This is a genomic window from Dorea sp. BIOML-A1 (genome assembly GCF_009875615.1).
GTDB lineage: Bacteria > Bacillota > Clostridia > Lachnospirales > Lachnospiraceae > Dorea_A > Dorea_A amylophila.
Genome location: NZ_WWSA01000004.1, coordinates 115,344 through 173,014 on the forward strand (window position 1 = coordinate 115,344; position 57,671 = coordinate 173,014).

General features: G+C 41.3%; 61 protein-coding genes and 2 pseudogenes (2 of these 63 cut by a window edge). 7 read left to right on the top strand and 56 right to left on the bottom strand.

The features are described 5' to 3' along the window. From GT508_RS02715 to GT508_RS02795, 17 genes and pseudogenes are all read right to left on the bottom strand, one after another. Nucleotides 1-948: the 5' portion of a RyR domain-containing protein gene (locus tag GT508_RS02715; RefSeq protein ID WP_161143522.1), read on the bottom strand. Its footprint begins 495 nt before the window's first position; 948 of the gene's 1,443 nt are visible here — the first part of the coding sequence; the start codon lies at nucleotides 946-948; the stop codon falls past the left edge of the window. Between the two features lie 186 nt (nucleotides 949-1,134). Then, a pseudogene (locus GT508_RS02720) lies at nucleotides 1,135-1,341 on the bottom strand (DUF1097 domain-containing protein); the annotation flags it as partial. 220 nt (nucleotides 1,342-1,561) lie between these two features. After that, nucleotides 1,562-2,374, bottom strand: coding sequence for a purine-nucleoside phosphorylase (locus GT508_RS02725; RefSeq protein WP_161143523.1), 813 nt, complete (start codon nucleotides 2,372-2,374; stop codon nucleotides 1,562-1,564). Then, nucleotides 2,367-3,335 carry an adenosine deaminase gene (gene add, locus GT508_RS02730; protein ID WP_161143524.1) on the bottom strand — a complete coding sequence of 323 codons (969 nt, stop codon included), beginning with the start codon at nucleotides 3,333-3,335 and terminating at the stop codon, nucleotides 2,367-2,369. The genes GT508_RS02725 and add overlap by 8 nt, the downstream gene beginning before the upstream one ends. Nucleotides 3,336-3,345: 10 nt before the next feature. After that, nucleotides 3,346-3,795, bottom strand: coding sequence for a cytidine deaminase (gene cdd / locus GT508_RS02735; RefSeq protein WP_161143525.1), 450 nt, complete (start codon nucleotides 3,793-3,795; stop codon nucleotides 3,346-3,348). Nucleotides 3,796-3,813: 18 nt separating this feature from the next. Then, entirely contained in the window at nucleotides 3,814-4,596 is a 783-nt protein-coding gene (udp, locus tag GT508_RS02740) for a uridine phosphorylase (RefSeq protein WP_161143526.1), read from the bottom strand. 209 nt (nucleotides 4,597-4,805) lie between these two features. Continuing rightward, nucleotides 4,806-5,228: a flavodoxin gene (locus GT508_RS02745; protein ID WP_028086327.1), complete on the bottom strand. Its 423-nt coding sequence runs from the start codon at nucleotides 5,226-5,228 to the stop codon at nucleotides 4,806-4,808. Nucleotides 5,229-5,262: 34 nt separating this feature from the next. Beyond that, a complete protein-coding gene (locus GT508_RS02750) occupies nucleotides 5,263-5,829 on the bottom strand; it encodes a DUF3793 family protein (RefSeq protein WP_161143527.1) in 567 nt (188 codons plus the stop codon). A gap of 160 nt (nucleotides 5,830-5,989) precedes the next feature. After that, nucleotides 5,990-8,068 (bottom strand): heavy metal translocating P-type ATPase, encoded by a 2,079-nt coding sequence (locus tag GT508_RS02755; RefSeq protein WP_161143528.1) that lies wholly within the window; start codon nucleotides 8,066-8,068, stop codon nucleotides 5,990-5,992. A 92-nt stretch (nucleotides 8,069-8,160) separates the two neighbouring features. Beyond that, nucleotides 8,161-8,484 carry a DUF6110 family protein gene (locus GT508_RS02760; protein ID WP_161143529.1) on the bottom strand — a complete coding sequence of 108 codons (324 nt, stop codon included), beginning with the start codon at nucleotides 8,482-8,484 and terminating at the stop codon, nucleotides 8,161-8,163. A gap of 170 nt (nucleotides 8,485-8,654) precedes the next feature. Next, nucleotides 8,655-9,056 (bottom strand): transcriptional repressor, encoded by a 402-nt coding sequence (locus GT508_RS02765; protein WP_022415938.1) that lies wholly within the window; start codon nucleotides 9,054-9,056, stop codon nucleotides 8,655-8,657. A gap of 20 nt (nucleotides 9,057-9,076) precedes the next feature. Continuing rightward, entirely contained in the window at nucleotides 9,077-9,439 is a 363-nt protein-coding gene (locus GT508_RS02770; protein WP_055284427.1) for a heavy-metal-associated domain-containing protein, read from the bottom strand. 12 nt (nucleotides 9,440-9,451) lie between these two features. Next, entirely contained in the window at nucleotides 9,452-9,613 is a 162-nt protein-coding gene (locus tag GT508_RS02775; RefSeq protein WP_138376016.1) for an ACS family MFS transporter, read from the bottom strand. Nucleotides 9,614-9,627: 14 nt separating this feature from the next. Then, the gene (locus tag GT508_RS02780) at nucleotides 9,628-9,849 is read right to left on the bottom strand and encodes a FeoB-associated Cys-rich membrane protein (protein WP_161143530.1); all 222 of its coding nucleotides are present in this window, start codon (nucleotides 9,847-9,849) and stop codon (nucleotides 9,628-9,630) included. 61 nt (nucleotides 9,850-9,910) lie between these two features. Next, a complete protein-coding gene (gene feoB / locus GT508_RS02785) occupies nucleotides 9,911-12,094 on the bottom strand; it encodes a ferrous iron transport protein B (RefSeq protein ID WP_161143531.1) in 2,184 nt (727 codons plus the stop codon). Between the two features lie 70 nt (nucleotides 12,095-12,164). Then, nucleotides 12,165-12,383 (bottom strand): FeoA family protein, encoded by a 219-nt coding sequence (locus GT508_RS02790; RefSeq protein ID WP_006428445.1) that lies wholly within the window; start codon nucleotides 12,381-12,383, stop codon nucleotides 12,165-12,167. Between the two features lie 57 nt (nucleotides 12,384-12,440). Then, complete coding sequence (locus GT508_RS02795; protein ID WP_006428444.1) at nucleotides 12,441-12,650, bottom strand: FeoA family protein; 210 nt, start codon at nucleotides 12,648-12,650, stop codon at nucleotides 12,441-12,443. A gap of 253 nt (nucleotides 12,651-12,903) precedes the next feature. Between GT508_RS02795 and GT508_RS02800 the strand changes: the two genes are divergently transcribed. Both GT508_RS02800 and GT508_RS02805 read left to right on the top strand, forming a co-directional pair. Beyond that, nucleotides 12,904-13,284: a metal-dependent transcriptional regulator gene (locus tag GT508_RS02800; RefSeq protein WP_006428443.1), complete on the top strand. Its 381-nt coding sequence runs from the start codon at nucleotides 12,904-12,906 to the stop codon at nucleotides 13,282-13,284. Nucleotides 13,285-13,361: 77 nt separating this feature from the next. Further along, nucleotides 13,362-13,883, top strand: coding sequence for a nitroreductase (locus GT508_RS02805; RefSeq protein WP_161143532.1), 522 nt, complete (start codon nucleotides 13,362-13,364; stop codon nucleotides 13,881-13,883). A 168-nt stretch (nucleotides 13,884-14,051) separates the two neighbouring features. Here the strand turns inward: GT508_RS02805 and GT508_RS02810 are convergent. The 10 genes and pseudogenes from GT508_RS02810 to GT508_RS02855 all read right to left on the bottom strand — a co-directional run. Beyond that, nucleotides 14,052-14,219: pseudogene (locus tag GT508_RS02810) on the bottom strand (tyrosine-type recombinase/integrase); the annotation flags it as partial. Between the two features lie 121 nt (nucleotides 14,220-14,340). Next, nucleotides 14,341-15,918, bottom strand: coding sequence for a recombinase family protein (locus tag GT508_RS02815; protein ID WP_012744257.1), 1,578 nt, complete (start codon nucleotides 15,916-15,918; stop codon nucleotides 14,341-14,343). Further along, nucleotides 15,915-17,606 carry a recombinase family protein gene (locus GT508_RS02820; RefSeq protein WP_012744258.1) on the bottom strand — a complete coding sequence of 564 codons (1,692 nt, stop codon included), beginning with the start codon at nucleotides 17,604-17,606 and terminating at the stop codon, nucleotides 15,915-15,917. The genes GT508_RS02815 and GT508_RS02820 overlap by 4 nt, the downstream gene beginning before the upstream one ends. 1 nt (nucleotide 17,607) lies before the next feature. Next, entirely contained in the window at nucleotides 17,608-19,299 is a 1,692-nt protein-coding gene (locus tag GT508_RS02825; RefSeq protein WP_023922627.1) for a recombinase family protein, read from the bottom strand. Between the two features lie 108 nt (nucleotides 19,300-19,407). Then, nucleotides 19,408-19,656 (bottom strand): DUF6870 family protein, encoded by a 249-nt coding sequence (locus GT508_RS02830; RefSeq protein WP_012744260.1) that lies wholly within the window; start codon nucleotides 19,654-19,656, stop codon nucleotides 19,408-19,410. Further along, entirely contained in the window at nucleotides 19,637-20,017 is a 381-nt protein-coding gene (locus tag GT508_RS02835; protein WP_012744261.1) for a type II toxin-antitoxin system PemK/MazF family toxin, read from the bottom strand. The genes GT508_RS02830 and GT508_RS02835 overlap by 20 nt, the downstream gene beginning before the upstream one ends. A 574-nt stretch (nucleotides 20,018-20,591) precedes the next feature. Next, complete coding sequence (locus tag GT508_RS02840; RefSeq protein ID WP_173019911.1) at nucleotides 20,592-21,065, bottom strand: sigma-70 family RNA polymerase sigma factor; 474 nt, start codon at nucleotides 21,063-21,065, stop codon at nucleotides 20,592-20,594. A gap of 327 nt (nucleotides 21,066-21,392) precedes the next feature. Then, nucleotides 21,393-21,824, bottom strand: a complete 432-nt coding sequence (locus GT508_RS02845; RefSeq protein ID WP_155234637.1) for a hypothetical protein — start codon at nucleotides 21,822-21,824, stop codon at nucleotides 21,393-21,395. A gap of 7 nt (nucleotides 21,825-21,831) precedes the next feature. Continuing rightward, nucleotides 21,832-22,044: a sporulation initiation factor Spo0A C-terminal domain-containing protein gene (locus GT508_RS02850; protein WP_155234638.1), complete on the bottom strand. Its 213-nt coding sequence runs from the start codon at nucleotides 22,042-22,044 to the stop codon at nucleotides 21,832-21,834. A 151-nt stretch (nucleotides 22,045-22,195) separates the two neighbouring features. Next, complete coding sequence (locus tag GT508_RS02855; protein WP_155234639.1) at nucleotides 22,196-22,513, bottom strand: helix-turn-helix domain-containing protein; 318 nt, start codon at nucleotides 22,511-22,513, stop codon at nucleotides 22,196-22,198. A 179-nt stretch (nucleotides 22,514-22,692) separates the two neighbouring features. Here GT508_RS02855 and GT508_RS02860 point away from each other — a divergent pair, with 179 nt between their 5' ends. Then, nucleotides 22,693-22,899 (top strand): DUF6219 family protein, encoded by a 207-nt coding sequence (locus tag GT508_RS02860; protein ID WP_008688150.1) that lies wholly within the window; start codon nucleotides 22,693-22,695, stop codon nucleotides 22,897-22,899. Nucleotides 22,900-22,973: 74 nt separating this feature from the next. On the opposite strand, the gene GT508_RS02865 is transcribed toward GT508_RS02860, so the two are convergent. The 5 genes from GT508_RS02865 to dinB form a co-directional block, all read right to left on the bottom strand. After that, nucleotides 22,974-23,345, bottom strand: a complete 372-nt coding sequence (locus GT508_RS02865; protein ID WP_155234640.1) for a hypothetical protein — start codon at nucleotides 23,343-23,345, stop codon at nucleotides 22,974-22,976. Between the two features lie 9 nt (nucleotides 23,346-23,354). Beyond that, nucleotides 23,355-23,927 carry a hypothetical protein gene (locus GT508_RS02870; protein ID WP_117649053.1) on the bottom strand — a complete coding sequence of 191 codons (573 nt, stop codon included), beginning with the start codon at nucleotides 23,925-23,927 and terminating at the stop codon, nucleotides 23,355-23,357. A gap of 250 nt (nucleotides 23,928-24,177) precedes the next feature. Further along, complete coding sequence (locus GT508_RS02875) at nucleotides 24,178-24,417, bottom strand: hypothetical protein (protein ID WP_055180584.1); 240 nt, start codon at nucleotides 24,415-24,417, stop codon at nucleotides 24,178-24,180. Nucleotides 24,418-24,429: 12 nt separating this feature from the next. Next, nucleotides 24,430-24,642 carry a DNA-binding protein gene (locus GT508_RS02880; protein WP_024720752.1) on the bottom strand — a complete coding sequence of 71 codons (213 nt, stop codon included), beginning with the start codon at nucleotides 24,640-24,642 and terminating at the stop codon, nucleotides 24,430-24,432. A gap of 14 nt (nucleotides 24,643-24,656) precedes the next feature. Beyond that, nucleotides 24,657-25,904, bottom strand: coding sequence for a DNA polymerase IV (dinB, locus tag GT508_RS02885; RefSeq protein WP_117649055.1), 1,248 nt, complete (start codon nucleotides 25,902-25,904; stop codon nucleotides 24,657-24,659). Between the two features lie 458 nt (nucleotides 25,905-26,362). Here dinB and GT508_RS15125 point away from each other — a divergent pair, with 458 nt between their 5' ends. Both GT508_RS15125 and GT508_RS02895 read left to right on the top strand, forming a co-directional pair. Beyond that, the gene (locus GT508_RS15125) at nucleotides 26,363-26,830 is read left to right on the top strand and encodes a S24 family peptidase (protein ID WP_243144053.1); all 468 of its coding nucleotides are present in this window, start codon (nucleotides 26,363-26,365) and stop codon (nucleotides 26,828-26,830) included. Nucleotides 26,831-26,886: 56 nt separating this feature from the next. Beyond that, nucleotides 26,887-27,087: a helix-turn-helix transcriptional regulator gene (locus GT508_RS02895; protein ID WP_005344265.1), complete on the top strand. Its 201-nt coding sequence runs from the start codon at nucleotides 26,887-26,889 to the stop codon at nucleotides 27,085-27,087. Nucleotides 27,088-27,144: 57 nt separating this feature from the next. Here the strand turns inward: GT508_RS02895 and GT508_RS02900 are convergent, their stop codons facing one another. Next, nucleotides 27,145-27,534 (bottom strand): MmcQ/YjbR family DNA-binding protein, encoded by a 390-nt coding sequence (locus GT508_RS02900; RefSeq protein ID WP_012744272.1) that lies wholly within the window; start codon nucleotides 27,532-27,534, stop codon nucleotides 27,145-27,147. A 249-nt stretch (nucleotides 27,535-27,783) separates the two neighbouring features. Here GT508_RS02900 and GT508_RS02905 point away from each other — a divergent pair, with 249 nt between their 5' ends. After that, nucleotides 27,784-28,107 carry a MobC family plasmid mobilization relaxosome protein gene (locus GT508_RS02905; RefSeq protein ID WP_012744273.1) on the top strand — a complete coding sequence of 108 codons (324 nt, stop codon included), beginning with the start codon at nucleotides 27,784-27,786 and terminating at the stop codon, nucleotides 28,105-28,107. Beyond that, nucleotides 28,074-29,453, top strand: coding sequence for a relaxase/mobilization nuclease domain-containing protein (locus GT508_RS02910; protein ID WP_012744274.1), 1,380 nt, complete (start codon nucleotides 28,074-28,076; stop codon nucleotides 29,451-29,453). Before GT508_RS02905 ends, GT508_RS02910 begins: the two co-directional genes overlap by 34 nt. Nucleotides 29,454-29,468: 15 nt before the next feature. Here the strand turns inward: GT508_RS02910 and GT508_RS14580 are convergent, their stop codons facing one another. The 23 genes from GT508_RS14580 to GT508_RS03025 form a co-directional block, all read right to left on the bottom strand. After that, on the bottom strand, nucleotides 29,469-29,987 hold the full coding sequence (locus tag GT508_RS14580) for a hypothetical protein (protein ID WP_012744275.1): 519 nt from the start codon (nucleotides 29,985-29,987) through the stop codon (nucleotides 29,469-29,471). Between the two features lie 10 nt (nucleotides 29,988-29,997). Beyond that, nucleotides 29,998-30,456, bottom strand: a complete 459-nt coding sequence (locus tag GT508_RS02920; protein ID WP_015514506.1) for a YaiI/YqxD family protein — start codon at nucleotides 30,454-30,456, stop codon at nucleotides 29,998-30,000. A gap of 23 nt (nucleotides 30,457-30,479) precedes the next feature. Then, nucleotides 30,480-31,064: an SOS response-associated peptidase gene (locus GT508_RS02925; RefSeq protein ID WP_012744277.1), complete on the bottom strand. Its 585-nt coding sequence runs from the start codon at nucleotides 31,062-31,064 to the stop codon at nucleotides 30,480-30,482. A gap of 42 nt (nucleotides 31,065-31,106) precedes the next feature. Continuing rightward, complete coding sequence (locus GT508_RS02930) at nucleotides 31,107-31,709, bottom strand: hypothetical protein (RefSeq protein ID WP_015514507.1); 603 nt, start codon at nucleotides 31,707-31,709, stop codon at nucleotides 31,107-31,109. Nucleotides 31,710-32,150: 441 nt separating this feature from the next. Continuing rightward, nucleotides 32,151-32,549 carry a winged helix-turn-helix domain-containing protein gene (locus tag GT508_RS02935; protein WP_243144054.1) on the bottom strand — a complete coding sequence of 133 codons (399 nt, stop codon included), beginning with the start codon at nucleotides 32,547-32,549 and terminating at the stop codon, nucleotides 32,151-32,153. Nucleotides 32,550-32,868: 319 nt separating this feature from the next. Beyond that, nucleotides 32,869-33,783, bottom strand: a complete 915-nt coding sequence (locus GT508_RS02945) for an IS3 family transposase (RefSeq protein WP_155234615.1) — start codon at nucleotides 33,781-33,783, stop codon at nucleotides 32,869-32,871. After that, a complete protein-coding gene (locus GT508_RS02950) occupies nucleotides 33,780-34,064 on the bottom strand; it encodes a transposase (protein ID WP_005612369.1) in 285 nt (94 codons plus the stop codon). Before GT508_RS02950 ends, GT508_RS02945 begins: the two co-directional genes overlap by 4 nt. Before the next feature lie 77 nt (nucleotides 34,065-34,141). Beyond that, nucleotides 34,142-34,915 (bottom strand): peptidase S11, encoded by a 774-nt coding sequence (locus GT508_RS02955; protein WP_243133797.1) that lies wholly within the window; start codon nucleotides 34,913-34,915, stop codon nucleotides 34,142-34,144. Nucleotides 34,916-34,958: 43 nt separating this feature from the next. Continuing rightward, nucleotides 34,959-35,462 (bottom strand): hypothetical protein, encoded by a 504-nt coding sequence (locus GT508_RS02960; protein WP_015514509.1) that lies wholly within the window; start codon nucleotides 35,460-35,462, stop codon nucleotides 34,959-34,961. A 27-nt stretch (nucleotides 35,463-35,489) separates the two neighbouring features. Next, nucleotides 35,490-36,674, bottom strand: a complete 1,185-nt coding sequence (locus tag GT508_RS02965) for an ABC transporter permease (protein WP_117456454.1) — start codon at nucleotides 36,672-36,674, stop codon at nucleotides 35,490-35,492. Next, entirely contained in the window at nucleotides 36,664-37,377 is a 714-nt protein-coding gene (locus GT508_RS02970; RefSeq protein WP_004853372.1) for an ABC transporter ATP-binding protein, read from the bottom strand. The genes GT508_RS02965 and GT508_RS02970 overlap by 11 nt, the downstream gene beginning before the upstream one ends. A gap of 4 nt (nucleotides 37,378-37,381) precedes the next feature. After that, on the bottom strand, nucleotides 37,382-38,239 hold the full coding sequence (locus GT508_RS02975; protein ID WP_025580548.1) for a hypothetical protein: 858 nt from the start codon (nucleotides 38,237-38,239) through the stop codon (nucleotides 37,382-37,384). A gap of 134 nt (nucleotides 38,240-38,373) precedes the next feature. Continuing rightward, nucleotides 38,374-39,459: a sensor histidine kinase gene (locus GT508_RS02980; RefSeq protein WP_008703821.1), complete on the bottom strand. Its 1,086-nt coding sequence runs from the start codon at nucleotides 39,457-39,459 to the stop codon at nucleotides 38,374-38,376. Then, complete coding sequence (gene vanR, locus GT508_RS02985; RefSeq protein WP_004853366.1) at nucleotides 39,446-40,147, bottom strand: VanR-ABDEGLN family response regulator transcription factor; 702 nt, start codon at nucleotides 40,145-40,147, stop codon at nucleotides 39,446-39,448. The genes GT508_RS02980 and vanR overlap by 14 nt, the downstream gene beginning before the upstream one ends. Before the next feature lie 5 nt (nucleotides 40,148-40,152). Then, nucleotides 40,153-40,365: a helix-turn-helix domain-containing protein gene (locus GT508_RS02990; RefSeq protein WP_008703822.1), complete on the bottom strand. Its 213-nt coding sequence runs from the start codon at nucleotides 40,363-40,365 to the stop codon at nucleotides 40,153-40,155. Nucleotides 40,366-40,523: 158 nt separating this feature from the next. Beyond that, entirely contained in the window at nucleotides 40,524-41,714 is a 1,191-nt protein-coding gene (locus tag GT508_RS02995) for a CHAP domain-containing protein (RefSeq protein WP_008703824.1), read from the bottom strand. Further along, the gene (locus GT508_RS03000) at nucleotides 41,692-41,898 is read right to left on the bottom strand and encodes a hypothetical protein (RefSeq protein WP_012744284.1); all 207 of its coding nucleotides are present in this window, start codon (nucleotides 41,896-41,898) and stop codon (nucleotides 41,692-41,694) included. The genes GT508_RS02995 and GT508_RS03000 overlap by 23 nt, the downstream gene beginning before the upstream one ends. A 299-nt stretch (nucleotides 41,899-42,197) precedes the next feature. Next, nucleotides 42,198-44,954: a YodL domain-containing protein gene (locus GT508_RS03005; protein WP_155234596.1), complete on the bottom strand. Its 2,757-nt coding sequence runs from the start codon at nucleotides 44,952-44,954 to the stop codon at nucleotides 42,198-42,200. 75 nt (nucleotides 44,955-45,029) lie between these two features. Beyond that, entirely contained in the window at nucleotides 45,030-52,712 is a 7,683-nt protein-coding gene (locus tag GT508_RS03010; RefSeq protein ID WP_155234597.1) for a DEAD/DEAH box helicase family protein, read from the bottom strand. A gap of 3 nt (nucleotides 52,713-52,715) precedes the next feature. Beyond that, the gene (locus GT508_RS03015) at nucleotides 52,716-53,024 is read right to left on the bottom strand and encodes a hypothetical protein (protein WP_023922639.1); all 309 of its coding nucleotides are present in this window, start codon (nucleotides 53,022-53,024) and stop codon (nucleotides 52,716-52,718) included. A gap of 76 nt (nucleotides 53,025-53,100) precedes the next feature. Continuing rightward, a complete protein-coding gene (locus GT508_RS03020) occupies nucleotides 53,101-54,189 on the bottom strand; it encodes a DUF5688 family protein (protein WP_118342922.1) in 1,089 nt (362 codons plus the stop codon). Between the two features lie 6 nt (nucleotides 54,190-54,195). After that, nucleotides 54,196-54,336 (bottom strand): hypothetical protein, encoded by a 141-nt coding sequence (locus GT508_RS14400; protein ID WP_005344203.1) that lies wholly within the window; start codon nucleotides 54,334-54,336, stop codon nucleotides 54,196-54,198. Nucleotides 54,337-54,417: 81 nt separating this feature from the next. Continuing rightward, on the bottom strand, nucleotides 54,418-57,671 hold the 3' portion of the coding sequence (locus tag GT508_RS03025) for a SpaA isopeptide-forming pilin-related protein (protein ID WP_118569184.1). It continues 3,076 nt past the right edge of the window; the window shows 3,254 of its 6,330 coding nt (coding positions 3,077-6,330); its start codon lies off the right edge, out of view; it ends in the stop codon at nucleotides 54,418-54,420.

Genomic DNA, 57,671 nt, shown 5'->3' on the forward strand with positions numbered 1-57,671 from the left:
TCCCGATAACAGTTCAAATCCATCGTCTTCCACCGTAAATACTTCAAAAGCTGTACCCGTTGTAGATGCCAGAAGCTTTCCTGCCATTCCAAGCTGCCCTTTCTGCTGGAGCAGAAGGATCCTGTCTGCAGATTCCAGAAGCGGTATGTTCTCATACCAGTGTTCTGCATGAAAGATCACCGGGTCACTCATCTGGAACAGTTCTCTGTGCGAAGCCTGAAATTCTGCTCCGTCTCCAAAGATATGATACTCTATCCGCTGTTTAGGGTCAAAAATATTATCCTGCAGTGCATATTCCAGAAGTTTTTCCCCTAGAAGTCCGAATCCCAGGAATACGATCTGCAAATAATGCCCTTGTACACAGGAAGTTTCATACAGGCAATTCCTTCTCCAATATAATCTGGCCGCCGTTTCTTCCGGACAAAACAGGCGTAAATGCGGATCCAGGATTCCCTCTGACGCAAGATTTTCAGATTTCAGATAAACGGTATGTCCCGCAAATGCTTCTCTGTGCTGTCCGTAAAACCGGAAATTCTCGTCCTCATTTCCAAGAAGCAGGTATTTTTTCGCTTTCACCCACTCCCAGTCTTCTCCGGCATCTATCCCGCAGAATCCCAGTGCCTGTACCATTTCTTTCCGGTGAATATTATCCCCATATACGGCAATGCTGTCTCCGCGGTAATACCGCAGCAACTGCAATATCCTGCCACGAATCTTTGATATCGACATCAGAACACCGCTGGCCGTCATAAGCGGTGCTGTCCATCTGGCGATCTCGATCAGTATATTCGGCGGTGAATCCGAATAATTCAGGAAATACATCTCCATACTCAGAAACAGCGAATCCACCATCGGCTGACCATCTAGAACCGTAAATCCTGTAACACCCATGACAAACGGAACCAGGATCAGCAGATATTTTCCTATATTGCTTTTCTTCTCTTTCATTCTTTTTCTCCTATGATTTTTTACCGCCTGTACAATATAGTACATCAACGGAATCTGAGCTTCAATCTATATAAGATCACTGGTACAATAAAATCACTGATTCAGTCAAATTCTATCACATCTTTATATTTCTGCATATATTTTCTATTTAATGCATTATGGTGGCTATCACCGATTGGAATAAACTTACAAGGTCCTATCCTGTGCTGACTGCAATACATTTTCTCCCATATATGTATCACATTCTTTTTTCTCAGTCACTGCCTGATACAGCCAGTTTCCTCCATACTCACAGGAAAGTCCTAAGAATGCTCCGATCACCAGCGATATCGCCAACACACTCCAGTTTCCATCCGCTGCGAATGTTATAAAGCATCCCATGAATGTTCCCGGGCAGAAATCAAACTACTCGGATTTTGCAATGATACACATCACAAATGTAATGATCCTGCACCGTTATCTGTATTATATACCGGCGGAGATGTTTGAATTGAAGTATTCTATTTAATCTACCAGACTGGCTACCCAGACCTCCTAAAAAGGGGATGTAAAAAAACTCAATTGAGTTTTTTTACATCCCCTTTTATTCCGTGAATATAGAATGCCTGAAGAATCAAATGGCAGCTATCACATCTGTCACCAGTTTTTCAAAATCTTTCGCCACCCTGTCCGCCGTCTCCTGAACTTCGGCGTGGTTAAGCTTTGCATCACTGACGCCTGCTGCCATATTCGTAATGCAGGAGATTCCGCACACTTCCATTCCCATATGTCTGGCTGCCATGGCTTCACATGCAGTACTCATACCGACTGCGTCTGCGCCCCAACTTCTGACCATTCGGATTTCTGCCGGTGTCTCGTAATTCGGCCCGGTCAGCTGTACGTATACCCCTTCCTGAAGTGGTATTCCGCAGTCTTTTGCACTTTTACGGATGATTTTCTGAAGATTTTTACTGTATACCTCACTCATATCCGGGAATCTGGTTCCGAGTTCTTCGATATTCGGCCCGATCAACGGACTTGGCACTGCTGTTGTAATGTGATCTGTGATCAGCATAAAGTCACCCGGTCTGAATGATGGATTGACTCCGCCTGCAGCATTAGTCAGAAGAATCTTCTTTGCTCCCATCATCCCCATCAGTCTGGTCGGGAGTACAACGTCCTGCATCGGGTAACCTTCATAATAATGCACTCTTCCCTGCATCAGTACGATCGGAACATCTTTCACATATCCGAAGACAAACTGACCTTTATGCCCCTGAACGGTCGATACCGGAAAGTCTTCGATATCTGTATATTTTACGATCTTTTCTATCTGGATCTTCTCGGCATAATCTCCGAGACCGGATCCTAAGATGACTGCTTTTTCTGGTTTGAAATCCGTCTTTTTTCTTATGCTTTTTAAACATTTTTCCAGTTTTTTATACATACTTCAACATCCTTTCTTTCACTGCATCATCCGCAAATGCCACATCCACTGCGTTCCTCATCATAAGATGAATCTCTTCATCGGTGATTCCATAATTCTTCTGGATAAATTCCAGTTCTTTTGTCAGTGTCGTATTGCTGACTGTACGGTTATCGGTATTTGCCGTTACCTTTAACCCGGCATTCAGGAACTCCCGCATCGGATAATCCTTTGTGCTTTCTACCGCTTTTGTCTGCAGATTGCTGATCGGACACATCTCGATACCGATGCCTTTTTTCTGCAATTCTTTCTGTATATCGGCATGCCCTCTCATGGCAATTCCGTGTCCGATTCTTCCGGCTCCGGCTTCTACTGAATCGAGAATATTCTGTACGCTTCCGCATTCGCCTGCATGTAAGGTAAATGGCATGCCAAGTGCTTTCGTCTTTTTGAACAGTTCCATGAACTCTGACATCGGATACAGGCTTTCTGCTCCTGCAAGATCTGCCGCGCATACTCCATATCCCAGATATGCTCTTGCAGTCCGGATCATCCTGGCATTCTCTTCTTCACTGTGATGACGCATGGCACAGGTAATTACTCCATACTCTATACCGAAATCTTTCTTTCCTCTTTCCAGTCCGCTAAGCAATGCTTCGATAACTTTGTTACAGTTCATATCCTGCGTCTCAGACAGAAGCGGTGCAAAACGGATCTCTGCATAGCAGACATTTTCCTGTTTCATACTTCTTAATACATCATAGCCAGCTTCTTGCAGTCCGGCTTCATTCATGATACATTTCCCCGGAAGATCAAATTTCTGCAGATATTCATTCAGGCTTCTGCAATCTTCAGATACACTGAGCTCACTTTGTGACACTTTCCGTCCCAGTCTTTTTTCTATAAATGTGTGGCTCAGCGATCCGTCCAAATGACAGTGCAGCTCGACCTTTGGCAATGCTTTTAATTCTTCTGTTATCATAATTTTCCCCTTATTCTTCCTTCAGATTCCCAGGTCCGAATCCCAACGGTAATAACTCTTTTAACGTATAGATATCATAATGTTCCAGATCTGTTGCAAGAATGATCTGAAATGTTTCAGGATCACAGAACTCCATCATTACCTGTCTGCACACTCCGCACGGCGGTGCATATTCTGTCAAGACCCCATCTTTTCCTCCTACAATACAGATCGCATCGAATTCCTTCACGCCTTCACTTACTGCCTTAAAAAATGCTGTCCTTTCTGCACAATTTGTCGGTGTATATGCTGCATTTTCAATATTGCATCCCGTATATACGCTTCCATTTTTCGCCAATAATGCAGCTCCGACTTTGAATCCTGAATAAGGTGTGTAAGAATACTTTAACTGTTCTATTGAAATTTCGATCAGTTGTATTGGATTATACCTCGGCTTGTTTCTATTCTCTGTCTTCCCCATCTTGTTTCCCTTCTTCTGTTATTCTTTTTCTTTGTCACACCGGATCAGATTTCTCACTGCATCTACTGCAGTCCGGACTGCCATATTAGTATCATGTACCACCGGATTTTCCAGTCCGAGTTTCTCTCTTTCCTGATTTGCCATAACCAGAAAGCATGCCCCTGCTCTGACACGCAATTTACCGGCCACTATGAAAAGTGCCGCTGATTCCATCTCGGAAGCCAGACAGCCCATCTTCTTCCATGCCTCCCATTTGTTCAGCAGTTCATAGCCGACAGGCATTGCTTCCGGTTCATGCTGTCCGTAGAATGCATCCTTTGACTGTACCACTCCTGTATGCCAGGTGCAGCCATCTTCTTTTGCAGCCTGCACCAGTGCATTCGTTACCTCCAGACTGGCAACTGCCGGATATTCGATTGGTGCATATTCTTTGCTTGTCCCTTCCATGCGGATCGAACCGGTCGCAATCACAATATCACCGCTTTTTACTTCCGGCTGCATTCCACCGCAGGTTCCGATCCGGACAAATGTATCTGCTCCGCAGCGTACCAGTTCTTCCATTGCAATTGCTGCCGACGGTCCTCCGATTCCTGTCGATGTCACACTGACTTTCTCACCATCCAGCATTCCCGTATAAGTCGTAAATTCCCGGTTACTTGCAACCAGAACCGGATTTTCTAGATATTCCGCTATCTTTTCACATCTTCCCGGGTCTCCCGGCATGATCACATAGCGTCCGACTTCACCTTTGGCAACCTGAATATGATACTGTCTGTTTATATCTTCTGAATAATTTTTCATACCGATCCTTCCTTTCGAGCCAGTGGGGACGGTGTTTCCGGCCTTTTTCCTGTCCCCTCTGGTCTTTAATCTCGCCTTTATTTTATCATAATTCAGTCCAAAACGATTCTATTTTCTGACTTTTTTCAAAATAACTTTCAAATAACACCACGCAAAAAAAGCCAGCGGGGACGGGGAAAAAACCATTTTCCCCGTCCCCATTGGCTTGGCTAGCAAAGTGCCTTTCCAAGTGCCTGGCAAGCTGCCACCGCATCATCATCCGGTGCTTCGTTCGCAAGTACACTCTCACATGCAAGAACAGCTCCGTCAGCTTTGCATGTCTCTTCCCATGTTCTCATCCATTCTCCGTCTCCCCATCCGTAAGATCCGAAGAGTGCGATCTTCTTTCCTCCAAGCTTGCCTTCGCAGTCAGAGAACATCGGCTCGAATTCGCTGTCTTCCAGTTCTTCCGCTCCCATAGCCGGGCATCCGAATGCTACCGCATCGTAAGCGTCCATCTTATCTGCACCGAATTCTGAAGCTGTTAATACATCCACTTCTGCTCCTGCAGCCTTTGCTCCTTCTGCTACTTCGTTTGCCATAGCCTCTGTGTTACCTGTTCCACTCCAATATACTACTGCAATTTTACTCATTGTTTTCTACCTCTTTCATTGATAATTTTATATGTCAGGCAGCTACTGTAAGCTGCAAAACACTTCTTCCCTGCTGCCAGAGACGTACATAGACATCTCTGCATTTTTTATATTTTTCAAATGTTTTCCGGCATGCGCACTCATCACAATATACTTTCCAGCATCCCACACACTTGAAATTGCGCCCTTCATTTGTAATAAATCCGATCACATCTCCCAGTGGATAATCAAGAAAAATTCCGATTTCATGCGGAAATTCATTGTTTTCGCCGATTCTTGATTTTAACCGGTCCAATGCATATTCCACATCCGTGCTTCCATATCCGTATTTTTTGAGGAAATTTGCTACTCCCGGACGGTTCAGACTGACCAAAAGCTGTTTCTTTCGATAGACATAGACCAGTACGCGGTTCTCCTGCCTCCGCAATATATAGAGACGGATGCCCTTTTCTTTCATGCACCGGTTCCAGAACTCAATCTGATCTTCCACGTCTGTATCATCTGCAAATGTCATATTAAATAAATTTGCCGATTTCATAGATGCAAGTGTTGCCGAACAATGTTCCACCAGGCACTTTTCAATCAGATATCTGTTTGCCATCTTAGTTCCTCCTAATTTGCGTTAGTTTTTACTAACATCTTTGTATTTGAATATTATCTTATTCTTTCAAAACTGTCAAGAATTATGCACAAAAAAGAAGCTTAACGAATTTAAATCTCATTAAGCTTCTTTTTTTTCTTTTTTATATGTCAGTTTTATTCTACGCATCCAAAAGATTCTGCATACTCTTAAGTCCGATTACCAGTGTTGATGTATTGTGCAGCAATGCAGATGTTGTCGGCATGATGATTCCTGCCACGCCAAGAACGATCAGCCCTGCGTTAAATCCGACGATCATACGGTAATTGCGGCTGATTCTCCTGATCAGACCATTACTGATCTTCTTCAGAGTTACCAATTCTCTTAAATTATCTGCACCGACAGTAATATCTGCGATCTCTCTTGCAAGTTCTGCACCATCACTGATCGCGATTCCTACATTGGCTGCGGAAAGAGCCGGTGAATCATTGATACCGTCACCGATCATGATAACCTTACGTCCTGCTGCTTTTTCTTTTTCACAAAAACCTGCCTTATCTTCCGGTAATACTTCTGCATAATATTCATCTACTCCGACACGTTTTGCGATTGCTTTCGCTGTACGCTCACTGTCCCCGGTCATCATAACAATCTTACTAAGGCCTGCCTCGCGAAGCTCTCGGATCACTTCTACCGCTTCGTCACGCAATGGATCTTCGATACAGATCACTGCTGCCAGTTTGCCTTCGATTGCCATATACAGATGGGAATACTCTTCCGGAAGGCTTTCAAATTCTTCTTCCATACCATCCGGAATCGTCACCTTCTCATCTTCAAATACAAAATGATAGCTTCCGATAACAGCTTTCTTTCCTTCAATCTGTGTTGAAATTCCATGAGCTACGATATATTCCACTTTCGAATGCATTTCCTCATGATCCAGATGTTTTGCTTTTGCTGCGCTGACGACTGCTTTCGCCATTGAATGTGGAAAATGTTCCTCCAGACACGCAGCAATACGGAGCAGTTCATCTTCATTCATTTCATTGAATGATACTACTTTTGCCACTGTCGGTTTTGCTTTTGTCAGTGTTCCCGTCTTATCAAATACGATGGTATCTGCTTCCGCAACTGCTTCCAGATATTTTCCACCTTTTACTGTAATCTTATACATACCTGCTTCGCGGATCGCAGAGAGTACGGAGATTGGCATCGCAAGTTTTAAAGCACAGGAGAAATCTACCATCAGAATAGACAATGCTTTTGTCGTATTTCTTGTAAGCAGCCAGGTAAGTGCTGTTCCTCCAAGAGAATACGGAACCAGTTTGTCTGCCAGATGTTCTGCCCTGCTTTCCAATCCTGATTTCAATTTTTCAGAATCTTCTATCATAGCCGCAATCTTTTCGTAACGACTGGATCCACCGACAGCCTTTACATTAATTGTGACCTCTCCTTCTTCCACAACAGTTCCTGCATATACATAATTTCCAATTGTTCTTCTTACCGGCACAGATTCTCCTGTCAGGGAAGCCTGATTGATCATTGCTTCTCCGTCCACAACTTCACCGTCAAATGGAATTACATTTCCCATATGGACTACCACCTGATCACCGGCTTTAATCTTACTTGACGGAACAAGGACGGCCTGGTCTTCTGTCTTCAGCCATACTTTTCCGACATTCAATGACATGGTCCTTGCCAGATCATCGACTGATTTCTTATGTGTCCACTCTTCCAGAAGTTCTCCGATTCCAAGTAAGAACATCACAGATCCCGCAGTATCAAAGTCACTTCTTAAGATAGAGACACCGATTGCCGTAGCGTCCAGTACAGGGACTTCCAGTTTTCTTTCCATCAGTGTCTTAATACCTTTCCAGATATATTTTGCAGACATAATGGTTGTATATGCTGCTGAGATCGGATATGGCAGTAAGAATTTTCTTCCATAATGGAACAGAATCTTATCCACCAGTTTCTCCTGATACTCTGCATTCATTGCTCTTCCGGATGTCTCTAACAGGCCATTCGGCACTTCTACTTCCTCATAACGGAATCTGCGGAGTCCTTCGATGATTGTTTCTCTGTTTCCCTTATAATGAATCGTTGCGTCCGCCGTTCTGTCATAGACGTCTGCGCGGAATACACCGTCTATATTCTGCAGATAAAAGAGAAGAATGTCCGCCTGTTCATGAGTCATGCGTTTCTGCTCCATGTGGATACGGATTCTTCCTCTTATCTCATGCTTAACCTTAAATTTCACTCTTGTCACCTCTTGTTAGTCTTACAAAAGCACCTGCAGATGTTCCGCAGGTGCCCGTGTATTATGGCAACTTATAATCTTCGTGCCCGTTTTTATGCTTCTGTAGCTGCTTCAGCTTCTGCAGTCTCTGCTGCTTCCTCTGTCTCTTCCGCTACTTCACAATAGTCATCTACAACTTCTGCTGCTCTGTCTTCGTTGATCTGCTTTGCTTCCGCTAAAATATCTCCTGCATTCTCCTGAACGCTTGTTGCAGTCTTCATCACACAAGATTTTGCTCTTAATACGGCTGCTGTACAGTTTGTATATAATTTCTTTGCATCATCACTTGTCAGGATCTTGATTCCTGCTGTTCCGAAAGCTACTCCTGCTGCAAAAAGTCCTGGTTTTTTCCAATTAATGTCTTTTAAATTTAACATATGTATTCCCTCCATTGTATATTTATTAATTAAGCACTATAAATACTATAACAAAAAGGACATCCCTTCATTTGTGTCCGGCAGTCATTTTTGTTTCTGCAAATTATAACACCAAAGAATGTCCTTTTCAAATATTTTCAAGCTATTGATAAATTTTTTCAACAACATATTTATGACTGCACTGTTATGTTCCGTACTTTCTGATCTTCTACATAACCACATGCTTTCAGTCCTGCCTGTATCACAGCATTCCAGTTCTTTGCAGACAGATGCTTGATCGTATCATCGTCCAGTTCAACCGTACATGCATTCTGCAGGTCACAGTCCGGATCACATGCTACTTTATACATATTTCTTCGATTGATTGCTCCGATTTCCTCCAGCTTGTTGATCATCCGGTATACGGTTGCTGTTCCGATGCTTGGATCGATCCGAGATGCGCGGTAATAGATTTCTTTGCAACAGGAACAGTTTTCTTCCAGTATAATATCCAGAAGCATCAGTCTCTGCTTGGTGATCCTGCATCCACTGGCTTTTAGTTTCTGTACAATCGCTTCTTTTGCCTTATCCACCTGTCATCCTCCTATCGTATCTACTCTGTTATAGAAACAACCTGAAATCCTGCTTTTTCAACTGTTTTTTTCAAAACATCATTTTCAATCTCACGGTCATAAGACACCACTGCTTCTTTCTTCTGTAAGTCCACTCTTGCCGAAACACCTTCTATCTCATTTAACGCTTTCTTTACTGACTGTACGCAGTGCTCACAGGTCATACCTTCGATATGAACTGTCTTCTTTCCGATCACCGGATTCTTCAGTTCTTTATCGTCAGTTTTGATGATACCGGTTCCGCCGCCACAGCAGGGACTGTCACCTTTAAAATGCCTGATTGCTCCTCTCAGTGCAAATCCAAGAAGAACGATCACGATTAATACAACTATAATATCTGCCATATCTCTATCCCTCTATTCTTTGTTCTCCTCATTATCCATGCTGAACTTTTCGTCTCTTTTTTTCTCCTGCCATTTCCTGAACCAGAGAAATGCCTGATAGATAGAAGCACCGACAATGTAAAGGACGATCACGATCACAAACAGGTAGAACATAGAGCCTGTCGAATTGCCCATGACTGCCAACTCCTTTATTTACCATACATATTTTCGATCATTTTTTTCACTTCATCAGGATCTGAACTGCAGCATCCACCACCGCATCCACCACCGCATCCACTGCATCCGGCACAGCTGCCGCCACATCCCTGGATGACTCCATTTTTAAATCTCTTCACAATTCCGTATACCAGGTATGCGCAATACCCTAATATTAATGCTAAAATAATGATATCTGCTAAAATGGCTACCATGAAAACTGCCTCCTTCAAAGGGAAATCCGGACGTAAATGAGTTACGTCCGGTCCGCTCTACTTATGCATTTACAGAACGTTTGGAATAAACTTTCTGATCTTTATACGGATCAGGTCTGAATAACAGGAACAGCATGACTGCTACTACCACAAATGCCACTGCTGTACCAACTCCAAATCCGCCGCCGGTTACTAATGTACCGATCTGGTATACACAAAGTGTTACGAGATAAGCGAATACATTCTGGAACAGGATTGCAAACCAAAACCATTTCTTAGACTGCATCTGCTGTGCCATCGTTGCTATGGCTGCCAGACAAGGGGAATCTAACAGATTGAATAACAGGAATGAAAATGCTGCTACTGCACTTGGGAACCAGTTCTGGATAGCCTGAGCTACTGTTACAGTATCTTCTGACTGGCTCTCTGCTACGTTCGCAAGTACACCCATTGTTGAAACGATTGCTTCTTTTGCTGTGAATCCGGAAAGAGAAGCTGCTACCGGCTGCCACTCTCCAAATCCAAGTGGTGCAAAGATTGGTGCAATAAATCCGCCAATTACTGCAAGTAAACTGTCTGCACTGTCATCCACAAGTCCGAATCCACCGTTCGTAAATCCGAATCCACCAAGGAACCACATGACTACACATGCAAGGAACAGGATCGTTCCTGCTTTGATGATGAAGCCTTTCAGTCTTTCCCATACATGAAGAAGAACTGTCTTAGCCTGTGGAACATGATACTGTGGAAGTTCCATAACGAATGGTGCCGGTTTTCCTGAGAATGGTTTTGTCTTCTTCAGGATGATTGCTGCTACTAATACTGCTACGATACCTACAAAATACATGATTGGCGCCATAAGTCCGCCTGCTGTATAGCTTCCGGTTGCGTAACTTGCCATAACTCCACCCATTAATGCGATAACCGGTAACTTCGCTCCGCATGGGATAAATGTTGCTGTCATAATTGTCAGACGTCTGTCATTGTCCTGTTCAATGGTCTTAGAAGCCATGATTCCAGGAATACCACAACCGGATGAAATCAGAAGTGGAATGAAGCTCTTACCAGACAGTCCGAAGTGTCTGAATACACGGTCCATAACGAATGCGATACGTACCATATATCCACAGTCTTCCAGGATAGAAAGGAAGAGGAACAGGATTGCCATCTGTGGTACAAATCCGAGTACGGCTCCGATACCGCCGATGATACCATCAACTACCAATCCTTCGATCACGCTGCTTACGCCGGCTGCTTCAAGTCCTTTTGAAGCGATATCCTGAATTGCACCTACGAATGTATCATTCGTCCAGTCTGTAACAATTGTACCGATTGTTGTTACGGAAATGTAGTAAACAATAAACATAACTGCGATAAAGATCGGAATACCAAGAATACGGTTTGTAACGATCCGGTCGATCTTATCGGATGTTGTTAATTTGTCTTTTCCTTTTTTAACTGTTGTCTCAACGATCTTCTGGATGAATTTGTAACGTTCATCTGTTACGATACTTTCCATATCATCGTCATGTTTTGTCTCAAGTTCTTTTCTGTCTTTATCAACTGCTGCTTTTGCTGCTGCAGAAAGATTCATGCTTTCTACAACCTTGCTGTCGTTCTCAAGGAATTTCACTGCATACCATCTCTTCTTGTCTTCTGAGATTGTATCCGGGAGAACCCCTTTCACATCTGCAACTGCTGCTTCCATTTCTTTAGAGAAGATTTCTCTTGGAAGATCAACTTCTTTTTTATTAGCCACTTTGATTGCTGTCTCAACCAGCGCATCCAGTCCTGTCTGTTTCAGGGCAGAAGTCTCAACGATCGGGCAATCTAACAACATAGAAAGTCTCTTTGTATCGATCTTGATTCCTCTCTTCTCCAGAAGGTCTGTCATGTTCAATGCGATAACTACAGGAACACCTGTCTCGATCAGCTGTGTTGTAAGATACAGGTTACGTTCAATATTCGTTGCATCTACAAGATCAATAATAACATCCGGATTATCATTTAAGATATAATCACGGCTGACTACTTCTTCCAATGTGTACGGTGAAAGAGAATAGATACCCGGAAGGTCTGTTACAACAATGTTATCATTCTTTCTCTTTCCTTTTAATTTTCCTTCTTTTTTCTCTACTGTAACCCCCGGCCAGTTACCAACATACTGGTTGGCACCCGTTAAGGCATTAAACATTGTGGTCTTACCACAGTTTGGGTTTCCCGCAAGTGCAATCTTGATTCCCATTCCTATTTACCTCCTTGAACGTGTAAATTCTAATGCGACAATATGTATCTGTCAGTTCCTTCGGTAAGTCTTATTTTACCTGAACACACTGAGCATCGTCTTTTCTTACTGAAAGCTCATAGCCTCTTACTGTAATCTCTACGGGATCTCCAAGTGGAGCTACCTTTCTGATATACAGCTCGCTTCCTTTTGTAATGCCCATGTCCATAATACGGCGCTTGTATGCGCTGTCCCCTTCAATCTTCGTTACAACAACTGTACTTCCAACTTTTGCATCACCTAAAGTCATTGCTGTTTCTCCTTTCCTTAGATTGTTAGTATCTATAATACAGCAGACACCCCGGTACTAAACCATGATGTGCCGCGCCATATCCTCATTTACTGCCACTCTGGAGTCTTTGACATTTACGATCACATTGCCTCCGATCTTCGACAGTACAACAACTTCCGCTCCTGCAACAAATCCAAGATTTGCCAGAAAACGTCTTGTCTCTTCATTTCCACCAATACGTGAGATTGTGTTTGTTTCACCGATACCGGCCATTGTAAGTGGCATAATAACACCTCATTTTCTTTATGTAGTATTTTTTACATCTTTCCATGTAATTTCCCAAGGATTTTGATAATGATAAATGTTTTCATTATCCCTTGCAATAGTTAGTATATGCTAACGTTTGTTAGCTGTCAACCACTTTATTTTATTTTATTGATTATTTTTTCTCAATAAGTTTTTTCTTCCGTTTGCCAGTCGTAACTAACTATGTTATACTAAACTCAATGTTAACGTATAAAGGAAGGAATGACTTATTATGAGCAATGTACTAAATGAATCTGCCGAGAACTATCTTGAAACAATTCTGATTTTAAGCCAGAAACTGCCCGTAGTGCGTTCCGTAGATATTGCCAATGAGCTTGGTTTTAAGAAATCCAGTGTTAGTGTTGCTATGAAGAATCTTCGCGAAAAGGAACATATTAAAGTAGATGAACAGGGATTTATCCATTTGACACCATCCGGTCTGGAGATTGCAAATATGATTTACGAACGCCACACCCTTTTATCATCCTGGCTGATACATCTCGGCGTACCTGCGGATGTTGCTGCTGCCGATGCATGTAAGATGGAGCATGTGATCAGTAAAGAAAGTTTCGAAGCGATCAAGAGACATGTATACGAGAACAAAGAAGTGTAAATCATCCGTTTCGTTTTATTTTCTTTTTATATTATGAGATTTTATTTTTTCACTGTATTCTAAAGGAGTCTTGATTTATGAACGAAAGTATTAAAAACATGATCGAACGCCGCAGTGTACGCGGCTACAAACCGGACATGATCCCGAAAGAAGATCTGGATCTGATTCTTGAAGCAGGCACTTATGCCGCAACCGGCATGGGAATGCAGTCACCGGTTATTGTTGCTGTTACCGACAAGGCAACCCGTGATCAGCTTTCCAAAATGAATGCGGATGTCATGGGAACTGATACAGATCCGTTCTACGGAGCACCGGTTGTCCTGGTTGTATTAGCTGATAAGAACAGACCGACATATATCTATGACGGAAGCCTTGTTATGGGGAATCTGATGAACGCCGCTGCTTCTCTTGGAATCGGAAGCTGCTGGATCCACCGTGCGAAAGAAGTCTTCGCATCGGAAGAGGGAAAAGTACTTCTTAAGAAATGGGGCGTGGAAGGTGACTATGAAGGTATCGGGCATTGTGTGCTCGGATATCCGGATAAAGATGTGCCGAAAGCGAAGCCTCGCAAAGAGAATTATGTGTATTATGTAGATTAAATTAAACTTAATATAAATTTTTGATTATCTTTTCATATCTTCTTAAATGTCCGCAAAGCCTTATTTTATCAGCTTTACGGGCATTTCTCTTTTCGGCTGATACTTCCAAACAGCTACGTTTCATCACGTTTTCTCACGGTCAATCGTGGTAAATATCGTGGTAAAACTTTAAGCTATCATGCTTCTTAATTCTGCCTTGACGTTCTCTATGGACGCATGGGCGTACAGGTTCAGCGTGATACTGATGTTTGCGTGTCCCATGATATACTGTAAACTCTTAGGGTTCATGTTCCTGTTCGCAAGTCTGGTACAGAACGTATGACGCAGGATATGTGGATGTGTCAAGTATAGGACAAAAAAAATTTTATTTTTTTCTGCCGAAGACTATCTGACGCTTCCATCAGGTAGTCCCAGCACCTTTATTATCTTTTGATAAGTCATTCTTGTCCTGCTCAAGTTATCTCTGTTCTGAAAAAATATCGTCAAAATTCCATTCGATTTCAATTTCATCCTGACTATGAACACGGATCACCTTGATAACCTCACGCAGCTTCTCTGTATCGAACTTCTGAATTCCCAAGAAATCTTTTAGTTTTATTTTATCAGAAAGTTCATTTTGTTCAAGAAGCTTTTTACTATTCTTCGCATCTTCTATCTTTCGTTTTATTTCATCCAGCTGTACACTTATCTTTTCAGCTCTCTGCTTATACGAATCACGATCTATACGACCATCTTTGTAATCATCATAGAGTTTCATCTTTTCCGAGGTCAACTGTCGGCTCTGTTTTTGCAATTCTGTAGTATTGATCTCTTTGTATTCACATTGTCTTTTGGAAGATACTTTCTTTCCTTTTTTCAACATTGACGCTGCATACTGACGGACAAGCCCAAGGATATTCTCCTCCATCGGTTCCCTACGAATCACCAGACTTCGGCACACAGGATCACCATTGGTTCTGGCATCTGAACATTTCAGCAGATGCTCTGTTTCTTTTAACAGAGAATGCCCACAGTTGGCACATATCAGCAAGGCCGGCTGTTTTTTACGTCTTTCCAGAGTAAAATTGGTGCGTGATTCTGCAACACTTCTCTTCTTTTTCGGATGCATTTCATTTGCTTTTTCAAACAATTCCCTGTCTATAATTGCCGTATGATGATTTTCCAGGCGAACCCATTCTGTTTCATCATTCAGAACTGCTTTATGGCCCGTATGCATACTGCAACGTGTTTTGCCCCAGATTCTGGTTCCAATATAAATCTCATCCCGGACGATTGCCGATACTGTCGTAGGGCTCCAGTGTTTCTTTTTGATCGTGTCAAACCTCTGGAACTGCACCTGATCCCCTCTTGATAATTTCTGCTCATCACAAGTAGCAATCGCCTGTCTGTTCAATTCCCTTGTAATATCTGCAAAACTTGTTCCCTCCGCTGCCATCTGAAAAATCATTTTCACGACTTTTGCAGCCTCCGGATCAACTTCCAGCCTTCCATCTTTTCCTTTTTTATAGCCATATCTGGCATTTACCGGAAGACGTGTACCATTTTTTGTTCTCGTCTGCATTGCTGATGAAATTTTCTTGGACAAATCCAGGCTATACATATTGTATACCAGATTCTGCAATGCCACATTCATTCCACCAGTCATTCCGCTGCTTGCTGCACTGTCATAGCTGTCATTAATCGAAATAAATCGAATCTGCAGAAGTGGAAAAATATATTCAATATAAAATCCAACTTCCAGATAGTCTCTTCCGAATCTGGAAAAGTCTTTTACAACTACACAGCCGATTTCTCCACTTTTCATGTCATCCTGCAGCTGTTGAAATCCCTGCCGTTTAAAATGAGTACCGCTGACACCATCATCCACATATTCCAGGATATCTGCCTCATCTACACCCAGCTGATCAATCACAAATGATTTTAACAGAATTCTCTGAGAAGTTACACTGTCGCTCTCTTTTTTAGCTCTGCCATCTACATTGTCATCTTCTGCGGATAAACGGATGTAAACAGCTGTTTTTCTATGATCTGTCATCTTGACTGCGCCTCCTTCTCTTTCTTTAATTTCTGTAAATCTGCAAACTGATCGTCATATACCAGCTTGATCTCATAATCATACTTACCATGGATAATAATTGAATCCACAAAGGCATCTGCCATTTCTTTTGTCAGCTTACGCTTTGACATATAAGTATGTATCACTTTTCCCCATCCTTCCTCGATATGATAATCCTTGGAATACCGTACCTGTGCCGCCAATACTACATCCAGGCGGTTCTTGATGTTTTCTATTTCATTGGAATAGATACGGGAAAACTGCATGTATTCTTCTTCTGTAATCAGACGTTCCGAATAATCCTCATATAAATCAGATTTACGCTTGCTGATCCTGCTCAACTCCCGCCGAAGTTTCCCCACTTCCTTATCCAGAAGCAAATACTGTGTCTGGTTTCTGGAAGCAGAATTCATTTCACGGATCAGTTTCTCTGTATCCAATACGGCTTTCATATGTGACTGGATCAGGCGAAGGACGTCTTCATCCACGTATTCTTTTTTGACTCTGTGCCCCTTACACTGATTTCCTCCGGATTTATGGTTCGCATCTGCACCACAGATATAATAAAATGTCCCTGTTTTTTCTCTGGACAACACCATGCGGTTCCCACAACCCCCACACCTGATCTTGCCGGTATAGAAATTATGATTCCGAATGGCTCCATTATTCAGCTGATGCTTCTTTTTGTATGCTTCCGTAAATTCCCGGATTTTTTCCTGTACCTGCCGGAACAGTTCTTTATCAATAATTCCTTCGTGGGTATTCTCAGCATAGAGCCACTCACTCTCCGGTAGATTTCTCTGCTTGTTTCCTTGAAAAACACTCTGCTGATATTTTCCATATACAGAATCTCCGGTACAATGGACATCCTGAAGTACACGTTTCACTTCATAATTATTCCAAGGTTTGGATTCCGGTGAAGGCTTTTCGCCTGTTTTATAATATTCCCTCTGCAAAGTCGGGGAAAGGATACCATCTGTATTCAGTCTTTTTGCAATATCGCTGTAGCTGCATCCATCCATATACATAGTAAAAATTTCTCGTAAATGTCCGGCAGCCTCCTCGTCAACTACCAGCTGGTGTCTGTCCTGTTCTGATTTCCTGTATCCATAAGGTTCCCATGCACCAGTAAATTTTCCTTCTTTCCACAGGGCTTTTTTGGCACTGCTGCTCTTTTTTGCAAGGTCTTTGGAATAAAACTCATTGATGATATTTTTTAAGGGAACTGTCAGATCCACTCCCTCACGGAAAGAATCAAAGTCATCCGTCACAGCAAGAAACCGCACATGAAAAAACGGAAATACACGCTCAATATAATTACTTGTCTCTACATAATTCCTTCCAAGTCTGGATAGATCCTTTACAATCACACAGTTAATTTTTCCATGCTTGATATCTTCCATCATCTGCGTAAAACCAGGACGGTCGAAATTTGTACCAGAATAATCAGAATCCTTATATATTTCTGCAACTGCGATGTCTTCCGTATCTGCCACAAAGTTTTTCATCAGTTCCACCTGGGTTTCTATCGTTCCTCTTTCTAAGGTTTCTTCTGTTTCCATTGAAATTCTGGCATACAATCCTGCCCGGAACGGTCTGCTCACCTCTGTCTGGACGGTTGCACTGCTGACTACTTCCGGAATGTTTTTCCTGCTCTTTCGTGCCATTTTATACAACCTCCTTTACATTGACCTGCAGATTGTTATCATCATCTATTACCATATCAACTCCCATAGCAGGTAATTGATTCAGCAATGTCTGATAACAATCATCAAAATCAAAAGTGATCTCTATATTCTTTTTATCATATACTCTGATTTGCCTGATCAGTTCTACCACCACAGTGCGGGACAGTTCTTCAATATCCTGATATTTCACAAAATAATCCAGCCAGGTATTGGCTTTGTCTGCTTTTTCCAGCTCGTTATCCATTTCTTTCTGGATCGCACGGATACTCTCTTCCGCATTTCTAAGCCGCTTTCCATATGCTGCATGAAGCTCTACATAGTCTTCTTTTGATACAATGCCCTCTTTCATATCCGAATAGAGCATCATCCGTAACTCCTTACAGCGTTCTTTCTCCTGCTTTTTCTTCTCCAGCCTGTCCTGCAGCTTTTTCATATTGATCTCCTGAAATGGCACAGTACCGATAAATTCCAGGACTCTTTTCAGGTGCAGGATATTCTGGATATGCTGTTTCAACATCACTAATACGGCATCTTCCAGATCCTTTTCCGGTATTCTATGACTGGAACAGCGTTTTGTTTCTTTATTTGTGGAACATAGATAATAAGCATATTTTTTTCCTGCCACAGTAGAAACCTTTCTTGTCATAGGTGCTCCACAATCCGCACATACAGCAATTCCGGATAACAGATATACCTGCTTTTGGTCAGGTGAAGTACGTGTATCCATGCCAAGAAGCCTCTGAACAATTTCAAAATCACGGTCACTCACCAGAGGTTCATGATTTTTCTCAATCCGGATCCAGTCATCTTCCGGTTTCACATAAGTCTGCTTCACTTTATGGTTTGGAGTTGTCCTTTTTCCCTGTACAAGGTTTCCGATATAAACCTCGTTTTCCAGTATCCTGCGGACCGTAACGGAACTCCAAAGTGCCTGTTCTTTCTGCCGGAAACCTGTTTCATAACGACTGCCGCTGCTTATTTTATACTCAAATGGGGAAAGAATACCCAGTTCATTTAAACGATTAGCGATCGCATCCTGACTCATTCCCTGCAGCTTCATCTTAAAAATATCCTGTACTACACCGCCCGCCGATGGATCAATCTCTAATTTATGCTTATCTGTCTTTGTCTTCCTGTATCCAAATGCTACAAACGGAGTCACGCACTCGCCTTTTTTCCTCTTAATCTCAAGATTACTCCTGATCTTAATAGAAATATCACGACAATAAGCATCGTTGATTAAATTTTTAAATGGGATAATGATTTCGTCTGCCTGATTCTTTCCCTTAAGACTGTCATAATTATCATTGATGGCAATAAAACGCACACCAAGAGCCGGGAATAATCTCTCGATATACTTCCCGGAATCAATATATTCCCTTCCAAATCGTGATAAATCTTTTACCACTACGCAGTCTACAATCCCATGCCGGATATCTTCCAGCATTGCCTGGAATGCAGGGCGCTCAAAATTAGAGCCTGAGTAGCCATCATCAACTCGGACTGAAACAACTTCAATATCTTTTTTGTCTTTCAGGAAATCCAGAATCAAAGCTTTCTGGTTAGAAATGCTGTTACTTTCCAGTTTTGCTGAACTGGAAATATCGCCATCTTCTTTAGATAATCTGACATAGATGGCGGCATGATAAATTTTGTTGATATTCTGATACATATCTTACCTCCTTTTATTACGTCAGAAAATCCATGTAATAAAAGGGGGCTGCATAATTTGTCCTTACCGACATTCTAACACAGTCCCCTCAATTTTACCAGTACTTTTTCAGACACTCAGAAGCATATTCTCAAATGCCTGCTCCATAGATATACCGTTATTTGCAAATCTGACTTTTACTTTCATATTACCGATCCGGACCAGATAAGGATTTCCTACTTTATTCAGAAAAATATCTCTCCGTTCCTGAAGCGATTTATTTCTGTCTGTTTTTATCATCCGTAGATCAGTCATTTCATTGATATCCACATCACTGAAATCCTGATCCAGATAATTTCTATATTCCTCTGCTGTCATGCCCTTCTCCTTCCATTCCCATCTGAATCCGTACTGCTTTCAGTACCCGATCCAGGCTCCACTTATTTACTCTTCCGCATTTCTCAATAATACATTTTGTAGAAATACTCATAACCTGTTCAGCCAATGCCAGGCTTCCTTTTCGGATCCCTGTCATATCGTACTTACTGATAAATACATGTGTTGGCAAATACCGCTTCTTATATATTCTTGACGTCAGCGGAACTACTGTAATGACTGAACTGTATGTATTAGCTTTGTTGTTACTTACTACGATCACCGGTCTTACTCCACCCTGAACCGAAGTTGTCGGAAACATACCGAGATCCGCCCATAAGATATCTCCTCTTCGAATCGTCACTTGTCATCTCTCCAATCTTTTTTTATTTGTAAAGCATCCCTAGCGCTATATTGGCTCCACAGGAATACGGCAGAGTTCCTTTCCAAGATGGAAAGCTCTGCCGCATAACCTCTATAACCAATTTGATTATTAAACAGTGCTCGCTCGATTCTATTTATCCTCGATACCCCGAATCGTTACTCCTGCATCTGCAGGAAGGGAATAATAACCTGTCCGAATGCTATACTCCGGACCACAACCCAAAAACTCTCGTTTCCAGGCTCTGGCAGTTCATAGGTTTACCAATTACAGACTTCTCAGGGTCTGCAAGTGTATCGCATCTCACACATGTCATCGCATCACCAGCCTGCCGACTGGCTTTGGTCAGTGCTTTTTCGCAGTATTATTAGCTCAAAAAAGTTTCTTACGTCTTATAATCCTATAGCGGCATCTTCCTCGTGCTCTCTGCATGAAATGTCACGTCAGTTATTATTGAATATTCAGTTATCATGGTTCATTTTAGGAAGTCCTTTAACTTCCTCTAATTACTAAAGTCAAATGACTTTGGCAGATGCAAAAGATTTTGAAAAAATTTTTAAAAAAATTTATTCATATACATTTCACGCATCTTATTAAGAATGGATTTCAGCTTGTATGACAGCATCTGTCTGGAAATTCCCATAATCTCTGCCATCTGTGTCTGTGTCTTGTTTTCAAAGAAAATGCCGTAAATAATCATGCGTTCCTCGGAGTTCAGCTGATTGATCACTTTGTGGATATCCTGCTGTTCCATTTTCGTCAGTACACTGTGCTCCACGTCGCAATTCAGATCCGGGAAATCCTCAATCATGAATCCTTCTCCATCAATGGACTGCCCACTGTAAGGCACCTCCCGCAGCATCTTATCCACGACTTTCCCCTCTTCGTTCTTAATCTCAACTTTTTTTGCCTTGCTGCTTCTGTAAAAATTGTTCATCGCATACGCAACTTCTTTTGTAACCTCGATCATTTCTCCATCAATATTTGCGTAGTACTTTCCTTCGTAAAAATATGGGTGTTCAATATACATATCCGTTCCTCCTGAATTTGAAATCTCGTTGCTTGTTTCAAATCCAGAAGGTGGACCTCTGTTTTGGCTCATGCCTGCTCCGCCTTTATCCTGCCGGGACACGCCCGCAGTTATTGGCTGCGAAATTCAGGCACGAAAAAAAGCCCCAGTAGTTTTTTCTTAACTACTGAGGCTTTCGTCTCTTATCTAATATTCAGTTATCTATGCCTTCTTTCTTCAGCATAATCATTGTATCAGGATAAAGTTCACAAAGTATCCGCAATACATCCCTGTAAGTTCATACCATAACAGGAATCGTACATATTTCGGTGTAAAAAGTTCACCGTGTTATTCTTCTACATTTTTTCCATCTATATATAGTTGAAATTTATCAGGATTATTGACAACATCATACTCCTTTCCATATTCTACAGGTCTGTATTTGGCTGTCATTACCGATTCCCCATCTTCAATATCCTCTTTCCATAAATAGATGTTCATATCAAGACTCGTCGCATATCCCCTGTCTGTGGAGAATTTTGTCGAATGAAAAGAATTCTCCTTGTACATCTGCAAAAGTTCTCTTGCAAACGCTTCTCTATCCTCAATATTTTCCCGGTTAGCTACTACGGTAAGATTTTCATCCCGATTTATGGAAAATGTTCCTACTACATCAGGTTCACCTTCCTTATGACCAGATTCAGGTTTCCCATAAATACTTCCTGCAGCAATTATCAAGATGACTGCTCCTGAGATCACTGCAATTATCTTTTTCTTCATATTTTCATTAATTTCCTTTTAATTGTTTTACTGCGTAATTGATTACTTCTTCCGGTGTAGGTCTGTCTCCTTTAAGATTTACCTTCTTCCATTCTGCCTGTACAGCCGGATCTGGATCATCAAATCCAGCATCAATCGCTATCTGCATTTCCCGACGCACCTCTTCTGGTGTCGTATTGTACTTTTCTGCAATCTTCTCATAAATAGTTTTCACTCTCATTCATTTTCCTCCAATGTATAAGTAGGATTACAACTTGTTCTATAGAACCAATTTAGCATATTTCTATTATCATGAAAAGACACTTTACAACTTAAAGCTAAATAAAAGGTCAAAAAAAAGAAGAGCTACTTGCTCTTCCCAGTTTGTCATATTACTCTTCCAATAATGTATGAATTACTTTGATAACTTTTTTCTGCTCTTTGATCGGAAGTTTTTCTATTTTCTCTGCCAGCTCATTGGTAACACCTGTAACTGAATGTGCCACAACATCAATCAAAAGAGTATCTGCAGAAACATCTAATGCATTTGCAATTGCAACAAAGGTATCCAATTTTGTAACTTTCAAGCCTCTCTCTATTACACTCACATGCGTCGGACTTAAATTTACTAATGCAGCCAGTTCCTCTTGCGTGAGATTTTTTGCTTCTCGTGCTGATTTGATTCGCTGTCCTACTGCTTTCAAATCCATCGTAACACCTCCTTCAGAACGAATAATCGTTCTGAATTTAGTATACTTGTGGATATCTTAAATATACAGAATCGCAAAGCCAAGTTCTAATTCTACAGAACTATATTCAAAGTTTTTCTTTGCATTTTCGTAAAAAAGCGTTATGATTGAATCAGTTAAATCAAAGGAGGTATCAAATCATGAAATCACATAAATACTGGTCCTTAGGCGCACTTTTCTGTATGTTGGGATGCATTTATTCTGGAATCAAAAAATCTATGACTGCACATAAATACTTTGCCTATTCTTCATTGCTTTGTATGGGCATGTCCATTTATTCCGGTCACAAACTGGTTTCTCCAAAGAAGAAAAAAATCACTGAATCAAATAATAGTGAGAATAGTTAAAAAAAATTGACTTTTATTCATCAAAGACAAAGTTGCTGGAGAATATTTTTTCTCTCCAGCAACTTTCTTTATCTTTAAGCCATTGAAACACAATAATTTCCAATCAGCTTCGTCCAACTATTATATTTATTCTTTTCACACACCTTTCGGCAAATTTCATTTTCCATCAACACACAGAACATCTTATCATAATCAAATGCCCAAACAGCACCATTCACATGGTTTTCCACTGCTTTCTGATCTATGCTCTTTAAGCGTGTGACCATTTTTTCAATTTCTCCATTTCCCAAGTTACCGATATTTTTACAGATAAACCGAAAGAAATTCAACGTTGCATATTCGTCATACCAATGGAACTCTTCTGGATTGTTTTTAATTTTACTGGCTCGCTGCTGTTCTTTGATTATCTGATCAGCTACACCTTTCATCGAATCTTCGTATCTCATATTACTCACCTACTCTTCCTCAACACCCAGTGACGGTTTAAATCTTTTATCCTTTGCCTGCGGCACCACGATCTCATAAAAATAAAATCCCAGATACCCAAGTGCCTGCTTCTTCATTTTATAAAAAGAAGTCCTGCCTATTCCTAACTCCTGCTGTACTTCCACATCTGTCTTATTATAATGACTGCAAAAACAAGAATGAAGGATCTCACTGAGCATCACACCATTCGGTGCATAAAACTTCACCAGTGTCATTCCACGATAGATCATATCTGACAAGCCGTAAATGATCATCAGGTTATTCATTTCCCGGTGCATCTTTGGCACATTCAGCTGATTGTTATAAATACTCAGATAACTCAACGCATATGCCATATCTTCATTGATCTTCTCCTGACACTCCATATCCAGTTCTTCCAATACAACCTGGTTTTCTAAAATCAGTTTCTGGTAGCTTGTCATCAGTTCTTTAATATCAGTATAATGTCTTTCGATCGTTACTTCCAGATAATTCTGTGCATGGTTTGCCATCTGGAAGGTAATTTCTTTCATTGATTTAATTGCATAATCTCTATCTGTCATCAGTTTCAAAATCTCCTTATCATCATCACACTAACTGGCGGTCTTTCAGACCAGTTCGCTTTCCCCATGATTTTGATGGGAAGCAATTACTTACTACAATTTGCAGAAGCGGATATCCAAAAGGCATTGTGGGAGCTGCCTTTGCTGACCGGAATCCATCTTCTTATGTAAAACCTGCAGGAATATAAAGGGAAAGTGACTATCCCTGCCGGTTAATAATCCATATAATATCGTCTATACCTATCTCTCCTTATGCTGTTTTTCTCTCCATAAACCATTTATCCACTTCATAGAATAAATGGCTTTCCTGTCCCTGTATCATACAGGTGTACATCATTCCTACACCGCCTGCCTTTCTGCTGGCGCATCGCTCGATTTTCAAAATTCTGTCGATGTTATATTTTCTTCCATCCTCCCATGTAAAAAATATGGGAACCAGTTGTCCGTCTTTCCGGAACTCTGCCACTACATCTACATATACTTTATTCATGCCGACACCTCACTATAAAATCTCGATTGCTCTTGGCGATGCCGGAATCCTTCGGATATATCCATTTAGCTCCAACTGCTTGATTCTGGAAAATGCTGATGATGTTGATTTCACCCCGATCAATTTTCCAAATTCCCGTATTGTCGGTGGATATCCATGTTCATTGGTATATCGTAAAATACACTGATAACTTTCTTCCTGTTTTCTGGTTAATGCTTTTTTCAAATCTATCCCTCCAATTACCCATGAAAATAACTGTGTGGATGGATCGTGTGCGTACCAGCGTCTAAGTGGGATAAGACTTTATCCTGATACATTGCCGCTCGCTGTATACTGAAATAACCAAACCGTCGTCTGATCTCATCTACAGTACGATCCAGCTTCTCTAACTTTTCCTTTTTCTCCTGATTTCCAAATAAATCCAACTGCACGGGAATATCATCTAACACAAGATCCGCAGCTCGGATTCCCAGGCTTCTAATGGGATGTTCCCATTTGTAATTATCTTTAAATAGCTGAAATGCTGCAGTTACAATCTCGTTTGTAATATTCGTTGGCTGTCGTAAATGTATCTGTCTGGAAAAACTATACAATCCATTATCTCGAACTGTAATTTCTACTGTTTTGCATTTAAATCCATGTTTCCGCAATCGTGCAGCTACACTTTCTGCCAATGCTATTTGAATGATCCAGACATCCAGATCATTTTCCAGATCTCTCGGTGTTGTAGTGCTATTACCTATCGACTTTACTGGTGCTTCATATCCTTCCTTGCAAACCGGATCTTCATCCCAGCCATTTGCGAAAGCCCATAATACATTTCCTATTTTTCCAAAATGACTCTCTAACAACTTTTCGTCTGATTCCGCAAGTTGCCCGATTGTCCGGATTCCAAGTTTTTGCAATTTCTTATTCGTCTGTCTTCCGACATAAAGCAAATCTGACGCTGGAAGCTGCCATATCCTGTCTTTATAATTTTCTCGATTAAGCTCTGTGATTGCATCCGGCTTTTTATAATCCGAGCCAAGTTTCGCATAAATCTTATTCCAGGAAATTCCAATACTCACTGTTACTCCAAGTTCGTATTTAATCCGATGGCTGATTTCTCTCGCAATTGTCATTCCTCTTCCTTTCAGATTTCCACTGCCTGATACATCCAGCCAGGCTTCATCAATTCCATATGGCTCAATTTTGTCTGTATACTCTGAATAGATTTCTCTTGCCATTTGTGAAAATCGCAAATATAAATCCATCCGTGGCGGTACAAAAATAATTTCCGGGCAAACCTGTTTCGCCTGCCATAATGCCATTCCGGTTTTTACTCCTTTTTTCTTGGCAATATAATTTGCTGTCAGTACAATTCCATGCCGGGCTTCCGGATCGCCACCTACTGCCAGAGGCATTCCGGCAAATTCCGGATGATGTAGCATTTCTACACTGGCGTAAAAACAGTTCATATCACTATGCAGGATCACACGCTCATTCAAACTTTTCACCTCCCAGCTGTTTCCTTCAACATAATGTCTTATCAATTTCTGTATGTTTAGTATATATCGACATTCCGGAGATAGTCAAGTGACATCTTGGTTGTATTTTCTCCATTTCGGAGATTATTCTTGATTTTATTTCTAACATACGGTATAATGCATATAGAAAATTCAAATAGAAATGAGGCGAACAAATGCGTAATTTCGGGGAAATATTAGCAGAAAATAGAAAAAAGAAAGGATACTCTCAATCAGATCTGGTAGACCTGCTTTCTCAAGAAGGTATTCAGGTCACTACAAAAGCAATCTCCAAATGGGAGACCAATGCACGAGAACCAGCTTTACATGTTTTCCTGACACTTTGCCAGTTACTTGATATCGAAGATATATATGAATCCTTCTTTGGAGAAAACCCATATAACATTATGAGTGGATTGAATGAAGAAGGCAGAAATAAATTGATTGAATTTGCTGATATTTTGAAAGCTTCTAAAAAGTTTTCTCCACTGTCTGCAAAGATTATCCCATTCCATCATCCTGTAGAAATTACCTGGGAACCAGTTTCTGCTGGTACTGGAAATTACCTGGAGGATTCTGTAAAAGAAACCTATGACGTAGGACACCTTGCTCCTGAGCAGACTGACTTTGGTGTACGGATTTCCGGTGACAGTATGGAGCCACTTTATCATACAGGCGATGTTGCATGGATTCAGAAAAAAGATTCTCTTGCTAATGGTGAAATTGGAATCTTCTATCTCAACGGCAATACTTACATCAAGGAATTACACGATGAGCCAGATGGTGTTTATCTGATCTCTTTAAATCAAAAATATCGTCCTATCCAGGTTTTGGAATCTGACTCTTTTAAGATTTTTGGAAAAGTAATCGGGAAATGCAAAGGTGCAGAAATTCCGGGATTTCATTAGATTTCAACAGCAGGTTCATGATCCTACTGATAACAATAAGCAAAGGAAGTGATTGAATGGCAATCAATAATACATTAAAAGATATTCGTGAAGAACGGAATCTCATTCAAGCAGATTTGGCTGAAGCCATAGGTTCCTGCAGCCAGACGATAGGCCGCATCGAACGTGGAGAACGAAATCCCTCTCTTGAGATTGCAATCCGGCTGGCACATTACCTGAAAGTGCCTGTAGAAGATATTTTTCAAGTTGAAGACTGAAGCACAACAGCCAGAAAACCGAGGAGTAAAATCCCCGGTTTTCCTTTTGCTCAAAAATCACTGTAATCCACTTACATTTTCTTCTTTTCTGCCTGCTCCGTCAATCAGGTCATAGCTCATATCCAAAAAGTCCAGTGTCTTAGCCTCACTGACAGAACCATCCAGTAAAATCGTGATCCAGTGCTGCTTATTCATATGGTATCCAGGTAAAAATCCATAAGTCTGAATAATCATATTCGTCATGTCCGGATCACACTTTACGTCCATGATATCAACCGGATCTTTTCCTTCTAATCCCAGTTTCGATTTTTCAACCGTCATGACCACAGCATACCATTTTCCATTCTTATGTCGTAGCACAGCATTATCTGGTGATTGTGCCCATAAATACTCCGGCACCGTACCATACTGTTTCTTCACATATTCAAAAATTTCTTCTTTCTTCACAGTTTATTCAACTCCTGATTCTTCTGATATCCTGCCCATAATCATACCATATTTTCAGTTCCCGTACTACCTGCCAAATTCTTTTGCATTTTCCCGGTTCTCCTGACTTTAACTAATAGAGGGGTAAAACAGCAAGGACAGGAAGTGAGGATACACTTCCGGAAAATCCCAATTTAGGGTACCCTGCCCTGAATTGAAAAACGCTGAAAGCAACGATACTACTGCCCTCTCAGAAAGGAGAAACTGCTAATGGCTGAAAGAAAAAGAAACAAAGAAATTCATTTTTATGTCACAGAAGAAGAACGAAAGCTAATCCGCAGGAAGATGATAGAATCAAAAACCAAGAACATGGGAGCTTATCTGCGTAAGATGGCAATCGACGGCTACATCGTCAACACAGATACAACTCCTCTGAAGAAACAGTATGAGGAAATGCACAAGATTGGCATAAATATCAACCAGATTGCAAAAAAGGTAAATACCACCGGAGATCTATATCCGGAAGAAATGCAAGAATTGAAAGAGATGGTGAAAGAACTATGGCATATATTAAGATCTTCCCCATTAAAGTAACAGACAAGAAAGCTCTGGACTATATCACGAATCCAGACAAGACTGATGAAAAACTGCTGGTTTCCAGTTTTGGCTGTTCCCCGGAAACTGCTGATCTCGAATTTTCCATGACTAGAGAAATGGCAAAAAAGAATGGAATGGACAAAGGTAATAACCTGGCATTTCATCTGATCCAGTCATTTAAACCTGGAGAAGTTGATGCCGAAACTGCCCATCGCTTAGGACAGCAATTTGCAGCCGAAGTACTGAAAGGAAAATATGAATACGTGATCAGTACCCATGTTGATAAAAAGCACATTCATAACCATATCATCTTCAACGCTGCAAGCTTTGTTGATCATCACAAGTATGTTTCCAATAAGCGGAGCTACCATAAACTCTGCAGAATCAGTAATCGTATCTGCCTGGAAAATGGACTTGCCACCAGTATGCCAACCGGAGAAAAAGGAAAAAGCTATAAAGAGAACATGGAATATCATCGTGGCACCAGTTGGAAAGCCAAGCTACGTGTTGCAGTTGATAAAGCAATCTGGACTTCCATCAACTATGAGGAATTTCTACAAAAAATGCAGTTAGCTGGATATGAAGTCCGGCAGGGAAAGCATCTTTCTTTCCGTGCACCGGAACAAAAAAATTTCACTTATATGAAATCTCTGGGAAGTTATTATACGGAAGAAAACGTCCGCATCCACTTAGCTAAAAATCGTAGCAAAGTGAAAACTCCAAAACATCTGTCCAGAGAAGCTCGCCTGTATATCAATATCTCCACGTATGTAACGACTGGCAATCGAGAAGGATTTGAACATTGGGCAAAACTCAATAATCTAAAAGAGGCAGCCCGCACCTTCAACTATCTTTCAGAAAATAACCTACTGAATTATGAGGATTTCAGGCAGCATGTTTCTGATGTTGATGCTTCTGTTAAAGCGGCTGATCAGAGAATAGCACACATCACCAGTGAGCTAAGCACGCAGAAAGTCATTCAGAAACACTGTGATTCTTACCGGCTCTGCCGTAAAGTGATAGAAGATTGCAAATCTGCAAAAAATCCAAAAGAATACCGTTCCAAGCATCTGGCAGAATACCAACTCCACGATTCACTAAAAAAAGAGCTTCAGGATCTCGGTGTTACCAAAATCCCTAGCTCTGAAAAAATCCAGAAGCGGATTGAAAATCTTGAATCTGAACAAGCTGCTACCGTCCGGGAAAAACAGAAATTACAGAAAAAGCAGAAAACACTGGATATCATTCAGCAAAATTTCTCTGTGCTGCTCGATGCTCCTGAAATCAATTCAGACTTACTTCCGGCAAAACGGGAACCTGTTTCTGTCACAAGAGATAAATAAGATTGCACTGACAACTCAATTATTCTCTTCCAAATCTTCCCAAGGTTTCAGACCCATTTCCTCCCAGGTGACACCATACGGTGCACCTCCGGAGGTATAACCGGCAATAACGAAAAATCTGTCATCTTGCAAGATTTCTTCTTTAGCCAGATTATCTCTTGTTTCTTGTTTCCGTCTTGCTCGCCTCTGCTGCTTCTTTTGTTTCGCAACAGCTGCTTTTTCTTCCGGCGTTTTCTTATGTTTTTTTGCCATAAGTGTTTCTATTATAATTCCATTCTGAATGTCTCTCAGGATACGTTCTTCATAACTCTTTTCACGCTTTTCAACAATTTTATAAAATTCTTCATATTCCGTTTTAGGAGCAAGCGATTGAACTGCCGTAAACAAACTTTTGCATATATCATTCATTTCAGTAGCATCCGGCATTCGCTGATTCTCAAGATAAAACTTCAAGTGCATTTTGTATGTTTTATCTGCTATTGCACTCTTCTGTTTTTGTTTTAAGTCTTTATAGCTTCTGTCGTTCCTCTGCATCTACAATTCCTCATCTGCCTTCTTTCTCCCGTGCCATCAAAAGCATTTTTTCAAAAGACTGAGCGAATCTTTCATCATCTTCCTCCGTCCGCTTCTTCGGTCCCTTGACATGACATTTACGGGAACTTCTTCTGGCTTTTTTACTCAGGTGACGTTCCATTAGCATCTGATCAATATTATCATCCGTGTACCATTTACCTGATTGATGAATAGCATAAGCACCTTTTCCCAATGCCATTGCAGCCACACCATAGTCCTGTGATACGACAATATCTCCTTTATGGCAGATACTAATCAGTTTATAATCTACTGCATCTGCTCCTGCACCGACAACAACAACTTTACTATAAGTCGATGACAGAACATGGTTTGTATCACACAACAACATTACCGGAACACTATTATCTTTTGCAATCTTTTCAATGATCGCAACCACTGGGCAGGCATCTGCATCAACAAATATTTGCATCTTTCTATTTCTCCTCTGAACCATTATAAGAATAAGCTCTGCTGTTCGTATTCTGCCTCTCGTTTTAGCTGAACCGGTACCTGATGCAGAATTTGCTCCATTTTCCTGTCATCGAACCAATCTTTCAGCTGTCCTTTTTCCAATATCAGCGGCATACGATCATGTACTTTTATCATAGATTCATTGGCTGCTGTAGTCATAATCACAAATCGTCGTTCATTCTCAAACCAATCACAGAAGCCAGCCATATACAATACTGGTGCATCATATCTGGAAAATGTATTTTTCTCTTTTAACCGATTCCATTCATAGAACCCACTTGCCGGTATCAAAATGCGGTGATAGAGGATTCCATTTCGAAAAGAAGGTTTGTCCATAACAGATTCTGCTCTTGCATTTATAACCAGATTCTTTCCTTGTGACAATGGATATCCCCACTTGCAAACATCCAGTTTCAATCCATGTTCTGATTTTTCAATGATCGGTGCTACATTGGTTGGAAAGATATCTCCTGCAAAATGTTCCTGCCGGATCCGTTGGTCTATATCATGCACTACTTTTTCGATTTCATCTGCCATATCAGAATCAATATAATATCTACCACACATAATACTTCCTTCACTTATAGATTCTATTTCATCAAATATACATCATTTATTTCTAGGCACTTTAAACTCAGTTAATCTATAATTTTGAATCCACCCCATACATTCTTCACCATCTTCATTCTCCCAAATTATCTGTCGCCACTTTTTATATTTATCTATAATTCTAACAACTTTCCCTTCCTCAAGCTTTTCAATTACAATCGAATGGCAGTCATGCTTCAGTCGTACAATAGATTCTCTATTAACGATTCTATATTTAGTCGTATTTAGCTCCTTCGCATCATATCCCATTCCAACGATGTAATAATTATTGACTTGTTGTGTATAATTGTAATTATTTATCGTTGTTGCTGAAGAATTCGTAACTCCCAAAACAACTGATATAATCGTAATAATAAAGTTCAGCCATTCTCGTATTTCTTTAACATCTATCGTTCGTTTTTCTTCTATTGGCAAATTCTGCTTCTCTTTATTTATCGAAAGATTCGTTGCTCTTTCATATTCCGATGCAATAGTTTCTGACACCGTATCAATATCCCATTCTTCGGATTCTGAGAAAACTTGATCGGTAACTCTTCCCAATAAATTTATATGAGGCTTCTGGCATAATGGTGGAAGCCTAACACCATAAATTAACAACACCATATTGAAAAAACACTTGTGTCCTTTAATGTATTAACTGCGAAGAAAAACACAAAAGGAGTATTCACAAGTGGCTTCAGTTAATACATTATGCAAAAGTGTCCTTAATGTCAAGAACACAGTTATAAAAAATTGTAATCTTTACTCTGATAAGAATGGAGTTAAACATATTCGTATCCAAGCAAGACCTAATAAATGGCACGAGAACGACTGCCCATTCTGCCATAAATCATGCCCTGTTTATGATAAACATTCCAGTAGTATAATGCCGAGATATTACGAAGATAACTCGTAGAAAATGCAAAGTCCAGTCGCAAGTTTAGACACGATATTGCTCTTAACAGTCGTATAAAATCAACATTTGCAGGGATTTATCAAATTCCGACATACCGTCTTAGAAAATGAATAATCCCTCGCAATTCATTATGAACTACGAGGGACTGCTTACTGACTGTTAAAGCGGTAGCCGATCTCACGAACACTATCTATGGAAAAGTGAGAGTTTGTATCACAAAGTTTTTTACGAAGATTCCGAATGTGAAAGCCTACGGTATCCTTTTCATTGCCTGCTGATATTTCGCCCCACACCTTATCATAAATCTGCTCGTATGTAAGAACACGACCTTTATTGGCTGCGAGCAAGCAGAGTATATCGTACTCTTTGACGGTCAGTTCAATTTCCTGACCGTTATTGATAACTCTGCGCCGGCTCAAATTGATTTCTAAGCCGGAAAGGGATAATGTCGGCTCATATGAAATCTCTAATTTTTCAAAATCAGGGTGCTGTTTTACAAAAGCCAGCATATCGTCAAAGGCTGTTGAGTCTTGTACTTTGAACTCCATTATTACGATTCGTCCGATATTATCACCCCCCTTGGTTAGTTTTTTTGTCTTGGACAACATAAGATTTATTGCGTGAGATAATACGATTCATCAATCGTTTTCAGAATAAAATTCACATCGTCATAACGAGAGGAATCGGACTGAGAGCCTAAACTGCATATCAAAAACTCTTTTCCGTGCTGCTGATAAAGCACAATCAAGTTATAGTCGTCAGACAGAGAGCCAGTCTTAATTCCGCATACATTTTCGTTGTAATATTCGGATGTCTGGTCCTATGTCAAGATTTAGTACAAGTTAAAATGAGAAATTTCTCCCCATTTTAACTTGCCAGAAGCTCAGCCTCAGTGTGTGTTCTTTCATACACTCGTTCGAATTCGTTTGGCGACATATAGTTGCAATGGCTATGAATTCGTTTCGTATTGTAGAAAGCTTCCAGATATTCAAAAATCAACTGGTATGCCTGCTTATAGTCGCGAATTTTAAAGCGATTGAGCCATTCACGTTTGATAATAGAATGAAAGGATTCAATGCATGCATTATCCCACGGAAAAGCTTTCTTCGAATAACTGCGCTGCATATTTTCGGTTGCTTTTTTATATTCCTTTGCAATATATTGGCTGCCACGATCCGAATGGATAATTAATGGCTGATCGATATTTCGGTGAGCTTTGGCTTTGTTTATAGTATCAATCACGCAAGATACTTCCAGTGTTTCTGAAAGCGTCCAGGCTATGATTTTTCTGGAAAATAAATCCATAACACTGGTCAGATAGACAAATCCATCTATTGTCCAGATGTAGGTAATATCCGAACACCAGACTGCATTCGGACGATCAGGATTAAATTGCTCATCAAGGATATTTTGTAATTCAGTGCTGAAATCGGAATCTTTTGTGGTGATCGTCCATGGTTTGCTCCACTGAGCACGGATTCCCATTTGGCGCATATATGTACCAACGGTTCTTTCCGAAATGACTTCACCAGTTTTTCGAAGTTCTACAGTGATTTTCGGAGCACCGTAGTTCTGCTTGGAATCATCATAAATATCCTGTATTTTTGCTTTTACAGCTTTACGACGTTTTTCTGTATCAGAAGGTACGTGGTGGAGCCATGCAAGATATCCTGAGCGAGAGACACCTAAAAATTTCAACATTCCGGAGACGGAAACCCGGCGTCCAGCCTTTTTGGCAGCTTCCGTCTTCTCAGACACTTCAAGATAAATGGCTTCCGTCATTTTCCCAGAATGTTGATTGCTTTTTTTAACACATCAAGTGCATCTTGGGCATCACGTAATTCACGTCTGAGACGGGCAATTTCCTTCTGCTCATCAGATGCATAATTACCAGAACCACGAACAGGAATATCACCTGATTCCCGGAAGTCTTTCAGCCATTTTGTTAATGTGCTGTATCCGATGCCAAGATTTTCTGCACATCCACGTACTCCGAGATCTTTGTGATCCTGATAGTATTGGACTGCATCAAGTTTAAATTGTTTGTCATGTTGCTTTGCCATATGAGATCCTCCTTCAGCATGCCTCTATTGTATCATGCTTATGTGTATTTGGAATTTCTCATTTTGGCTTGTACTATTTATATTCTAGCACCAGTCGGATCAAGGAAGGCGTTTGTATTCTGCCATATTTGTGTACTGCCATCAGGCAGTGTTGCCGTATAAGTGTTTTGAGATACAATTTCTCTAAACCACGAGTATTCCAACAACCGATATACTACTTCTTTCAAATCTAAAGTGGTGGTAAGTGCCTCCATATCAAAACCACTCGGATCATATAAAACTGTGTCTAAGTACCCCTGCTGTTGCAAATGCAGGTTTAAGTTCTCCATGAAAATCCTCACACGCTCTTGACAGCTTTCTGCTTGCGGCGAAAGTAATCCTCCACAATAATCAGCAACCACATAAGCTGCGTCATTCCCTGACGGTACTAACATTGCCGCAAATAGATTGTGTAAAAAGTATTCTTTTTCCTTGATTTGAGCAACAGACGAGCCAGGTTTCGTGAGTGAAATAGCACCATAGTCTGCAACAACGATACTATCAAGGTCTGCTAAAGTTGACGCATACTCAATAACAAACAGCTTGGCTAAACTTGCAGGAATTTGTGGCTCGTTCTCGTTTTTTGAAACAAATATTTCATCATCAGAACAATCCACCAAAATCAGCGATTTTGCATTATAAGAGTCAGGAAAATCTTCTTTGTAGAGAAAACCATTTATTTTATTCTTTACCTCTCTGAAATTTTCCGGCTGCATTGCCCACGGCACAAACATTATACCTATGCCGATACAAACTACAAGCAAAAACAAAAATACTCCAAATCGTTTTTTCTTACGGCGTTTTCTCTGCATATATGTGCTCACCTCCCAACACCAAAACTCCTATGTGCCATTTTTAATCGGCATAATTTGCCTGAATACACTCTGTAAATCCAGACGGATCTCCCAACTTAGCTTTATCAATATTATCACGAAGATATTTGCGTGTGGCGTCATCACAGCGATCTGTTCCCATATAAGGCATATCAAAGGCTTTTTCGAGTTCAGCTAAGGCTTTTGCCGCCCTTTCCGAATCCGTATTGTAAGTATCAAGCCATTCCTGCATCCAAGAATATTCCCAAAGGTTAGATGCTCTTGTATCGCCATATCCTATCTGAAAAGACGCTCCCGTATCTTCGCCTTCCAAAGCATCAGGCGGCGTAAAGCCCTCCGGCCAATTCAAACTCTCAATGGTCGTTAGGTATTCTTCTTCAATGGTAGCAAAGTCCGTGAAACCTCTTGTGTTTGTGTCGGAGTCCGAAGAAGTGGAGCAGCCTGCCAGCATAATCACCAGCAAAGAAATCATAACACACAATAACAGTCTGTACGGTCTTTCGGATTTTGAGATTGTTCGTTTCATTTTGTTTCCTCCTTGAATTGAGTTTTATTATCTAAGAGCCAATGCAGGCTCTAATTTTGCTGCTTTCAATGCTGGTAATAATCCGCCCAATAATGCTGTAAGCACAGACACAGCAACTGCAACAACAGCAACGCTGATTGGATAACTCGGTGTTCCCACCGGGGAATCCACAGGGAGCAACGCTCCAATACAATGCACCAAAATCAGCGAAATCAAAATAGCTGCAAAGCAAACGAATATTGATAAAATCAACTGTGAGCCTAAAACCAATGCCACAATATTTGTTCGTGAAGCACCTATCGCTCTGCGGATCAGCAACTCATGTGTGCGCTGTTCCAATGAAGATAGTCCGATATTGATCTGCCCTAATACGGAAACAAACAGCAACAAAAGCGAAGTAACCAAAAGCCCTAATTGCAGTATGGACAATACCGAATCATAGGTATCTCCAATATCACTCCGCCCAGCACTTTCCCAGTAACCGCCAATGGTATCAGTCAAAATGTCGCCAAGGGCAGAATGTATCTGTTCGATTGTCAGTCCTGTTGTGGGATGCCAATACACATTTGCATTTTGTACTTGCCACATTGCTGGTGCGAAATTGAGGATCGCCGCAGAATCCGCATAGATAGTCGGAAAATCCCTGCCATCGTTTACTACTCCGACAATATTGAATGGGGTTAACGAAAGTGTGCTTTTTACATTTCCTGCAGCATAGGGCGAATCATTAAAATAGTTTTTAGCTTCTTTGTTTATGACCACTTCAAGCGATCCGCCCTCACTCGAAGGCTCTAACCATCTACCGGATGTCATTGGAAGATTATAGACTTGACTATATGCCTCCGTGGTGCAAACTAAATCAAAAGCCATCAGGTTTTGGTAAACATCATTCGGCGGTATTGGCGTTAAATCTTTCATTGGTGCAAATCGAATATCTTCTCCCATAGAAAAAGTAACAGCGGCTACATCATCAATGGCTTCAAATCTCTGGAATAATTGTTCCATTTTATTTCTATCGTGAAAATCGGATTCCGTTATCACGAATGAGTAAGTAGGTGACCAGCCATATACCTGTGCGTTTACGGAAATCAAATACTCCCGTCCAAGCGTACCAACTAATACCGATCCAAGCATTGCGATAATGCCTACAAGCATTGAAACACTTGTCAGAATACTTCTAAGTGGAGACAGACGAAGGTCTTTAAGTATCATTTTTAGCACAAGTTATCCTCCCTCCATCCATTTCAAAAATCGTATCACAGGTATCTGCAATATCAGGATCGTGCGTAACCAACAGCAGCATAATTCCATTTTCTTTTACGACGCTGTGCAACAGTTCCATAATCTGCGTTCCCGTCTTTTTATCCAACGCTCCCGTAGGCTCATCACATAAAATGGCTTCCGGAGATACTGCAAGCGCCCTTGCGATTGCAACTCTTTGTTGTTCACCGCCGGACAAATTGATTGGGTAATCATTTTCCTTGCTTTCTAAGCCGACACTTTTTAGCAAGCCTGTAATTATCTCGTGACGCTGTTTGGCGGTAAACGACTTTTTGGCATAGAGTAGGGGTAATTCGATATTTTCCCATACCCGCAAGTGCTTAATCAGAGAGTAGTTCTGAAATACAAATCCGATATTATTGGCTCGCAGTATAGACAGATCACGGTCTTTCAAAGCAGAAATAGATATACCATCATAAAGGTACTCGCCCTCATATTCCCGATTTAACAAGCCAATAATGGATATAAGGCTTGTTTTGCCTGAGCCGGACTTTCCGACAATGGCATAACTGCGCCCTCGTTGCAATTCCATATTAGCGTTGGTTACTGTTGTCAGCATATCGCCATTATTCAATTTGACGCTTGCTTTCAAATCCTTTATTTTGATTAAAGTCTTTTCGGAAATTCCTTTCATTTTATCAAATCCCCCTCGGATCAAGGTTTGGCGGAGTAGCAGAAACTACATCGCCCTCCTCTAAGCCGGACAGTATTTCTATATTGGCTCCGTCTGTCACACCCAATGTCACTTTTGTTTCCACTCTTTCTCCATTCGGAGTAATTACAGTAACCAATCCCGTCCCTTGTCTACCCGCTATTACCGACAGCGGCAATATAAGGACATCATTTCTCGTTGTCGCCGTTATGACTACCGTTGCACTTTGCCCCGATTTCACATCGACTGTTTGACTGATCAAGCATTGCAGAATGCCCTCTTGCGGCACGATTCCCGTAAACGCATTTTCATCTGCGGCAGGCGACACCACGGCAATCATATCGGTTGGTCCTACACCATCATATACTTGAAATTTTGCTTTCAACTCTGCATACTCCGGTAAGGTACTCAAAAAATTATCTGCCTCTACATTGAGGGCAAATCCTGTATAATGCACTATCGCTACGGGATAATTACTCGGTACGCTTTCATTGGATGGGGCAATAGAGGTAATTGTACCATCCACCGGAGATTTCAATTCTTTGCCGTTCACAGTTCCAATAATTTGCCCGGCAGTGATTTTTTCTTCTAATTCTACCGCTGTATTAAATATGCCATTTTCGGGTGAGGAAATAATAAACGGTACTGCCGGAACAATAGTCGTTTGCGTTGAAACGGTTGGAGTAATTGTCCCTCGTACAACTGATACCGTTTTTTCTGCGGATGTTGCGCTATCTGTAAGATTGTTTTCGTCTGTCTGCCCAATTGCAGAGCAGGCAGATAGCGTAAATACAAGAAACAAAATAGAACATAGCAGCATTTGTTTTCTTAGCAACTTCATCATTCCTCCTTATGCTGTATCACAAAAAATACGAGCCTCTATCTTGATACTTTTATTGTACCAAAACAGAAGCCCGTATTTTCTTGATTGCTCGTAAGATATTCCTCTTTTTTTCTATGCAAATTCTTACAATTTTCCTACGCCAACGGCAAAGTAATTGAAAACTTGTTTTGATCCTCTTGGCTCTCTGCAACGATTGTACCATTGTGTAGTTCAACAATCTGCTTTGCAATCGCCAAACCTAATCCAGCTCCTCCACTGCTTGTACTTCTCGCTGCGTCAAGCCGATAAAACTGCTCGAAAATCCTGTTTAACTTTTCTTCCGGCAGAGTATCGCCGTGGTTACAAAAAATAATGCTGACCGTATCTTCCTGACATTGTGCGCTGATCGTGATATCCGTATTTTCAAAACTGTAGATAACCGCATTTCTCAAAAGGTTATCAAAAACACGCTGAATTTTGTCTGCGTCACATCGAAGCATTATATCATCATCAACACAAAGATTACATTGCAAATTCTTTGATTTGAGCATAGGCTTAAATTCATATACAAGTTGCTCCAGCAGGCGAGTTAAATTGATTTTCGTGTATTGTAATGTAATATCGTATATATTGAATCGTGTTATCTCGAAAAACTCGTTAATCAGATCCTCTAACCGTTCTGCCTTACCAAGAGTGATTGAAAGGTACTTTTCTCGAAGTTCCTTTGAGATTTGCGACTCATCACGCAGTAAAGTAAGATACCCGATTACAGAAGAAAGCGGTGTTTTCAAATCGTGTGCAAGATACATAATCAGGTCATTTTTTCGCTGCTCATTTTCTTTTGCAAGCCTTGCATTACTTTCAGCCTCTTGTTTTAACTGATTGATGTTAGCGGCGATTTCACTCAACTCCGGGGACATTTCAATGTAACTGACATTCTGATCGAACATTTTTCCTGTCGCAGCCTGTACCTCGTACACATAGGCGACTACTTTTTTCAAAAGTAGGTATGTCATGTATATAATACAGCCACCCCACACGATTACAGCCACTATATAAAGATATACTGTTCTGTAATACAAGTAATAATACAAAACATACTTGCGGAGAATTTCCTCTGCCATAATTCCTAAAAGAAAAGTACCGCCAAAAATAAGCACAGAGCAAATCGCACATTGAATTACATACCCTTTGAACAAGGTAGAGAGCAGATAGTTTTTTTCTTTTTTATTCAATTTCATACCCTACCCCCCAAACAGTTTTAATGAACTTCGGATTTTTTGAAGGTTCATTCAATTTTTCCCGAAGCCGCCCAATGTGCGCCATTACCGTATTGTTACTGTTGCGAAGATACTTTTCTTTCCACACGGCTTCAAATAATTCCTCCGAGGCGACAACTTTACCCTGATGTTCGCACAGATACCACAGAATAGAAAACTCCAACGGAGTCAAGGCTATTTCTTTGCCATACAAGTAGCACTTGTGGCTGACTCTGTTTATCAGTAGACCTCTGATGTCATACTCGTCTTTTTCTTCGGATTGGCTCAAATTAGGACTGTTATAGCTCTGATAACGCCTTAATTGCGTCTTTACTCTTGCCACAACCTCTAAAGGATTAAACGGTTTCGTTATATAATCATCCGCACCAATCGTAAGCCCCATAATCTTGTCGCTATCCTCAATTTTGGCGGTAAGCATAATAATAGGGAAGTAAAACTTTTCCCGAATTTTTTGGCAAAGTCGAAAACCATCAATATCCGGCAGCATAATATCAAGTATCGCTAAATCAATCTGCGACTGTTTGATACATTTCATCGCCTCTAACCCATTATAACATTTATATACTGAATAACCATCGTTACTCAAATACACTTCAAGCAGATCAACGATTTCTTTTTCGTCATCCACAATTAAAATCTTCTTGTTCATTGATCCTACACCTCATTTTCGGGTACGGCTTCCATTATGTCGCCAAAATCACACTCTAAGTATTCGCATATATTCAACAGCACGGGAAGGGTAACATTTTCATTTTTTCCGAGTTTCGCAAATGTACTTTTGCTTGCCCCGACCGCTTCTCGTAATTGACTCTTTTTCATTCCCTTGTCAATCAGAAGTTTCCAAAGTTTGTTGTACCGTACTTTCATTTCCGCACCTCCACCCAAATATAGTTTGTATTATAGCACTTTGAGAGTGAAATCGCAATTATTAAGTCTGTATTTTGAGACTTTTAGTTTTCAAACCGGCACAATATCTTTCTGATATGTAATCCAACCGCCTGCAAAATGCAGGCGGCTTGTGTATTTTAATAGGCAGGTGCGCCGTAGCCAAGAATCTCGTAATAACCGATAGAATACTCATTGACTCGGCAACTGTCGCCGGAGTTGCCCTCGACCGTATAAACCTTGCCGTTTTCGACCTTTTGAACAATACCCGTATGGTCGGATAATCCATCCTGACCACTTTCGTCTGCCCAATCGAAGAAAATAATCATTCCGGGGGCAGGCTCGGCGCTGCCATCCAGCCATTGTCCACGATCCTTAAACCATTGTACTCCGTTGACACAGCCTGCATATTTTGGGATAACTCCAGCGTCGATATAGCCGCACTCGTTGGCACACCAAGATACAAAGCAAGCACACCATTCTACACGGGAGTTAAAACCGTACCACGACCAATACGGCTGACCGCCCACATTGCCAACCAGAGAGAGTGCAACGGTCACGATCTGTCCGTCGCCGCCTGTAATGCCGTAAAGCACCTGTGACCAAAGGTAATTGTTTTCATCTGCAAGCAGTTCAGCGAGGTAGCCTTTCTGTTCTTCGTTAAAACCATATTGCGCCGCCATTTCCTCGGCAGTCTTGTGGCTGACGGTAATATACAGATAGGTTTGTGTGACCGTGCTTTCAGTTTCCACGATATTACCGTGTCCGTCATCGGTTTCGGTAATAACTGTTTCGGTCTTGCTCTCTGTTCGGGAAGATATTTGATTCATCTCCCAAAAGATGTCTTTTAAGAGTTGCTTTTTGCCATCGTCCATTGTGGCAACCTCTTGGGGGTTATCTTGATCCGTATTCGTTTTTACAGAGTAAACGGCAAGCACCTCTTTCCAAACGGCTCTGCTGCCACTCATTTCAAGAACATCATAGGATACCGAGTTCTTTTCCTCTTGCAGCTTGGTATCGTATTCGGTATTGATTTCCTGCACAACGGTCTGCATACTCATTCCAGTGCCGGAATCTTCGTCTGAGAAGAAAATGCCAAATACTGAGCCGAGGATCATACCAATCAGGCAAATCACGATAATAACCAAAACCGCCACCCAGCCGCCTGCGGCGATAGCGGCAATCAAGGCTTTCGTTCCGGCAATAATCGCTTTAATGGCAAGTGCGGTCGCTTTGGCAATCGCCTTTACCGTAACCACGGCGGCTTTTGCCGCAGCCCTTGCCGCTTGTGCTGCTCTCTGTGCAGTTTTAACCGTAATGATTGAATCCACCTAAAAATCCTGGATTGCTATGCCCCCGCTTATGCCCCTTGTCATCATAATGGTTTAAACCGCCAAAGAATCCTGGTCGACTCTCACCTACTTTATGCCCGTTATTGTCATAATGATTCATACCACCAAAAAAGGAAGGCGAACTATGTCCGATTTTCTTTCCATTTGCATCATAGTCGTTCATACCACCAAAGAATCCTGGTCTGCTCTCGCCTACTTTTTTCCGTTTGCATCATAATGGTTTATGGATCCAAAGAATCCTGGTCTGCTATATCCTTTTTTACTCATAATGTCATCCTCCTGACTCTATTAGCCTCTTGTTTGATCTCAGAATAACACACTTTTCTCATTTGGAAGTCGCATAACAGGCGACATTCTTTTATCGCATTTACATTCATTATACCATTTATAATTCTTCCGACAATACGCAATAAAGCCGGAAGCCACGTTATCATCCATGACCTCCGACTCGTTCTGCTTATTCTACACTGTCCTTACACCCAAATCAACTCCTCTCTCCGTTTTATCTTTTCCCTGCTTTTCTTGAATAATCCTCTTATTGATCTCAAGCCGTTCATGAATGGATAATTTCTTATCTTTTCCATCTACCGCCTGCTTCTGCTGTGCCGGTTTTCTATCTGTTTTTCCTACATCCTTAACAACTTCATTCGCTTCGGTACTTGTTACCCTCTCATCTGCTCTTCCTTCATATCTTTCTGCTATCTGCTGTTCTCGTCTCTCCTTCACACCTTTTTCCTCCAGATTGCAAAAACTCTGCAGATACGGAAGCACATGATTCTGCATGTCTGTCAGATCTTCCATATACTTTTGGAACTCTTCACTTCCTTTGCCTTTCTGGTAATTGATCCAATACTCATCTGTAAGCTTCATTTCATTATCATACTTCAACTGACTCACAATACCGCCATGTCCATTTCCAATATCCATTGACTTCTTAAAATGATGCAGCATCTGTTCACCTTTTTCCTCATAATATACAGTCACATATATCTTTGCAATTTTTGTAGGTTCCTCTGTCTTCGGATCACGTTTTGCATACCATTCTTTATCCATTTCTGCTGTTTTTGCATCCAGCTCAGACAGCTTCTGACATCTTGGATTCATGAGATCACTTTCTTCACAATAGTTTACATACACCATTGGTTCCATATCCTTTGGAAGTTCAGGTTCATAGGCTTTCAGTCTTTCAATCAATACTCCTGCACGAACAGACAGATCGCATTCTTCGTCTACAATATCCTTCAGATACGAAATATAGGAATGAATATTACCGCTTTGTAAATCCAACATTACTTCCTGTACCGTATTTTCTCCCATCTCAACATTATCCCGATACTCATACGAATCAAAAGCTTCTGCAATCTCATCCATTGCCTCTGCCAGCTGTTCTGTAGTCATCTTCTCTGGATACATCGCTTCCCGAACATCCCGCATCGGTACATACTTATAATCCGGCAATGCTTCATGAATTTTTTCAATTCCTTCCCGTACCAGTGCAAGTTCTCCATAAAATCGAACATCATCCATCAGATTTCCAAGTACGGTATTTCCTTTAACGATTGCAAATTCAGCTTCATCATAGTAACTTTCTTCCGGATCACGATAGATAATTCCCATTGAGCATCCCAGATAAGCTGTTTCTGGATTCTCCCTATATTTTTCATAGACTGCAGCTATCTGATTAACATCGGTACTTTTTTCATAAGCTCCCATATCATGGAACTCATCACATTCTGTGGCGAAATATTCCAGATAAGGCTCTTTCTTCGGTGGCATATTATTAAGGACGTTATCAATCATGTTATAATTCGCTTCTTCCAGTTCCTCCACCTTTGCCAAAGGCTTATATTCGCCCTGGCTTTTCTGAATCTCTGCCATTACAACTTCATCCATTTCTTCTACTTTCTCCATCAACTGATCATAATCTCCACGGATGCGTTCTCCAGTCCAGCCTTCGTCTTCCAGAAGTTCCTCTGACGCTTCTTCAATAGAAATTTCATCATTTTCATAGACGCCACCATCCATCAGACGGAAATCTTCATCGTAAAACGAATAATCATATCCTTCTTCTGTTCTCTGAATAGCAAAGTAACGTTCTCCTACCTCATATGCCAGTTCACTAAGAACCTGTTCTTCCAGATTCAGGAAAGAATCCAGCTGTTCAAAACTGATACTGTCTACAAAATGAGCGGTTACTTTTTCCCCGTCATTCAGAACTACGATATCACTGACAGACAGGGAATGCCCACGGAAATCTTCCGGTCTATCAATGTTGAACCTTTCAAAAATATCATCCAGTGACATATTTTCCGATAATTCACCAACATAGACCAGCTTATAATCTTCTTTTTTTATCTGCATACCATGACTTTCAATAAAGCGCATATTCATAAATACATAGTTTTCGCCCGGTGAATCGTCCTTGATCTGATAAATACCAAAGGTTCGCCTTGTTCCTAACAACAGGTTTGCCTCTTTCAAAGACTGAATCTGTGGATATTTCTGCATTTCCCATTCCAGATTACGGAATCGTTCCAGTTCTTCCGTAGACATCTGATAATGCTCCGGACCTCGTTCGATCTCCATTCGCTCTGTAACATAGATTGGTGATGAAAAATTAGTAATCAAATAAATATCTGCTCCGGCATCATATAATTTCAGTGCTTCTTCCTGGTCGATTACACTCATCGGTTCCTGAAATGCTCCAAAATCTTCGTCTGCATAATCTAGATCCTGATCCCTTATCCGTTCCCACATCTGTAATTCCATGCCAAACAGACCTTCATGTGCCTGTATCATTTCTTTACTTGCATACTCTCCCTTGCCGCCATCGCTGCCCAGGCAATAAATCTTAGAACCCATTCTGTGATAATCCAAAGCTGCTTCTTTTCTAAGCGGCACCATGTCTTCTGCTGTATATCCATAATCACGTAATTCCAGCTTACCTATGGTTGGATCTGGTAGATCCTGAATATCCATTCTGGCATCATCCAGTAGATCCTCTACCCCTTCTTCATCTGCCTGGATCACTGCATCTGCTAGATTTCTTACCAGAGTCCTAACTTTCTCTTCCTCACCGATCAGATTCGCATATTCAAAAATCTGTTCTTTTACATCTGTTGGAAATTCTATGCCTCTACGCTCTGCCTGACTGATCTGTTCCTGCGTATATTCCTGCATTTTCTGTGTTTCTCTACCCGTTATCCTGTTTCTTGCCATATAAATTCCTCCTGTGTTCTAAAAAATGGCATAACCGACAGAACCTTGTTCTACCAAATTATGCCATCTTTCTATTTATTCCAGACCGAAGTCCCGTTTTCTGGTTTCCTTGCCAGTTTCACTTTCCCGCTGACTCTTTTCTTTATAAATCTGCAGTTTCTCATGGATAGAACCTCGTGCCGGTCTTTCTTCTTTCTCTTTTGATTCCGACTGCTCTGTTTCTGTATCTTCCCGTTCATCCATATTGAGAAGTGCATTTAACTCTGACAGCCGCTCCAGTTTTTGGTTCAGCTCCTCTTCTTTTGGAAATGGCTTCCCGACTTCCTCTTTGGCGTTTGTCATCTGCTCCTGTACCGTTTCCAGCCGTTGTTCTGCTTCTGCCAGTTTCTTCGGATAACTTTCTAAAAGATTATTGATACGAGTGATATTTCCTAGAGCATCGGCTCCCAATCGAACTTTAGCTACCGATTCATGCTTTACAGACAGGATAAACTCTTTGCTCCAGCTGTCGAATTGGATTCTCATGTTAAATCCCTGATAGCTTCCAATGTCCATAGCTGCATCTACAGACTTAATGTCTTTGCAGACCGCCAGAAGTGCCATACCTGCCTCTTTCTTTTCTGTGAACACTTTGCCACTGATTTCCATAGAAAACAGCTCTGGATCTATGATTTTATGCTCAGAATAATGAGCGATATCTACCTTGTAGCTGTCTATGATCTCCGTCAGTTTTGCAATCTGTTGTGGAAAATTCCTTGCAATATCATCCTCCAGGCGGTACTGGTTATTCATGTGGTTCGCTTTTAAAAGTTTCAACTTTGCTACGTCCACATCCAATGCCATCTTTTCTTTTACTGCCGGATTTCCAGTTGCAAGGGCCTTGACTTCCGCATAAGAAAGTGCCGCTTCATCCACATCTTCACAGCTTCGCACAGGTGCTTTACTGGTCATAATCTGAGAAATGAATTTCTGCTTATTCTCAATCAGCTGCCACATATAACTGTCGAATGTGGATTCTGTTACATACCGGAAGATATGAACCTTTTTATTATGGTTTCCCTGACGGATAATACGTCCTTCCCTCTGTTCCAAGTCAGATGGTTTCCAGCCAATATCCAGATGATGCAACGCAATCAGACGATCCTGCACATTGGTTCCTGCACCCATCTTTGCTGTAGAACCAATCAAAAAACGAACCTGTCCGGATTTCACTTTTCCAAACAGCTCCGTCTTCTTAGCTTCTGTATTTGCATCATGAATAAAAGCAATCTCTTTTTCCGGTACACCTTTCCCAATCAGTTTCTGCTTCAAGTCATCATAAACATTGAAACTGCCATCGCCTTTCGGTGTACTCAAATCACAGAAAATCAACTGTGCTGATTTCTGTGCTGCTGTGTCTTTCCAGATTTCATAGCTTTTCTCTGCACAGACTGATATCTTGCTTTCCGGATTGTCTGGCAATAATTCGTTCACTAAACGCTGATCCAGTGCTAACTTTCTTCCATCATTGGTGATTTTCAGCATATTATCAACGGAGGCATCTACCCCACCATTTCTGACAACTTCTGCACGTTCTCCAAGGCTTTCTACGATTTCTTTCTGCTGTTCCGTTGGTTTCAGCACCACTGTTTCATATTCCGCTTCCGGCACAGGAAGTTTTAACTGATCGGAAGTCTTTATATCTGCAATCTCCTTGAACATATTCATCAGTTCCGGGATATTATAGAATCTGGCGAATCTTGATTTTGCTCGATATCCTGTTCCTTCCGGTGCAAGTTCGATGCTCGTGACAACTTCTCCAAAAGTGGAAGCCCAGGAATCAAACAATCCAAGTCCCATATTCTGCAGTTTGCTGTTCTGCAGATACCGCTGCATAACATATAATTCCGTCATACTATTGCTGATCGGTGTGCCCGTAGCAAAGGTAATGCCTTTTCCTCCGGTAATCTCATCCAGATACTGACATTTATTGAACATATCTGCTGACTTCTGTGCTTCGTTCTGTGCAATCCCGGCTACATTTCTCATTTTTGTATAAAGGAATGCGTTTTTATAGCTGTGTGCTTCATCTACATACAAATGATCCACTCCCAGTTCTTCAAACGTAACTACCTGATCTTTTTTCTCTTTCTGATTCAGTTTTTCCAGCCTTGTCTGCAGTGTCTTTCTGGTCTTTTCAATCTGTTTGACAGTATAACGTCCACCATCCTGTTCATACTTTGCACTCTGGATTGCCATTTCCAGATCATCAATCTGCTTCCGCAACATGGCTTCCTGCCTCTCATCAGAGATTGGAATACGCTCAAACTGAGAATGTCCAATGATAATGGCATCATAATTTCCCATAGCGATTCTGGCACAGAACTTTTTCCGGTTCGCCGGTTCAAAATCTTTCTTGGTTGCTACCAGGATATTGGCTCCCGGATATAACTGCAGGAATTCTGCTCCCCACTGCTCTGTCAGATGATTCGGCACGACAAAGAGATTCTTCTGTGATAATCCCAGACGTTTGCTCTCCATTGCAGCCGCTACCATCTCGTAAGTCTTCCCAGCTCCTACTACATGAGCCAGAAGCACATTCTCTCCGTAAAGCTGATGTGCAACAGCATTTTTCTGATGCGGGCGAAGCTCTATTTCCGGATTCATTCCTGGGAAAGTCAAATGACTGCCATCATATTCACGGGGACGGATACTGTTAAATCGTTCATTGTAAACTTTTACCAGTCTTTCACGCCTCTGCTGATCTTTAAAAATCCAATCCTTAAATGCTGCTTTCATGGCATCCTGCTTCTGTGATGCCAGCATGGTTTCTTTCTTATTGAGGACACGGATTTCATCACCATTCTCATTGACACTCTTATCATAAATGCGGACATCTTTCAGGTTCAGGGTATCTTCCAGAATCTTATAGGCATTTGCTCTCTCAGTTCCATACGTTGCATAGGCAAACGCATTCCTTGGACTATCTGCATTTTTTCCAGTAATACGCCATTCACCATTGACCTCAGAGTATTTTACCTGTATTTCCTTCTGTGCAAGATACCACGGGGTATGAAGCAGTTCCACCATAAAAGCCTGATAATCCGAAGGCTCAATCCATGTAGCTCCAACACGCACCTCAATCTCAGACGCTTCCAGATTTCTCGGCTGAACTGCCTCTAATGCACGGACATTCGGTGTAAATTCCGGACGATTCTCTGCAAAGGTTCTCGCAGTATTTAATTTATCCCTGACATTTCCGGACAGATATTCATCTCCGCTTTCCCACTGGTCTGTCAGTGGATTCTTAAAGATAACTCCAACCAGTTCTTCTGTGATTTTCTCTTCGGTCTTTCCAGTCAGCTTTGCCATATAAGGAAGGTCTACCTTTGCCCTTTCGTTAAGAGACAATGCAAGTGCTTCTGTGGCTGTCTCAACGCTTGTCACAGCGACCGCCTTTTTAATGGTTCGCTTAGTAAACATGTCCGCTTTTCGTTTCAGCGTTCCATCTTCATTCAAGTCTTCCAGTGAACACAGCAGACAATAAGAAGAGTCATCAGAAAATGCACGTTTGTTAGCATTACTTCCAATGACTCCATACTTTGCTGTGTAGGTATCATATACCTGATTCAGTTTCTCCTGCTGTTTCTGGATTTCTTCGTCTGCTACAAATTCCTCCATCTGCATGGCGATCAATTCACGAACAGTATCACGGATTGCAACCATGCCTTTCACACGTTCTGCAGTGGCGGCAGGCATTTTCACCTGATTCATCAAAGAGTTGACACGGTAATATACCTGATCATCTACCACCGTATAACTGTAATTTCGCACATTTGGATCTGCTGGAATACTCTCTGGCATCTCATCCAGTTCTGTTTCCACATCTACTGCCGGTACCATGCTTCCCTTAATTTGTTTCACAGCTTCTTGCAACTGTAATTCCAAATCAGCTCCTTCCATTGGAGCACAGGTTGTTTCCATACCATATGGACCCGATACTTCTTTCATCTCACCCAGAATCATTTCAGGATGGTCTGCAAAATACTGGTTGACTGTAATTCCATTGGTATCACTTCCAAGATTCACCCACTCCGGCATCTCTTTTGTCATGCTGTCACGCTTCTGGAAAAACAAAATATCAGCACTGACTTCTGTTCCTGCATTTGCCTTAAAAGCTGTGTTGGGCAGTCGGATTGCTCCCAACAGATCTGCCCTCTCTGCCAGATATTTTCGAACTTCTGGTGATGCCTTGTCCATAGTTCCCTTTGTTGTGATCAGAGCAGCCACACCACCTGGACGTAACTGATCTATCGTTTTGGCAAGAAAGTAATCATGAATCATGAAATTGAAGCGATCATACTGACGGTCATTGACCTTGTATGCACCAAATGGCACATTTCCGATTGTCACGTCAAAGAAATCATTGGGATAATCTGTCTTCTCAAAACCTTTGATCTGAATATTGGCATCAGGATAGAGCAGCTTTGCAATTCTGCCGCTGATGCTGTCCAATTCCACACCATAAAGTTTGGACTGGTTTAGATTCTCCGGAAGCATTCCAAAAAAGTTCCCGACTCCCATAGATGGCTCCAGGATATTTCCCTTTGTAAATCCCAGATTCTCCAACACCTGATACATACTGTCAATCACAATCGGCTGTGTATAATGAGCATTTAAGGTGGAAGCTCTGGCTGCCGCATATTCCTCTGGTGTAAGAACCGTCTTTAATTCCAGATATTCTGTCTCCCATGCAGCTTTTGTTTCATCAAATGCATCTGCAAGACCTCCCCAGCCAACGTATCGGGATAAGATTTCCTGTTCCTCTGGTGTCGCATTACGGTTCTCATCCTCACATTTCTTTAACAGCTGGATAGCCATGATATTGGCACGGAACTTTTCTTTTGCTGTCCCCTGCCCAAGCTCATCATCTGTGATGCGGAAGTTCGTTGCTGGAATCGGTTCTGATATTCCGTTAATCTCTTCCAAAGATTCTTTTTCTTCCGATACCTCAACTTCTCCAGATAATTCTTTTTCTTTTTTATCATAATCTGTCCACACACGATTAGAAATAGCAGTGAAATACGAGGACTCTTCCTCCATTATTTCTTCCCTGATTTCCCGTAATTTATCTAGGGTATCCGCATTTACTGTTTTGTTGTGATAATGATAATAAAGTACTTCTTGTCCAAGTTTTACATCCAGACGTTCCAATTCTTGTGTTGACATTCGATTCCAAATATCATCTTTTTCCGTATGAATCGTGAAACCTTCTCCATCATCATGATATTCTAATGTGTATTGAAGTTGATTCTCTTCTCCCTTAACTTTGCAATCAAAATCATGAATTGTTGTTCTGGTACCAGACATATATTCTGAATCAACTAATTGCAAATCAGTTATATCTTCAGCGGTTAAAGTATCCTGCTCCTGTTGTTCTCCTAACATCTGCTGTGCTTCTTCCAAGTCTGCCAGTTTTTGTGCTTCCTGTCGCTCTTCGTACTTTTCCATTTCCTCCGATGACAAATAATCATCTGTGCGGATTAACTGGCGGACACGTTCTGCAACCTTATTCCACTTTAATAGAACTTCTACTTCTGGATTGCCAATTTTTCCTTTTGCAAGTTTTAATCCTTTTGCATCATGTGATGCGTCGGAAGCACCTGCTCCTGGTATTCCGGGTGAAGAACCACCTGTTCCATATTCATTTTTCAGGAACTCAGCTGCATCTTTCATATCATAATGTTCCATGAAATATTCGTAAATCCGGTTACGTCCTCCGGCAGTAATGCCACCTCTTCTTAACACTGCATCAATTTCATCCTGTGTGATAAAGGAAAGCCCTAGACGTTCTACTTTAAATTGTTGATCCACCCAGGAGAAATCTCTCTGAAGGTCACGAAAACGCTGAGAATATACTGGATTATGCTGAATTTCCCAACGATGATAATTACTCGGATTTTCATTCATATCCGCTTGTAACCATTCAAACTGCTGATAGATTTCTTTTTTTCCTTCTGGATCTGTCCAAGCGTTCCGAATGGTATCCTGCCAATCCGTATAAGACCGGTATTCTTCCGTATTTCTATTTGTATCTCGGAAATGAAGTGCCAGAAGATCTGTCATTTCTTTCTGTTCCTGCTCGATAGCATTATTGGAGATAAGATTATCAACGTAATTTCCCTCCTCATACATATCCCGGATCCTGTCAGCAGCTTCTTCCCACGTAACGATACGGTCAAAGTTTCTTCTTGCAGAGTCACCTCGCCGGATACGGATACCATCGTTGTCGTACCAGATACTGATTTTCTGATTATCTATGGTAAATCCTTTTCCTCCGGTGCCATATTCATCTTTCAGGAAGCTTTGCATTTCTTCATTGTCCAGACCTTCGATCAATCTTGCAGTAATATGAAACAGTGTATTTTTCTGCCCACTACCTGTGCGAAGGATATGATCGACTACTTCATCGGAAATAAGAAAAGCGGCCGGCTGTTCTAATGCAGCTGCCGCTTTCCTTATTTCTCCAAACTGTTCCTCTTCTGTTGGGAACAGGCTTAACTGTAAATAATCTCCTGGATCACCAGTTCCTCTGCCTGTGCTTTGATCTGGTTCATGTGTCTGGTCCATGCCATTGTGTCTGCCATCTTGTCTGGTGCCGGATCTTTCTCTAGAAGTTCGTTCATCAGGTTGTCTACTCTCTGTCTTGCCTGACTGTCGATCTCCATCAGATGACTGTCCAGACGGTTCTGCAGTGTCAGAATATTGAACCTGGCTACCTTGTAATTTCTCAGATACTCTTTCCTCATCATTCCGTACTTCCCGATTGTTCCTCTTGTCTCTTCCAGGCTGATATCTGGAATCTGATACTCTCCGTTCTGGCTGTAAGTGATCTCTCTCATGCTCTGTTTCCTCCTTATTTTTTTCTCTATCTTCTGTGTTCTTTGTTTTACTTTCACGAATTAACGTGTTAAATTTATTATAAGCTACTTTCTTTTCTTTTGCAACCGTTTTCAGATCTTTTTCCAGATCATCCAATACATATCGTCCAATCTGCATCAATACCGGTCTGCTGATCTCATTCACAGAACTTCCAAGATGTCCCATAACCTTTAACTGGTTAAAATCCGTAATATGCCGAAAATCCTCTGCATCCAGATATTCCTGTACATCCAGTCCACATCGGTTCAGTAATACATACCAGACACTGTTTGTCATCAATTCCCGGAACTCCACTTTCTGATTCTGCTCGTCCAAATCTTCCAGAAAAGTACCTGATACATCCATTTGCAATTCATCGAAAGCATCCGGTAGCCAGGCCTGCACACTTTCTTCTGCCGCCTGGTGAAGAACCTCTGGCAAGCCTCCCTCTGTTGTTTCCAGTGCAAGCTGTTCCTGCAGATAATCTGCCACCAGTTGTTCTCCTTCCGGATTAAGGTTCCATAACTGTGGATCTCTGCCAAGATTTTTTACCTTATAAGTATCCTGCACATCAAAAACATATCGTAACTTCGTTTTTGGTCCGGATGTGTTATCTATCAGGGCAATTCCTTTGGAACCCTTTTTAATCCATCGGTACATCTTCTGGTTCCAGATTTCCATGGAAGCCACCGCTGTTGCTCCCGGACGCTGTGCATAGATCAAGAGCTGTTCCGGAAAAGTGTACCGGTACAGCCTGGATGCAGTATTTAGAAAACGTATCCACTCCTGCGGATTAGCGGAAACGTCCTTTGCCACTTCCTCCGTCAGCTGCTCCATTGCATATAATTTATTTGCCATCTGTTACTCCCTTTCTTCTTCCCACTTTTCTTCTACAACATCGGCAATCCGTTCCATTGCCCTTGTCACGGAAGGAAAGCTACTGCTATTATTTGCTTTTCCAATCTGATCAACAAGAAATTCCGGCATATCTGCAAGTGCTCCGGCAATCATAGCCTTTACCCTGATATCCTCCAGCATAAGAAGTTCTTTCACACCAAACTCTTCGCCAAATACATCCTGATATCTCCGTAAATCATCCAAAAGATATTCCGGTTTTAAATCTCTATCAATTTCCCTCCTTTTGTCTTCACCATATAAACACCAATCCATATTCTTTTCTCCTCCAACTTCAAAAAATTGGGGACTGCTCTGCACAGTCCCCATAAGCCATCGTTTTCTTTTCACTTTATAATGCTGTAGCAAGATCTCTCGCCTTACTCTTTGGGATTGTATCCGTCCCTTTTGCCTTGATTTCTGCCTTAGCTTTCTCCAATCTTCCATGGATTCCACCTTTTACTTCCGCTTTTTCGGCTACTTTTTCTTTCTCCAGACGTGCTTCCCTGCGCTCAGCATTTTCCAATACTGCGGTCTTTTTGTCACAGAACTGAACCTTATCAGAAAGCTGTTCCTGTCTTTCCACTTGTGTCTCATTGACTTCCTGTACCATCGCATTTAATTCTGGAACCTGTAAAATACCGTTATCCGGGAGAATCAGCACTTCATGAACGGAAGATGGGATGACAAAGTAATCACTTCCCAGGCATTCCCCAATCTGTTTTCGAATATCTTCCTGCAGTAACAGGGAAGCTCCATTCATCTTAGATTCATTGGTAAGGCAGAACATTGGATTCTCCACAGTTTCCATATCCAGTTTTTCATTCAAAAGATTCTTCGGTGTTCCTCCAAAAATCATAGATTCGATAATCTGTGTCATATCCACCAGTTGCACGCCTCTGTTCTTATCTGCCATCATCGCATCTGCCTGAATCTGTTCGACAGATACTCCCCATTCGTTCATCAGAGAAACAGTTACTGGAATACTGCTGATTCCCTCTCCATTTTCCTCCAGATTTACTGCATAATAAGCTGCAAAATCTCCGTGTTCTGTGACTACTTTGTCTGCCAAACGATCGGTATTCCATTCTTTGTCACAAATTCTCATCTGTAATTTGTCCTTCATCTTTTCATAATCAAGAATATCCGGAACTCCCATATCAAAAAATTCTGCTTTACCCTGTGCTTCAATACGCATATCAGCTACATCCCCAACACAAGAATCTACATCTTTCCCATTGATATATTCCTGGTAGAGGGAATCCAGATAGACCGTCGGTACGATTCTCTGATCTCCGTTTGGAATCGTAATACCTGTCAGCTTCAAACCGTTGTTTTTTTCTACTTCCTGAAGTTTAATTTCTGCGTCCCTGTAAGACTCTGGCAGATACTCCTTTACATTGTCTTTGACATATTCATAAAATTCTTTTCTGTTCATCATACGCTTTTACCCCTTTCTGATCATGTGATGGTTCATTCTTTTTCTGCTGACCATCTGCTCAGCTTTCTTCTGATAAGCCATCATTCTCTTTAAAGTTTTCTCCTGGTTTTTTCGTGCTTCCTGTCTTTTTTCCATTGCTTTCATCATAGTTTTCTGTTCCTTTCTGTGATTTTGTGTATGAAAAAGGGAGCCTCACATAGAAGCTCCCAATCATAACCGTTGGTTTCCTTATTTGTTTTTCCTTTTTCTGCTGATATAAAGTCCTGCCATACCTCCTGTGGAGATTATCAGAAGCAGGATCGGCAGCCAGATATTTGTGCTGTCACCTGTTTTTGGTGCGTTTGATACCTTCGTCTCTTCATGGGACTGTGGTGTATCCGGTGTGTTCGGTGTTTCTGGAACTTCCGGCTTCTCATTTGTCAGATTAAAGGTAACTTCTACAACCGGTGTACTGTCATCTGCATAAGCAAATGTCACTTCATGCTTGGTTTGATCCAGTGTGTATCCATCCAGTGTCTTTGTTTCCACCAGATAATACTTGATCGCTGTATCATATTTGCCGTTCTTAAATGTGGCAATCTCATACAGCTTACTTTCTGCATGACCGGCAGCATCTGTCTTTAAAGTTTCCAGAACTTTTCCTTTGCTGTCACGGAGTTCAAATTCTACCCCTTTCAGTGGTTCTCCTGACGATTTATCTGTCTTATTGAGAATCACTTTTCCCTTGGCAGTATCATCTTTCATAGCCACTTTCTGGATTTCTCCGGTATCTTTCACCTCAAATGTCACATCGGCTGTCAGAAGATATCCTTTCGGTGCCTGCTCTTCACGTAAGGTGTATTTACCGATTGGCAGTTTTTCAATATAGTGTGCTTCCTCTGTGGAAATCCAGCTCTCTACTACCTGATCATCCTTATCGAGAATTGTCAGTTTCGCACCCGGAATCTCAGTTTCTCCTGTGATATCCGTCTTACTGATCTGCACTTTTGTCACATCATCTTTCATCTCATGCTTCTGAACCTCTGCTGTATTCTCTACTGTGAAAGTAATACTTTCTGCAGTGACATATCCATCTGCCGGTTTTGTCTCTGTCATGGTGTATTCCTTACCAACAACCAGTTCTTTGATCACATGGGATTCTTCCGTAGAAGTCCATTCATCTACTGTATTGCCATCTGAATCCGTTACTTTCAGGTGTGCACCTGGAAGTTCTTTGCCTGTTGTCAGGTCTGTTTTGGTCAGCTCTACTGTGGTTGGCTGATTTTCAAAAGTAAAGTCGTAGCTTACTTCTGCCTGGTCTTCTCCAGCATATTCAAAGGTAAATTCCTGTACTTCATCTGTTGTAACAAATCCGTCCGGTGCAAAGATCTCTTTCACATAGTATTTTCCGTCTACCGGAAGATCTGCCGTAAAAGTGATCTGTCCTTTTTCATCCGTTACCCGCTGCTCAATCAGACTGTCTTTCTCAAGAAGTACCTCGCCCTTTGCATTTTTGATATTTTCACTGGTATAAAGACCGAAGACACCACCTGCAAGGACACGTTCTGTATCCTTTTCTTTCTTCAGAACCGTAATCTTTACTTTCTGACGGGCATTCTGCCATTTCTCATCATAAGTGATGACTGGTGTGTCCTGATCACGGTAAGAAAGATCAACATATCTCGGCTCTTTGTCCAGCACATAACCATGGGCTGTTTTTACTTCCTTCACATAGTATTTTCCAGCCGGGAGATCTCCCATCTGTGCAATACCATTGGAATCTGTAGTAATGGTTCCCACTTTTTCATCTGCTTTGAAATAATCTTCACTGACACCATCTGCCGCTTTGATATCTTCCGCAGCAAATACATCGAACGTCACATCTGTAAGGCTTCCGGTTACATACTCAAAAAGATGCTCCACGGTACCTTTTACATGATCCAAAAGTGTTACCTTATCCAAAAACTCTCCATTTTTGTTGATGATCAGAAGTCCTGTCGGTACTTCATCTTTCATCTCTACTTTCTGAATCTCGGCGGTATCTTCCAGAGTGAACTTCACATCCGTTGCTTTCAGATATCCATAAGGTGCCATTTCCTCACGAAGAGTGTATTCCTCTCCAACTGTCAGGCGTTTGATCACATGTGGCTGATCTTTTACAGACGTCCACTGATCCACAACATTTCCTTCTTTATCAAGAACGGTGAGTTTTGCCCCATCCAGCTCCACACCTGTTGTTACATCAGATTTCGTGATTTCTACTGTTGTCGGCTGGTTCTTTTTCACAGTTTTCAGTTTTACTGTCTTCACATCCTGTCCCTGGTAAGAAGCATCCAGATTCAGAACTTCATCAGAGGATACAAATCCCGCCGGTGCCTTTAACTCCTTCACATAATACTGTCCAAGTGGCAGATCCAGCGTACATGCCGCAAGACCATCATTATCAGAAGTCATTTCCTGTAAGAGTGTGTCTGCTTTCACGATTGCTTTTCCATCTGCCTTGATATCCGCTTTGTTATAGATACCAAAGACAGCTCCTGCTACGGTTGCACCATTTTCTGCATCCTGTTTTTCTACCTGGATTGCAACTTTCTGTCGGTCATCGCCAACAGTCACTTCCTGTTCGATCACAGGTGTATCCTGATTGGCATAGACAAATGCGACTTCTGATCTGTCATGGTTCAGTACGAATCCTTCCGGTGCAGTCTTTTCTACCACATAGTAAGAACCAAGCGGCAGATTCTCTGCAACTGCTTTTCCGTCTTCTCCAGTCGTTACCGTTGTTACCAGTGCATCTTTTGCATAGATCAGCTGTCTGTTTCCGTTTTCATCTTTCTGATAATCCGGTGTATAGATATTTTCAGCTGCATAGACATTAAATTCCGCACCCTTAAGGTATCTTTCTTCATAAACAAAATCCTTTTTGAATCCGGTCAGCATTTCACCTTTTTTATAGATCGTCAGCTTTCCTTTTACCGGATGGTTCTCGTAATCTACCGTAATAATGGCATCTCCGCTCTCAGAATCCATCTGGTATGCTGTGTTTGCATCCACCGCAATCTCTACATAGTTCTTGTTGATTGTGTACCCTTCCGGTGCGTTGACTTCCTCAATGCGGTAATGTCCGATCTTCAGATTCTTCGGCATGATCAGATATCCCTGGCTGTCCGTAAAATAGGACTTATGGGTTGTTGTCACTGGGTAAGTTGTTACCTGTTCCACATACTTCTTGTTGTCCAGGTCGTACACTTTAAATTCTGTTCCTGCAATCAGGACGGATTTCTTTGTTTCATCGTCTTTTTTCACGATTTTCAGTTTTGCCTTAAACTCTTCATCCAGAAGCACTCGCCAGATCTGTGGCTCATTTGGATGATGCTCTGTGATATTCACTTCAAAATCATCGACTGGCTTGTAGTTGTGCGGTGTTGTTGTCTCACGCACGATATAGCTTCCAAATGGTAATGGAATACTGCAGGCATACCCTTTTTCATCTGTGAAAATCT

Excerpts from the sequence above, each read along its gene's own strand:
- feoB (WP_161143531.1), bottom strand. The coding sequence starts at position 12,094 with ATGGGAATCAAGATTGCACTTGCGGGAAACCCAAACTGTGGTAAGACC.
- GT508_RS02800 (WP_006428443.1), top strand. The coding sequence starts at position 12,904 with ATGAGCAATGTACTAAATGAATCTGCCGAGAACTATCTTGAAACAATT.
- GT508_RS02965 (WP_117456454.1), bottom strand. The coding sequence starts at position 36,674 with ATGATACTTAAAGACCTTCGTCTGTCTCCACTTAGAAGTATTCTGACA.
- GT508_RS03010 (WP_155234597.1), bottom strand. The coding sequence starts at position 52,712 with ATGGCAAATAAATTATATGCAATGGAGCAGCTGACGGAGGAAGTGGCA.
- GT508_RS02865 (WP_155234640.1), bottom strand. The coding sequence starts at position 23,345 with ATGAGATACGAAGATTCGATGAAAGGTGTAGCTGATCAGATAATCAAA.
- GT508_RS02805 (WP_161143532.1), top strand. The coding sequence starts at position 13,362 with ATGAACGAAAGTATTAAAAACATGATCGAACGCCGCAGTGTACGCGGC.
- GT508_RS02975 (WP_025580548.1), bottom strand. The coding sequence starts at position 38,239 with ATGATGAAGTTGCTAAGAAAACAAATGCTGCTATGTTCTATTTTGTTT.
- GT508_RS02725 (WP_161143523.1), bottom strand. The coding sequence starts at position 2,374 with ATGTATAAAAAACTGGAAAAATGTTTAAAAAGCATAAGAAAAAAGACG.
- GT508_RS02780 (WP_161143530.1), bottom strand. The coding sequence starts at position 9,849 with ATGGTAGCCATTTTAGCAGATATCATTATTTTAGCATTAATATTAGGG.
- GT508_RS02775 (WP_138376016.1), bottom strand. The coding sequence starts at position 9,613 with ATGGGCAATTCGACAGGCTCTATGTTCTACCTGTTTGTGATCGTGATC.
- GT508_RS02845 (WP_155234637.1), bottom strand. The coding sequence starts at position 21,824 with ATGAAGAAAAAGATAATTGCAGTGATCTCAGGAGCAGTCATCTTGATA.
- GT508_RS02850 (WP_155234638.1), bottom strand. The coding sequence starts at position 22,044 with ATGAGAGTGAAAACTATTTATGAGAAGATTGCAGAAAAGTACAATACG.
- GT508_RS02920 (WP_015514506.1), bottom strand. The coding sequence starts at position 30,456 with ATGCAAATATTTGTTGATGCAGATGCCTGCCCAGTGGTTGCGATCATT.
- GT508_RS02910 (WP_012744274.1), top strand. The coding sequence starts at position 28,074 with ATGGCATATATTAAGATCTTCCCCATTAAAGTAACAGACAAGAAAGCT.
- GT508_RS02825 (WP_023922627.1), bottom strand. The coding sequence starts at position 19,299 with ATGTATCAGAATATCAACAAAATTTATCATGCCGCCATCTATGTCAGA.
- GT508_RS02875 (WP_055180584.1), bottom strand. The coding sequence starts at position 24,417 with ATGAATAAAGTATATGTAGATGTAGTGGCAGAGTTCCGGAAAGACGGA.
- GT508_RS14400 (WP_005344203.1), bottom strand. The coding sequence starts at position 54,336 with ATGATGAAAGCAATGGAAAAAAGACAGGAAGCACGAAAAAACCAGGAG.
- add (WP_161143524.1), bottom strand. The coding sequence starts at position 3,335 with ATGATAACAGAAGAATTAAAAGCATTGCCAAAGGTCGAGCTGCACTGT.
- GT508_RS03005 (WP_155234596.1), bottom strand. The coding sequence starts at position 44,954 with ATGGCAAGAAACAGGATAACGGGTAGAGAAACACAGAAAATGCAGGAA.
- udp (WP_161143526.1), bottom strand. The coding sequence starts at position 4,596 with ATGAAAAATTATTCAGAAGATATAAACAGACAGTATCATATTCAGGTT.
- GT508_RS02840 (WP_173019911.1), bottom strand. The coding sequence starts at position 21,065 with ATGTATATTGAACACCCATATTTTTACGAAGGAAAGTACTACGCAAAT.
- GT508_RS02790 (WP_006428445.1), bottom strand. The coding sequence starts at position 12,383 with ATGACTTTAGGTGATGCAAAAGTTGGAAGTACAGTTGTTGTAACGAAG.
- GT508_RS03020 (WP_118342922.1), bottom strand. The coding sequence starts at position 54,189 with ATGATGAACAGAAAAGAATTTTATGAATATGTCAAAGACAATGTAAAG.
- GT508_RS02870 (WP_117649053.1), bottom strand. The coding sequence starts at position 23,927 with ATGACAGATAGAGATTATGCAATTAAATCAATGAAAGAAATTACCTTC.
- GT508_RS02970 (WP_004853372.1), bottom strand. The coding sequence starts at position 37,377 with ATGAAAGGAATTTCCGAAAAGACTTTAATCAAAATAAAGGATTTGAAA.
- GT508_RS02795 (WP_006428444.1), bottom strand. The coding sequence starts at position 12,650 with ATGCCACTTACAATGGCCGGTATCGGTGAAACAAACACAATCTCACGT.
- GT508_RS02860 (WP_008688150.1), top strand. The coding sequence starts at position 22,693 with ATGAAATCACATAAATACTGGTCCTTAGGCGCACTTTTCTGTATGTTG.
- GT508_RS02830 (WP_012744260.1), bottom strand. The coding sequence starts at position 19,656 with ATGACAGCAGAGGAATATAGAAATTATCTGGATCAGGATTTCAGTGAT.
- GT508_RS02770 (WP_055284427.1), bottom strand. The coding sequence starts at position 9,439 with ATGGCAGATATTATAGTTGTATTAATCGTGATCGTTCTTCTTGGATTT.
- GT508_RS02760 (WP_161143529.1), bottom strand. The coding sequence starts at position 8,484 with ATGTTAAATTTAAAAGACATTAATTGGAAAAAACCAGGACTTTTTGCA.
- GT508_RS14580 (WP_012744275.1), bottom strand. The coding sequence starts at position 29,987 with ATGCAGAGGAACGACAGAAGCTATAAAGACTTAAAACAAAAACAGAAG.
- GT508_RS02980 (WP_008703821.1), bottom strand. The coding sequence starts at position 39,459 with ATGAAATTGAATAAAAAAGAAAAAAACTATCTGCTCTCTACCTTGTTC.
- GT508_RS02990 (WP_008703822.1), bottom strand. The coding sequence starts at position 40,365 with ATGAAAGTACGGTACAACAAACTTTGGAAACTTCTGATTGACAAGGGA.
- GT508_RS02815 (WP_012744257.1), bottom strand. The coding sequence starts at position 15,918 with ATGACAGATCATAGAAAAACAGCTGTTTACATCCGTTTATCCGCAGAA.
- GT508_RS02895 (WP_005344265.1), top strand. The coding sequence starts at position 26,887 with ATGGCAATCAATAATACATTAAAAGATATTCGTGAAGAACGGAATCTC.
- GT508_RS02960 (WP_015514509.1), bottom strand. The coding sequence starts at position 35,462 with ATGAAACGAACAATCTCAAAATCCGAAAGACCGTACAGACTGTTATTG.
- GT508_RS02745 (WP_028086327.1), bottom strand. The coding sequence starts at position 5,228 with ATGAGTAAAATTGCAGTAGTATATTGGAGTGGAACAGGTAACACAGAG.
- GT508_RS03000 (WP_012744284.1), bottom strand. The coding sequence starts at position 41,898 with ATGAACGACTATGATGCAAATGGAAAGAAAATCGGACATAGTTCGCCT.
- GT508_RS02905 (WP_012744273.1), top strand. The coding sequence starts at position 27,784 with ATGGCTGAAAGAAAAAGAAACAAAGAAATTCATTTTTATGTCACAGAA.
- GT508_RS02925 (WP_012744277.1), bottom strand. The coding sequence starts at position 31,064 with ATGTGTGGTAGATATTATATTGATTCTGATATGGCAGATGAAATCGAA.
- GT508_RS02945 (WP_155234615.1), bottom strand. The coding sequence starts at position 33,783 with ATGACGGAAGCCATTTATCTTGAAGTGTCTGAGAAGACGGAAGCTGCC.
- GT508_RS02950 (WP_005612369.1), bottom strand. The coding sequence starts at position 34,064 with ATGGCAAAGCAACATGACAAACAATTTAAACTTGATGCAGTCCAATAC.
- GT508_RS02955 (WP_243133797.1), bottom strand. The coding sequence starts at position 34,915 with ATGCAGAGAAAACGCCGTAAGAAAAAACGATTTGGAGTATTTTTGTTT.
- GT508_RS02855 (WP_155234639.1), bottom strand. The coding sequence starts at position 22,513 with ATGGATTTGAAAGCAGTAGGACAGCGAATCAAATCAGCACGAGAAGCA.
- cdd (WP_161143525.1), bottom strand. The coding sequence starts at position 3,795 with ATGGGGAAGACAGAGAATAGAAACAAGCCGAGGTATAATCCAATACAA.
- GT508_RS02750 (WP_161143527.1), bottom strand. The coding sequence starts at position 5,829 with ATGGCAAACAGATATCTGATTGAAAAGTGCCTGGTGGAACATTGTTCG.
- GT508_RS02935 (WP_243144054.1), bottom strand. The coding sequence starts at position 32,549 with ATGGAGTTCAAAGTACAAGACTCAACAGCCTTTGACGATATGCTGGCT.
- vanR (WP_004853366.1), bottom strand. The coding sequence starts at position 40,147 with ATGAACAAGAAGATTTTAATTGTGGATGACGAAAAAGAAATCGTTGAT.
- GT508_RS02820 (WP_012744258.1), bottom strand. The coding sequence starts at position 17,606 with ATGGCACGAAAGAGCAGGAAAAACATTCCGGAAGTAGTCAGCAGTGCA.
- GT508_RS03015 (WP_023922639.1), bottom strand. The coding sequence starts at position 53,024 with ATGGATTGGTGTTTATATGGTGAAGACAAAAGGAGGGAAATTGATAGA.
- GT508_RS02930 (WP_015514507.1), bottom strand. The coding sequence starts at position 31,709 with ATGGTGTTGTTAATTTATGGTGTTAGGCTTCCACCATTATGCCAGAAG.